Here is a 54,808-nt window from a genome sequence, read left to right as displayed (position 1 = left end):
GGCCCAAAAAATCGCCGTGACATTAGCGGCTTCCCCGGTCCGTTCGCAACCCGTATATATCCCGCCGGACAGGGCATCCGCCTGCCCGGGCTGCGGCGGATTGCCGCACCTTAGCCGCCTCGCGATCAGGACCGCAAATGACTGCCGACCAGACACTTAGCTCGTCCAGCCTGCCCAGCAACCCGATCGTGCTGATTCCCTCGCGGCTGGCCTCCACGCGCCTGCCCGACAAGCCCCTGGCCGACATCCATGGCCAGCCGATGATCGTGCATTGCCTGCGTCGCGCGCGCGAAGCCGGTTTCGCCCGCGTGGCCGTGGCCTGCGGCGACGAAGCCATCGCCGGCGCCGTGCGGGCTGCCGGCGGGGAGGCAGTGATGACCGATCCGAACCACCCCTCGGGTTCCGACCGTATCCACGAGGCGCTGGTCAAGCTCGATCCCGAGGGCCGGCATGATGCCGTGATCAACCTGCAGGGCGATCTGCCCGCCATCGATCCCGCCATCGTCGCCGCGGCGCTGAAGCCGCTGGCCGATCCGCGCATCGACATTGCCACCCTGGCGACGCCCATCGTGGACCGGCACGAAATCGACGACCCCAACGTGGTGAAGGCCGTGCTCAGCCTGCGGCCGGGCGAGAGCATCGGACCGGCGCTGTATTTCAGCCGCCGCCCGGTGCCGGGCGGCGAGGGGCCGCTATGGCACCATATCGGCATCTATGCCTATCGCCGTGCGGCTCTGCAGCGCTTCGTCGCGTTGCCGCCTTCGCCACTGGAACAGCGCGAGAAGCTGGAGCAACTGCGCGCGCTGGAGAACGGCATGCGGATCGCGGCGGCCGTCGTTGACACCCTGCCGCTCGGTGTCGATACTCCGGCCGACCTTGAGCGCATCCGCCAGGTGATGGCCGCGCAACGATAATCTCCGCTCGCCACACGCCGCCCAGTCGAAGGGATTTCCATGCCCGCCCAGATTGCCACCGCCGCCACCGATCCTGCGCGCGTCGTCGCTTTCCAGGGCGCACCGGGCGCCTATTCGCATCTGGCCTGCCGCGAGGCTCTGCCTGATCTGGTGCCATTGCCCTGCGCCACGTTCGAGGATGCCTTCATTGCGGTGCGCGAAGGCAAAGCGGCCTGCGGCCTTATCCCGATCGAGAATTCCACCGCCGGCCGCGTCGCCGACATCCATCAGCTGCTGCCCGAAGGCGGTCTCTACATCACGGCCGAACATTTCCTGCGCGTGCGGCATCAACTGCTGGCGCCGAAATCGGCCAGCCTGAAAAGCATCAGGCGCGTCTACAGCCATGTGCAAGCGCTGTCGCAATGCCGGCGCGTGATCAAGGATCTCGGCATCGAACCGATTGTGTCCAGCGACACGGCCGGTTCGGCTAAGGAAGTGGCCGAGCGCAACAATCCGGAAGAGGCGGCGATTGCCTCCTCCATCGCCGGCGAGCTTTACGGCCTGCAGGTGCTGCGCGCCGATATCGAGGACAACCACACCAACACCACGCGTTTCATCAAGCTGGAGCGCCAGCGCCGCGACCCCGATCCGCAACTTGGCAACAGCCTCACCGCGATCATGTTCCGCGTGCGCAGCGTGCCGGCGGCGCTGTACAAGGCGCTCGGCGGGTTCGCCACCAACGGCGTCAACGTGGTAAAGCTGGAAAGCTATCTGTCGGACGGCTTCCAGGTGGCGGAATTCTATGCCGAGATCGAAGGCCATCCGGCCCAGCGCAACGTCGACCTGGCCTTGCAGGAACTGGAATATTTCAGCCGCTCGCTGAAGGTGATCGGCGTCTTCACCGCGCATCCCTTCCGCACCGGCCGCTGAGCAAGGCGGGAGCAGTCTTCAGCGCGCCGCGTTGAAAGCGTTGAAGGCGTCGCGCAGCTTCACGGCCGCATTCTTCATCTGCATCAGCTGCTCCATGCTCTGGCCCGAGGCTTTCAGCACTGTGGCCGGGCAGGCCATGGCCTGCTGCTGCAATATACGGCCCTTTTCGGTCAGATTGATGTGTACCTGGCGTTCATCCTCGGGATTGCGTCGGCGCGTGATGTAGCCGGCCGTTTCCAGCCGCTTGAGCAGGGGCGTCAGCGTGCTGGATTCCAGGAACAGCCGCTCGCCCAGCTCACCCACCATCAGGCCGTCGCTTTCCCACAGCGCCAGCATCACCAGGTATTGCGGATAGGTCAGCCCCATCGCATCCAGCAGCGGTTTGTACAGGCGGTTGAAGGCCAGCCCGGTGGAATAGACCGCGAAGCAGAGCTGGTTATCCAGGGCCAGTATGTCGCTGCGGATAGGGGTGGGGGCGTCGGGCATTGGTGCGATCTCCGGAATACACTCGCGATTATATATCGTGCGATAATTTATCGTATGCGATATATGCATGCCTGTCATGTCGGATTAGCAATTATCAAACGATTATTTATCGCGATATGTATTGGCCATCCGGAGCACGGATCTGGACCCACCCGACGGTGGACCAGCCACCCCAACAAGGAGCTAAGACCATGTCGCTGTTGCAGAATACCCGTCGTATCCTCGCTTCCACCGCGCTGGCTGCCGGCCTGCTGGCTGCTGCCGTTTCGTCGCCGGCCCAGGCCCAGGCAGCCAATCTGGATACCGTCACCCAGAATTTCATCAACGCCGTAAGCGCTGCCGGCGGCCCGCCGATCTATACCCTGTCGCCCGAGGCCGCCCGCCAGGTGCTGTCCGGCGCCCAGGCCGGTCCGGTCGCCAAGCTGGCAGCCAATATCCGCGACCTGAGCCTGCCCACCGGCCCGCTGGGCAGCGTGAATGTGCGCATCGTGCGGCCCGAAGGCGTGGCCGAAGCCTTGCCAGTGGTGATGTATTTCCACGGCGGCGGCTGGATGCTCGGCGGCAAGGACACCCATGACCGCCTGATCCGCGAGATCGCCGTGGGCGCCCGTGTCGCCGTGGTCTTCGTCGACTACCGCAACACGCCGGACGTGAAGTATCCGGTGCCGAACGAAGAGGCCTATGCGGCGACGAAGTATGTCGTCGAGAATGCGAAAGCGCTCAATGTCGATGGCAGCCGCCTCGCGGTGGCCGGTGACTCGGCGGGCGGCAACATGGCGGCGGCGGTGACGCTGCTGGCCAAGGAACGCGGTGGCCCGAAGATCAGCCACCAGGTGCTGTTCTATCCGGTGACCGACGATATCTCGCAGAACGTTTCCTACACCGCTTTCGGCAACGGTCCGTGGCTGACGACGAATGCGATGCATTTCTTCCTCGATGCCTACCTGCCGGCCCAGGTGCGCAACGACGTACTGGCCTTTCCGCTGAAGGCGTCGGTCGAACAGTTGCGCGGCTTGCCTGAAGCCACGGTGATTGTCGCCGAGAACGACCTGCTGCGGGATGAAGGCGAAGCCTATGCCCGCAAGCTGATCGCAGCCGGCGTGAGCGTCACCTCGACGCGCTACAATGGTGCGATCCATGACTTCGTCATGCTGAACGGCCTGGCTGAAAGTCCGGCGACGGTTGCGGCCATCGCGCAGGCGAACGCGGCATTGCGCCGTGCACTGCTGGTGAAATAACAGTCGTATCCGACATTCCTTCGGCGCTGACATCCGAAGGATACGACCAAGCCGGGCCGCCTCGCGGCCCGGCTTTAAATTTTGGTCTTTCCAGTCGTCTCACGGCATAATGGCGCGATGAAACGCGTCACCCGTCGTGAAACGATCCAGGGCGCAGCGGCCATGGCGGCGCTGCCGCTGCTAGGCAGGCCGACAACCGTATCCGCCCAGGGTGCTTTGCCTGGCGAAGTCGATGTGGCCATCGTCGGCGCCGGCATCGCCGGCCTGTCGGCCGCGCGGCTGCTGCAGGAACGCGGCCGCAATGTCGCCGTGATCGAGGCGCGTGATCGCATCGGCGGCCGTGCATTCACCGATACGACGCGGCTGGGCCATCCCGCCGATCTTGGCGCGGCCTTCCTGAAATCGGCCGACATCAATCCGCTGGCCGGCGAGATGCGCCGGCGCGAAACCGCCCTACAGACCGACGATGGCGATTTCTGGCTGTTCGACCGGGACCGCGACGGCACCCTGCGCGATGCCACCACCGAGGATTACGATCTGCTGGGCCTGCTCTACGACCGCCTCGACGATGCCCTGTTGGATGCCAAGACCCTGCGCGCCGATGTTGCGCTGGCCAGCCGGGCGAAACTGGATGTGAATGGCGCGCAGCACTGGATCGGCCTGGCCCGCGCCATGGCCGGACCGCTGCATGTCGGTGTCGAATACGCGCAGGTTTCTGCTTTGGATGCACCGCGTTTGTCGGGCACGGGCAACGATGCCTGGTTGCCTGGCGGCCTGGGCGCCTGGGCCCTCGATTATGCCGCCGGCCTGCCGGTCTGGCTGGGCAAGCCGGTGGTACGCATCGACTGGGCCAACAGCGGCGTCACGCTGGCCACCGCCGAGGGCCAGGTGCGCGCCGAGGCCTGCATTGTCACCGTACCGCTCGGCGTGCTGGCGGCACGCGACGGCATCCTGTTCCAGCCGGCCCTGCCTGCCGCCCAGCGCGAGGCGCTCGGCCGTATGAGCATGGGGCTGATCAACCGCATCGCGCTGCTTTACGAAGCCGGCAGCTTCAGCGCGCCTGCCAATACGCAGGTACTGGTCAATGGCGGCGGCCGCATGTTTGGTTTCCGTTTGAATGCCCATGATACGCCCGTGGCGATTGCCACTGTCGGTGGCGACTATGCCCGCGAACTGGAAGGGCAGGGCGAAGCGGCCATGGTGGCGGCCGCCCGCGCCCAGCTCAGGCGCATCTTCGGCGATGCCGTGGACGGGCGCTTCGTGCGCGGCGTCGCCTCCGGCTGGGGACAGGACCCCTTTAGCCGCGGTGCCATCGCCGCCGCACGGCCCGGTTTCGCCATTGCCCGCCGCAATGCCGGCCGGCCGCTGACCACGGCGGCGGGCCGCAGCCGCGTGCTGTTTGCCGGCGAGGCGTTTGCGTCCCCCGACTGGGCCGGGTCGGCAGCCGGGGCCTGGCTGTCGGGGCGGATGGCGGCCATCGAGGCCTTGCGCGCCCTGGGATGACCCGCCGAATCAGGCTTGACGGCATCGCCGCCGCGCCGTATCACGCTTGACCATTCGTGGTGATTTGAGCCGACCGGCTTGCGGACCACGTAAAACAAACCGCTAAAAGGTCGGGCGGTTTATCCAGAACCCCGGGCCTGCGGCGCCGGGGTTTTTTGTTTTTTGGCCCCGGTTTCGTTGATATCGGACCAGAGGACGACACGCGATGAGCGACAGCAAAAAGACTTCCACCTGGCGTCCGGCCACGCAGCTTGTGCGCGGCGGCACGATGCGCAGCGGGTTCGGCGAAACCTCGGAAGCGATCTTCATGACCTCGGGCTTCTGCTACGACAGCGCCGAAGCCGCCGAGGCCCGCTTCAAGAACGAGCAGCCCGGCTTCGTCTACAGCCGTTTCGGCAACCCCACGGTGGAAATGTTCGAGCGCCGCATGGCCCTACTGGAAGGCGCCGAGGCGGCGCGTGCCACGGCCAGCGGCATGGCGGCGGTCAACGCGGCGCTGATGTGTCAGCTCAAGGCCGGCGATGAAGTGGTTTCAGCCCGCGCGGTGTTCGGATCCTGCCGTTACATCGTCGAGGAATTGCTGCCGCGCTTTGGTATCAGGACGCATCTGATCGACGGGACCGACCTGTCGGCTTGGGAACAGGCGATCAATGCACGCACCCGCGCCGTTTTTCTGGAAACGCCGTCCAATCCCACGCTGGAAGTGATCGACCTGCCGGCCGTGGCCGAACTGGCGCACAAGGTCGGCGCCCGCGTGGTGGTCGACAATGTCTTCGCCACCCCGATGCTGCAGAAGCCGCTGCAGCTCGGCGCCGATATCGTAGTCTACTCGGCCACCAAACATATCGACGGCCAGGGCCGCTGCCTGGGCGGCGTGGTATTGGGTAGTCAGGATTTCGTCACCAACGAATTGACCCCCTATCTGCGCCATACCGGCCCAGCGCTCAGCCCGTTCAATGCCTGGGTCATGCTCAAAGGGTTGGAGACTCTTGAATTACGAGTGTCTCGCCAGGTAGAGAACGCCTCTCGGTTGGCAGATGCCCTGGCGGGCCACCCAGGCCTGGCGGCGCCGACGAATGTGCCGGCCCTGCTGTATCCCGGCCGGGCCGACCACCCCCAGCACGCATTGGCGATGCACCAGATGAGTGCCGGCGGCAACATGCTGGCCCTGCGCCCCAAAGGCGGGAAAGCAGGCGCATTCCGTATGCTGAATGCCCTGGAATTGGTGGATATCTCGAATAATCTGGGAGACTCCAAAAGCCTGATCACCCATCCGGCCACAACCACACACCAGAGGTTGAGCCCGGAAGAACGTGCCCGGCTGGGCATCGGCGAGGACCTGCTGCGGCTGTCGGTGGGCCTGGAAGACTGGCGGGATCTGCTGGATGATTTGCGTCAGGCCCTTGAAAAAGCGGCCTGATCTGTTGCCGATCTGCCACAGGAGGCTATTTTCCGGTCGACTCGTTGCCTCGGGTTAGGCGAATCCCGAAAGCTGCTGTTATAGTCGCCGTGGGGTTGAGACTTCAGGGGTCGCGGTCGCGGCGCCCATCCAATTTTGAGGAGATTCCCATGAAGATTCGTGTCGCTCTGCTGGCCGGCGCCGCTCTGGCGGTTCTGTCGTCGGCTCCGGCATTTGCGCAGGCCAGCGGCCCCTATGTCGGCATTGGTGCCGGCGCCTCCTGGTTCGAGGATGCCGATGTCAAAGGTGCCGGCGCGATCACCACGCTCGAATTCGATACCGGCTGGGCCGGCGTGCTGAAGGGTGGTTATGCGTTCGGCAATGGCTGGCGCCCTGAACTCGAACTTGGCTACAACAGCTGGGATGTTGACGGCGCCAATGGCGGTGCAACGTCCGGCGGTGACGCCAAGATGTACAGCGCGTTCGCCAATGTGCTGTATGACTTCATGCCGGCCAGCAACTGGAGCCCCTACCTGGGCTTGGGCCTGGGTTATGCCCGGGTCTCCACCGACGCCACCGTGAACACCACCGTGATCGATGACAACGATAACACCTGGGCGGCCCAGGGTATTGCCGGTCTGTGGTATGCTTTGGATAACAACTGGCTGCTGAGCGCCGATTATCGCTACCAGTATCTCGGCGACACCAAGTTCTCGACCAGCACGGCTGGCGTTACCGTCGATGGCGGCAACCAGATTCACACCGTGATGCTGGGCCTGACCTACCGCTTCGGCGCTCCGGCCCCCAAGCCGCAGCCGGCCGTTGCCGCTCCGCCGCCGCCTCCGCCGCCGGCCCCCGCACCGGCCGCTGCGCCGGCTCCGGCTCCGCGTCTGCCGGAGACCTACATCGTGTTCTTCGCCTTCGACAAGTCGGACCTCAGCCCGGTGGCGACCCAGGTGCTTGACCGCGCCATCGCCGATTACCGTGCGACCGGCATGACCAACGTGCGGATCGAAGGCAACGCCGACCGCTCGGGCGCCGATGCCTACAACCAGCGCCTGTCGCAGCGTCGTGCCGATGCCGTGGCGGCCTATCTGCGCCAGAAGGGCATTGCCCAGGGCTCGATCCAGACGGTGGCCAACGGCGAGAACAAGCCGCGTGTGCCGACCGCCGATGGCGTCCGCAACGACGAAAACCGCAACGCGCAGATCTTCCTGCGCAAGTAATTCCGGCGGTTACAGCTACATGGCGCGGCCGCCCCGAAAGGGGCGGCCGTTGCCGTTTCTGGGCTTCTGTCTCGGTTGGCAGAATCCCGGTTTTCCGCCCTCATGGAGGCGGCTGGCTGGACATTCCGGCCATCGCTCCTAATATTTCCGGTACGGCTTTTCCGGCAATCCCGTGCCGGCCGGGCCCGGAGTTCAGCCATGTATCACACGACCACGCATAATATTTCGGTCACGGTACAGCCGATCTATCTCGACGAGCAGTCCTCGCCCGACGAGAATTATTTCGTCTGGGCCTACAACGTGAAGATCGAGAATAGCGGCAGCAACACCGTGCAACTGCGCAGCCGCTACTGGAAGATCACCGATGCACGCGGCCGGGTGCAGGAGGTGCGCGGGCCGGGCGTAGTGGGCGAACAGCCGGTGCTGGGGCCCGGCGACAGTTTCGAATATACCAGCGGCACGCCGCTGCCCACGCCGTCCGGTTTCATGGTCGGCACTTACCAGATGGTCAGTGAATCCGGCGAACAGTTCGACGTCGCGATCCCGGCCTTCTCGCTGGACAGCCCCCATGAGGCGCGGCGGGTGAACTGAAAATTTTGCGCCGGGGATTGGTCCACGGCGCTCCGACATGCGTAGAAAACGGCAGACGACAGAAACAGGAGCATCGCCGTGAGCAGTGTGGCCAAGACCGGAAGCCTGCCGTCCTTCGTGAAGGCGAATGACGAAAGCAAGACCCAACGCCCCAGCCGCGAAGAAGCGGAGGCGGCTGTCCGCACGCTGATCCGCTGGGCCGGCGACGACCCGGACCGCGAAGGCCTGGTCGGCACGCCCGACCGCGTTGTGCGCTCCTATGAGGAATTCTTCGCCGGCTATGACGAGGATCCGGTTGGCATGCTGGAGCGGACGTTTGAGGAAACCGACGGCTACGACGAGATGGTCGTGCTGCGCGACATCCGGCTGGAAAGCCATTGCGAGCACCACATGGTGCCGATCATCGGCAAGGCCCATGTCGCCTATCTGCCGGGCAAGCGCGTGGTCGGCATCTCCAAGCTGGCCCGCGTGATCGAGGTCTACGCCAAGCGCCTGCAGATCCAGGAAAAGCTTACCGCCCAGGTCGCCAACACGCTGCAGGCCGTGCTGCAGCCGCGCGGCGTCGCCGTGGTGATCGAGGCCGCGCACCAGTGCATGACCACCCGCGGCATCCGCAAGCCGGGCGTCACCATGGTCACCAGCCGCATGCTGGGTGCTTTCCGCGACGACCCGCGCACCCGGTCTGAATTCCTCGCCATGATCGGTGGCGCCGGCCAGCGCCGCAGCGGCGGGGACGACTGATCGCGCCATTGACCGCGCCGTCATCCGGCCCTAAACCGGCTGGATGACGGATATCCAGACCAAAACTCCCCCGACGAAGAATCCCAGCCAGGCCGCCCTCGACTGGATCGAACGCCTGATCGCGTTCGATACCACCAGCCGGCTGTCCAATCTCGCGCTGATCGACGATATCGCCGCGTATCTCGCACAGCACGGCGTCGCCAGCGACAAGATCTACGACTCCACCGGCAGGAAGGCCAATCTCTATGCCACCATCGGCCCGCGTGATGTGGGCGGCATAGTGCTGTCTGGCCACACCGATGTTGTGCCGGTGGATGGCCAGCCCTGGACCAGCGATCCGTTCAAGGTGGTGCAGCGCGGCAGCCGGCTGTATGGCCGCGGCACATCCGACATGAAAAGCTTCATCGCGCTTTGCCTGGCGCTGTTGCCCGAAATGCTCAACCAGCCGCTCAGCGTGCCGCTGCATTTCGCCTTTTCCTATGACGAGGAAGTCGGCTGCCTCGGCGTGCATGGCATCGTCGATTTCGTCAAGCAGGGCGGGCCGGCGCCCAGGCTCGCCATCATCGGCGAGCCAACCGAGATGCAGGTGGTGAACGCGCATAAAAGCGTTTGTGCCTGTAACACCACCGTGCATGGTTTCGAGGCGCATTCCTCGGCCACGCATCAGGGCGTCAATGCCATCCAGGTGGCTGGCGAACTGATCGCCGAGATGAACCGCATCCAGCGCGAATACCAGAAGCCCGAATATTGCGATCCGCGTTTCGAGCCGCCCTATACCACCATCACGGTGGGCGAGATCCATGGCGGCACGGCGCGCAACATTCTGGCCCGCGAATGCAAGCTTGTGTGGGATATCCGCGCGGTGAAGCCCGAGCACGATCACGCCATCGTCGAGGCCGTGAAGCGCTACGCCACCGAACAGCTTGAGCCCGGCATGAAACGCATCCATGCGCAGGCGGGCGTCGACACGCAGGTGGTGGCCCATGTGCCGGCCTTCCTGCCTGTCGGCGACAATCCGGCCGAGACGCTGGCCCTGAAACTGGCCGGGCAGAATCGCACCCAGGCGGTGTCCTACGGCACCGAGGCCGGCATTTTCCATGTCGGTGGGATCCCCGCCGTGGTCTGCGGCCCGGGCAATATCCGCGAGGCGCATAAGCCCGACGAATATATCGAGCTCAGCCAAGTGGCCGAGGGCGAGGCCTTCCTGCACCGGCTGATCGCCTTCTGCCGCGATGGCGGCAGCCGCTCATTCCTCGATCAGGCGGCGTAAGGTCTGGCGATAGCGCGCGGCGAATTCGCCGGCGCGGACATGCCGGCCCTGTTCCACCACGCGCCGGCCGCCGACCCAGACCTCGCGGATCATCGGCCGGCGCTGGCCCGCGAAGATCCAGCTGTCCAGCACGGCATCGCCGTGGCGCGCCGCCAGCGTCGGCGTCTCGCCGTCCAGCAGCACAAAATCGGCGCGCTGCCCTACGGCAATCCTCCCCATCGGCTGGCCCAGGGCCTGCGCGCCGCCGGTCGCGGCGGCTTCGAACAGCCGCTGCCCGGTCGACCGCTCCGGCCCACCGGCCAGCAGGTTGCGGCTGCGCCGAACCAGGCGCTGGCCGTATTCCAGCAGGCGCAGGTCTTCGGCCGCATCCACGCTGATATGGCTGTCCGAGCCGATGCCGATTGCCCCGCCGGCCGCCATGTAATCCACGGCGGGAAACAGGCCGTCGCCCAGATTGGCTTCCGTGGTGGGGCACAGGCCCGCCACCGCGCCGCTCTGCGCCAGCCGCAGCGTTTCGCCCGGCGTCAGATGCGTGGCATGCACCAGGCACCAGCGCGCGTTCACATGGCCCTGGTCCAGCAGCCAGTCCACTGGCCGCCGTCCGCTCCAGGCCAGACATTCGTCCACTTCGGCGATCTGTTCGGCGATGTGGATATGCACCGGCGCCGTGGCATCGATGCCGTCCAGCGCGGTCAGCGCCGCGCGCAGCATCTCGGGCGAGAGGGCGCGCAGGGAATGCGGCGCGATGCCCAGCCGACGGTCGTGTCGATCACGGAAGGCCGGCGCCAGTTTCTGCAACAGCGCGGCATAGGCGTCGCTGTCGTGCAGGAAACGGCGCTGGCGCGGCTGCGGCTCGCGCTGGCCGAAACCGCCATACCGATACAGCACCGGCAGATGGGTCAGGCCGATGCCGCTGGCCTCGGCGGCAGCCAGGATGCGCCAGCTCAGCTCGGCCGGATCGTCATAGGGCGTGCCGTCGGCCTGGTGATGCACGTAGTGGAATTCGGCCACGGCAGTGAAACCGGCTTCCAGCATCTCGGCATAGAGCTGGCTGGCGATGGCCTCGATATCGGCGGGCGTCAGCTTCGCCGCAAAGCGATACATCGTTTCACGCCAGGTCCAGAAACTGTCCGCGCCTGCTCCGCTGCGCTCCGCCAGTCCGGCCATGGCGCGCTGGAAGGCATGGCTGTGCAGGTTAGCAAGGCCGGGCAGCACCGGGCCGTCCAGTAGCACGGCATCGGCGGCCGTCTGCGCCGGCATCACGGCGTCGATTAGGCCGGCCGTGTCGATGGTCACCAGCACGTCGTCGTGCCAGCCGTCGGGCAGCAGGGCATGGCGCAGCAGGAAGCGAGGCATGACGGGGTCTCCCAACTTGTATATATAAGTTGGCAGAAACGGCCGTGTTCCGAAAGGCCGGCCATTCAAATTCATCACGGTCGATCTGCGATTCATCAGGGCCGAAGAGACACGACGATGCTGAACGATCCGCGCTCCCACGGCCTCTGGGAGCAGACCGCGCCGGCCGCGCCGGCAACCGCTAGGCTGGCCGGTGATCTGGATGTGGAGGTCGCGGTGATCGGTGCCGGCTTCACCGGCATCTCCGCTGCCCTGCATCTGGCGCAGGCCGGCACGCCGGTTGCGGTGATCGAGGCAGCCGAGATCGGCTTCGGCGGCGCCGGCCGCAATGTCGGCCTGGTCAATGCCGGTATGTGGGTTATGCCGGAGGTCCTGCTCAGGACGCTGCCGGCGCCTTATGGCAACCGCCTGCTCGATCTGCTGGGCGATGGCCCGAGGTTGGTCTTCGATATCGTGCGGGACCATGGCATCCAATGTGAGGCTGTCCATGCTGGCACGCTGCATTGTGCCCATGGCCAGTCCGGCTTTGCCGAGATCACGGCGCGTGCCAAGCAATGGCAGGCGCGCGGTGCCGATGTCGAGTTGCTGGACGCAGCCCGCGCTGCTGCGTTGCTGGGCACGCGCAAATATTCCGGCGCGCTCCTGGACCGGCGGGCGGGCACGATCCAGCCACTGGCCTATGTGCGCGGGCTGGCCATGGCCGCGCAGAAGGCTGGCGCAAGGCTGTTCACGCGGTCGCCTGTTAACGCAGTCGAGCGCAAGGACGACAGATGGCAGATCCGCACGGCGAGCGGCCGGGTGACGGCGGACTGGGTGGTCCTGTCGACCGATGCCTATGGCTCAGGGCCGGGCGATGCGGCGCGGCGGGAACAGGTGCCGCTGCCCTATTTCAACTTCGCCACGCGGCCACTGTCAGCGGAGATGCGGGCCTTGATCCTGCCCGAAGGGCAGGGCGCCTGGGACACACAGCTGGTGATGAATTCCTTCCGTATGGACCAGGCCGGCCGTCTGGTCTTCGGCAGCATCGGTGCGCTGCGCGGCAGCGGCGCCGTTGTGCATCGCGCTTGGGCGCAGCGTGCGTTGCGCCGGCTGTTTCCCGGCATTGGTGATGTTGAGTTCGAGGCCGAATGGTATGGCACCATCGGCATGACGGCCGACAACCTGCCGCGTTTCCACCGCTACGGATTCCGCATGATCGGCTTCAGCGGCTATAACGGGCGCGGCATCGCACCGGGCACGGTGTTCGGCCGTGTGCTGGCATCCTATGTGCGGGGCGAGACCGGCGAGACCGACCTGCCGCTGCCGCTCACGCCGGTCGAGGTGGCCCCCTTCCGGCTATCCAGGCAGATAGTCTATGAAGTCGGTGCGCAGGCCGCGCATCTGGTGGCGGACAGGATCTGAGATGAGTGAATTCTGGGACAGCGTCTGGCGCCATGCCGACATCGCCACCATGGCGAATGGCGGCGGCGACGGCTTCGGTGCCATCCGCGACGGTGCGATTGCCATCAAAAACGGCCGCATCGCCTGGATCGGTCCGGTCGCCAGCCTGCCGAAGGATGGCATCGGGTCGCAGACCGCCATGCATGATCTGGGCGGCGGCTGGATCACGCCGGGACTCATCGATTGCCACACTCATCTGGTCTATGGCGGCAACCGTGCCCATGAATTCGAGTTGCGGCTGAATGGCGCCAGCTACGAAGAGATCGCGCGCGCCGGCGGCGGTATCCGCTCCACCGTGACGGCCACGCGTGGCGCCAGCGAGGCGGAATTGCTGCGCCAGAGCGTGCCGCGCCTGCATGCCCTGCTGTCCGAAGGCGTCACCACGCTGGAGATCAAGTCGGGCTACGGCCTCGATCTGGAGAACGAACTGAAAAGCCTGCGCGTGGCGCGCCGGCTGGGCGAAACATCTCCCGTGCGTATCCGTACCACATTGCTGGCCGCTCATGCCCTGCCGCCGGAATATGCCGATGATGCGGATGGCTATATCGATCTGGTCTGCGACCGCATCATTCCGGCCGCCGCGCAGGCCGGGCTGGCCGATGCGGTGGATGCCTTCTGCGAAGGTATCGGCTTCACGCCGGCGCAGACACGTCGTGTGTTCGAGGCCGCGCGCAAGCACAACCTGCCGGTCAAGCTGCATGCCGAACAACTCAGCAATCTGGGCGGTGCGGCGCTGGCGGCCGAATTCGGTGCGCTCTCGGCCGACCATCTGGAATACCTGGACGAAGCCGGCGTGATGGCCATGGCAAAAGCCGGCACGGTGGCGGTGCTGCTGCCCGGCGCGTTTTACATCCTGCGCGAAACCAGGCTGCCGCCCATCGATCTGCTGCGCCGCCATGGCGTGGCGATGGCGATTTCCACCGACTGCAATCCCGGCACCTCGCCGGTCACCTCCCTGCTGCTGATGCTCAGCATGGCCTGCACCCTGTTCCGGCTCACCCCGGCCGAGGCTTTGGCCGGGATCACCCGCCAGGCCGCCCGCGCATTGGGATTGCAGGCGGAAACCGGTACGCTGGAGGCCGGGAAAACCGCCGATTTCGCGGTCTGGGATATCGACCGTCCCGCGGCGCTCGCCTATCAGGTCGGCCTGAACCCCATCCGCCAGGTGGTGTTTTCCGGTCGACCGCTGCCGCCGCTTTCCCGGACCCGTTAACCACAGGCTGCGATTGCGCCGACGCGGCCGGGCGCTATATCCTGTGCATACGCAGATGCGCGAGTCGCGTTGCGGCGCGGTTCCTGACCCTGGGTGACGGATGAGCGACTGGCTGTATGTGATGGGTGGTGCCATCGTCCTGCTGTGGCTGGGCGCCTGGCTGCTGCTGCATCTCGGCAATTTCGAGCAGCGCATCAGCCAGATGCGCATCACGCTGGAAACCCGCATGGGTGGCATCGAGAAGCAGTTCGCCGCCTACAACAAGTTCTTCGCCGACAACGAACGCGCCGCGCAGCTCACCTATGGCGAACTGACCGATCTCAAGAACGAACTCGCCGAACTCAAGCAGCAGCTCGACGAAACCAAGCGCGCCATCAATGTGATGGAAGTGGCGGTCAACGACCTCAAGCTACGCAGCAATCCGCGCAACCTGCGCATCGTTTAACAACGGCGATGCTATTCGGTAAAACGAAACGCTTGCAGTTGGGTGAGTGCTGTAAAGAGGTGAAAGATGCTCTTGCGATCCCCAGCAAGTCTCATTTTTTTCAGGAAGACAACGGCATTTATTACGTAACCATTGGTGCTGTCCAAATGGATGGCGGCACTGCTTGGCTTGATCAGGCATTGCGGTATTGCCCATTTTGTGGAGCATCTATACAGACCGCTGAGCAAATACGAAAACTTGCCCAGCAGTCGGAATCATCAAAGCATTAAAGATCGGACCAGAGCTGCTGCAGGTCGGCGGCGATGGCCTCCACCATGTCGGCCAGCAGGCGTTCGCCTTTTTCGGCTGTGGCGGCCGAGGCATCGGCCATGGCGCCGCTGCGGTTCAGCAATCCGCCCGGCCGTTCCTCCGGCGTCAGGCGCAAAGGCTGGCGCAGGACGCGCAGGGCCGGCTCGTCATCGGTAGAAAGGTCGCCGGTCTCGCCCAGTCGGTCCAAACGCACCAGGGCCGGCGCGATGGCCAGCAGCAGCGAGGTATCGCGCTCGTCGTCGGATGCTGCGTCGTCATGCAGGCGTGGCAGGTCGGCGCTGGCGACGCGGATGCCATGGCGCTGCAGGATGGTCTGGGCCGCCAGCCGCAAAGGCGCCTCGGTCGAGATGCCATTGTTGAGCAGTAGGATGCGCTCGGCGCCGTGGCGCAGGTAACCCTCGATCAGTTCCGTCGCCAGGGCCTCGAAGGTGGCGGCTTCCAGATGCTGGCTGCCGGGATAATCCATGAAGGCGGGATGATAGCCAACGCCGATGCTGGGCGCGACCAGCAGGGGCATCCGGGCCAGCAGGCGCTCAGCCACGGCCTCCACTACCAGGCGGTCGGTGCCTAGCGGCAGATGCGGGCCGTGGGCACGGGCGGCGGCTCCGATGGGCAGCACCACCGGCAGGCCGTCGCCGATCAGGTCGGCGGCTTCGGTCCAGGTCAGGTCGGCCAGTCGGAAGCCGGTGCGGCGGGTGGTGGCTGTCACGGTCGTCTGGTCACGATTTTGTGTCTGGTGTAACGCATGCCTGCGTGCGGGCGAAGTCCTTTGTGCAGCCTAGCAGCTTGCCGGCCCGGTTGGCAGATGCCTGAGCTGGAACTTGAACCGGAAACAGGGAGTATCGTTCATGAACCGTACCACCACTCTGGCGGTTGCCGCCGCCGCCGCCGCGTTTTTCTCGGCAGGCACCATCGCCCTGGTTGCGCCTTCGGCCGAAGCCGCCGTGAAATGCATGGGCGCCAATGCCTGCAAGGGCCATAGCGCCTGCAAGACGGCCAGCAGCTCGTGCAAGGGCCTGAATGCCTGCAAGGGCCAGGGCTTCACCGAGGTGAAGGATGCTGCCGCATGCAAGGCGGCTGGCGGTAAGGTCGGCTGATCCTCCATTACGGCAATGCGGACCGGCTGCCATGTCACGGCAGCCGGTCCGCTTCCCGGGTGACGGACGATGACGACTATGCGCGCGCAGGATCACGGCCTGCCCAATCTCGGCTTCGGTCTTGGGCTTCGGCCGCAATATTATCCTGACATCCTCGACGGCGATCCTCCGGTCGACTGGTTCGAGGCGATCACCGAAAACTATCTCGTCGCCGGCGGGCCGCCCTTGCGCCAGCTTGAACGCATCGCCGAGCGCTGGCCGGTGGTGCTGCATGGCGTGTCGCTGTCGATCTGCGGTAGCGATCCGCTCGATGCGGACTACCTTGCGCAGGTAAAGGCGCTGGCGGCGCGGATAGGGCCGCGCTGGATTTCTGATCACCTCTGTTGGTCGCGCCATGATGGCGTGCAGTTGCATGACCTGCTGCCGATCCCCTTCAACGAAGAAACCCTACGCCATGTCGCGGCGCGGGTGCGGCAGGTGCAGGATATGCTGGGGCGCCGCATCCTGCTGGAGAATGTCTCGTCCTATGTCGAGTGGAGCGGCTCGACGATGACGGAATGGGACTTCCTGGCCGCCCTGGCGGAGCAGGCCGATTGCCTCCTGCTGCTCGATGTCAACAATGTCTATGTCAGTGCGCGCAACCATGGCTTCGATGCCGATGCCTTCCTGAACGGCATCCCGCTTGGCCGCGTGGCGCAGATCCATCTCGCCGGTCACAGCGACCAGGGCGATCTGATCGTCGACACCCATGATGCCCCGGTGGCCGATCCGGTCTTCGCGCTTTATGCCCGCGCGCTGCGCCGTTTTGGCCCGGTTTCCACCATGATCGAGCGCGACGACAATTTCCCGCCTTTCGCCGAGCTTCTGGACGAACTGGGCCGCGTGCGGCAGGTGGCGGCCGAAACCTGTGGCGAGATGGCGGCATGAACGGGCTGGCGAGCCTGCAGGCGGAATTCTCCGCCTGCCTGCTTGAGCAGGCCGCTCCGGCGCAGGTCCTGCGGGCTTTACGCGTGCCGGCGGGGATCGATGCCGCCACACGCCTGGAGGTCTATCGCAATGCCTATGTCGAGCGCCTGCATGAAGTGCTGCGCAACGATTATCCGGTGCTGCTGCGCCTGATCGGGCCGGAGCGTTTCGCGGCGCTGGCTTATGCCTATATCGCCGTTCACCGCTCTGTCTCGCCGAACATCCGCTGGTTCGGCGCCGCCCTGCCGGGCTTCATCGCCACGCAGCCGTCCTGGCATGAGCAGGCTGCGGCCATCGCCATGGCGGAATTCGAATGGACCATCGGTCTGGCCTTCGATGCGGCCGACGCAGACACAGTACATGTGAATGATCTATCGACCGTTTCCGCCACGGCCTGGCCGGCATTGCGGTTTGGGCTTCATCCCGCGCTGCATCTCGTCAGCCTGACCCATGCGGTGCCGGACTGGTGGCTGGCGGCGCAGGATTGCGATGCCCAGACGCCGCTGCCCGCATCGCCGCCGGCCCTCGACGCGGCCGCCCGGCATTGGGTTGTGTGGCGCAGCGAAACCGGCGTGCGCTTCCGCATGCTCGATCCCGACGAAGCCGCAATGCTGCATGCGGCCAGCGAGGGCGAGGTTTTTGCCGGGCTCTGCGCCGTGGTGGCCGGTCAGGTCGGGGTCGAGGCTTCGGCACAGCGCGCCGCCGGCCTGCTGCGCCTGTGGATCGACAGCGGCTGGATCACGGGTTTCGAGGAAACCGCCTGACCGGTGGCCTGCGGCCTTGCCGGGGCCGGCGGGGCGGCCTATGAGTGGGCCAATCCCGCAACCCGCAGATCGGTTTTACCGTGCCCAAACCCCCATCCGGCCGCCGGCCGCCTTCCGGTCGCCCGCCTTCCCGTGGCCCGTCTTCCGATCGTCCCCGGACAGACCGCTCCAAAACAGATCGGCCCAAGGCTGACCGTTCCAAGGCGGATCGGCCAAGGGCGGATGGGCCCAGGGCGGATCGTCCCAAGGCAGATTGGTCCCGGCAGGACCGTGCCGGTTCCGGCGCCCCGTCGCGTCCGGCCCGGGCCGCGGGGGGCAAGCCCGGTGCCAAGTCCGGGGCCGGCCGCCGCCGGCGCGACGAGCAGAGTCAGGACTGGAAACAGACGCGACGGCCCCGGCCGGAGCAGCGGGCCCAGAATGATCGGACCCGGAATGATCACGACAGGGATCAGAAACCGGGCCAGAAGCAGAGTCCGAAACAGGGCCAGAAACAGGGCCTGCGTCCTGCCGGCAGCCGCAAGGTGGCCGAGGCTGCCGTCGCCCTGCTGGATGCCATGTTCCCCAGCCGCGACACCGCCGACCGCGTGCGCCATGCCTGGATGAAGCAGCATCATCGCCAGTATGACGCGGCCGAGCGCGACGCGATCATCCAGATCAGCGACGACGTGATGCGCCTGCGCGGCCGGCTCGACTGGTGGATTTCGGAAGGCAAAGGAGGATTGCCGCCCGATAACCGCCTGCGTGTTGCCGCCTACCGCATCCTGAATGCCGGCGCCAAGGCCAATGGCCTGCTGCCGCTGTTTGGTGGCGACAAGGCCGTCGAGATTCTGCTGCGCCGGCTGGAAGGCCACACGCTGGATCATCCCGACATGCCGGCTGCCGCGCGCCACAGCGTGCCGGAATGGCTGTTGCCGGCCCTGAAGAAACGCTTCGGCGGCGATTTCGACATGGAGCTGGCCGCCATGCTGCGTCCGGCGCCGCTGGATGTGCGCGTCAACACGATGAAGACCACGCGCGACGCCGCCATGGCCGCGCTGGCGGCGGAAGAACTGCGATGCCAGTTCACGCCGCTCTCGCCCATCGGACTGCGGCTGTCGCCGCAGGCTTACGTGAACAACACGCAGGCCTTTGCCGATGGCCTGGTCGAACCGCAGGACGAAGGTTCGCAGATCGCGGCGCTGCTGGTGGATGCCGCGGGCTGCAGGTTCGTCGCCGATTTCTGCGCCGGCGCCGGCGGCAAGACCCTGGTGCTGGGCACGGCCATGCGCAATGCCGGCCGCCTGGTGGCGATGGATGTCAGCGAGGGGCGGCTGGCGCAGGCCAAGCTGCGGCTGCGCCGCGCCGGCGTGCATAATGCCGAATGCCGGCCGCTGGATGCCAAGTGGCTCAAGCGCCATGCCGAAAAGGCCGACCGCGTGCTGGTCGATGCGCCCTGCAGCGGCAGCGGCACTTGGCGGCGCAAGCCCGACGCAAAATGGCGCCTCACGCCGCAGGATGTTGCCGAGCTCACCCAGCGCCAGGCCGAAATCCTCGATCGTGCGGCGAAATTGCTGCGCAAGGGCGGCCGGCTGGTCTATGTCACCTGCTCGGTGCTGAAAGAGGAAAACGAGGACCAGGTGGCCACCTTCCTCAAGCGCCATCCGGGTTTCAAACTTATGCCGGTGACGGATGTATGGGAGGCCACGGTGGGTGGTGCCTGCCCGGTGCCGGGGCCGTATTTAAACCTGACGCCCGCCCGCCACGGCACGGACGGCTTCTTTGCCGCCATCCTGGTCCGCGACGTTTAGCCAGCGATCCAGGAAACCGTCCAGCCAGGCGGCGATGCCGGCGTCAAAGCGCTGGCAATAGGCCCGCTGCAGGTCGCGTGCCTGCGCGCCGGGCAGCACCAGCCGGTGCCCGGCGAACTGCGTCCAGCGGCGCATCACCGTCTCGGTCACTTCCGGATGGAATTGCAGGCCGAAGGCGGTCTCGCCGATCCGCATCGCCTGATTGGGGAACCAGTTGGTGGAAGCCAGCCGCACGGCGCCGCGCGGAAGCTCGAAGCCTTCGCCGTGCCATTGGAAGATATGCAATTGCTCGGGGAAGAAGGCGCGGCCGCGCGGCGTGGCCTTCACCGCGTAATAGCCGATCTCGTGCCAGCCATCGGGATGCGGGGCCACCTTGGCGCCGCCGGCCCGGGCCAGCAGCTGCGCGCCGAGGCAGACGCCCAGATAGGGTTTGCCGCTCGCCACGGCGCGCGGGATGAAATCCAGCTCGCTGCGGATGAAATCCAGGTGGTCGTCGTTGGCGCTCATCGGCCCGCCGAACACCACGCAGCCTTCGTGATGCGCCATCGTCGCGGGCAGCTCCTGCCCCAGGCAGGGCCGGCGGATATCGAGGTGATAGCCGCGTGCACGCAGCATTTCGCCGATCCGGCCCGGATCGGAGCTTTCCTGGTGGACGATCATCAGGATCGCGGGCTGGGGAGTCCCGTCGTCCTGTCGTGGTCCGTGATGCATGTCCGTTTCAGAGATCCTTCAGGAAACCGTCCAGCGCGGCATTCACCGCAACCGGCTGTTCGACCGAGGAACTATGCCCGGCTTTGGCGATCCTGACCAGCCGGGATTGCGGGATGGCGGCATGGATGCGCTCGGCTTTGGCCGGCACGGTGGCCACATCCTGATCGCCCACCACCACCAGGACGGGGCAGCGGATGCGGCCCAGCTCGTCATAGACGCCGGTGCGGTCGATCACGCCGTTCACCGCGCGCCAGATGCTGCGCCGGTTGGCCACCAGCTTGGCCCGCCAATGCGAACGTTCGGCCGCGCACGCCGGATCGGTCAGGAAATCCTGACTGAACATGATCGGCATCACCTTGCCGGCCACCAGGCCTAATCCCAGCCAGCGCGCGACGAAATTCAGTTTGCGGTATTTCGGCACATTCTCAGGTGGTTCGGGGTCGGCCGAGGTCTCCATCAGGATCAGCGACCGCACCAGGTCGGGCCGCCTTGCGCCCAGCCGCATGGCGACGAAACCGCCCATGGACAGCCCGGCAAAATGCACCGGGCCGATGGCCAGCTTCTCGATCAGCGCGACGGCATCCTGATACACGGTCTCCATGCCGATGCTGCTGGCCGGGTCGTCGGCGCTGCGCCCCTGGCCGCGATGGTCGTAGGCGATCACGCGATAGCGGTCTTTCAGATGCGCCAGCTGCGACGCGAAGAGTTCCGCATCCCACAGCAGGCCATGGCTGAACACGATGGTTTCGCCAGTGCTACCCGGGCCGGTATCCTCGTAATAGAGGCGTGTGCCGTTGACCTCGATCTGCGGCATGCCGTCCTCCTATTGCGCGGTGATGCCGCCGTCGATCACGAATTCGGCGCCGGTGACGAATTTGGATTCATCCGAAGCGAGATAGAGGATGCAGCTCGCCACGTCGTCGGGCTCGCCCAGCTTGCCCAGCGGCACCTGCGATTCCAGCTTCTGGCGCACCAGGGCCGGGTCGCCGCCACCATAGATCATGCTCTGCACCATCGGCGTGTCGATGAAGGTAGGATGCACCGAGTTGCAGCGGATGTCGTATTTGCGCTTGGCGCAATGCAAAGCCGTGGTCTTGGCCAGCATGCGCGCGCCGGCCTTCGAGGTGTTGTAGGCCGACATGTTATGTCCGGCGATGATGCCCGAGACGGAGGAGATGATCATGATCGAGCCCGGCGCATGGGCCTTCATGCGCGGCAGGCCGTGCTTGATGCCCAGGAAGGGGCCGTGCAGATTCACGTTATGCACGAAGTGCCATTCCTCGACGCTGATATCCTCCACGCTTTTCAGCACGCCCACGCCGGCGGAATGCACCATCACGTTCAGTTTGCCGAAGGCGGCTTCCACCACGTCCAGCGCGGAAATCCACTGCTGCTCGCTGGTCACGTCCAGGTTGACGGCGATGGCATTCTTGCCGATCTCGTCGGCCACGGCGCGCGCGCCATCCAGGTTGCGGTCGGCGATGGCGACCTTGGCGCCTTCCTTCGCCATCATGATGGCGGTGGCTTTGCCCAGACCCGAGGCTCCGCCGGTGATCAGCGCGACTTTGTTGGCAACGCGGCCCATGATGTCCTCCCGTGATTATGGGGGAAGGATAGCCGGCTTTTCATGGGCGCGGCAAACATGACGCGGCCATGACGTTGGCATGACGCTACGTTAATCCGGCTCTTCGATCTTGGCCGGCAGGCCGGCGGCGGCCAGGGCCAGCAGCAGGTCTTCCAGATGGGCGCGGTCGCGCGCCTCCACCACGAATTCGATCTCGGTGGCCTTGGCCGAGGCCAGGGTGAACAGGCGCTGGTGCGCCACTTCCACGATGTTCACGCCGGCCGCCCCGATCACGCCGGCCGCCTTGGCCAGCCGGCCCGGCGCGTCGTCGCTCATCACGATGATGCGGGCCAGCCGCCCGTCGCGCACCAGCCCGCGCATCAGCACGGAGGCGAGCAGGCGGGTATCGATGTTGCCGCCCGACAGCACGATGCCAACATGCCGGCCTTTGAAGCGTTCCGGATGGGCGAGCAGGGCGGCCAGGCCGGCGGCACCCGCGCCCTCGGTGACGGTCTTCTCGATTTCCACCAGCGCCACGATGGCGCGTTCGATATCGGCCTCGCGGGCGATCAGCACGTCTTCCACCAGCTTGCGCGCCACCTCGATGGGCGCGCGGCCGATATCGCGCACGGAAATGCCTTCCGCGATCGACACGCCGCCCACATGCACCGGCAGGCCATGCATCTCCTGGTACATCGCGGTGTAGAGTTCGGATTCCACGCCGAAGATGCGCAGGTCTGGTTTCAACGCCCTGGCCGCCACCGCCATGCCGGCGATCAGGCCGCCGCCGCCCACCGGCACGATCAGGTCCTGCAGGGTCGGCGCCTGCGCCAGCATCTCCAGCGCCAGCGTGCCCTGGCCGGCCATGATGGCGGGATCGTCATAGGGGTGGACGAAGACCAAGCCTTCGGCCTCGGCCAGCGCGCGGGCCTTGGTCGCGGCCTCCACCAGCGTGTCGCCCTCGATCACCACGCGGGCGCCGAAAGCGCGCACATGGCGCACCTTCACGTATGGCGTGATGGTCGGCATCACGATGGTGGCGGGAATCCCTAGGCGCCCGGCATGATAGGCCACGCCCTGGGCATGGTTGCCGGCCGACATGGCAATCACGCCGCGTTTGCGCTCATCGTCGGAAAGCTGCAGCAGCTTGTTCAGCGCGCCGCGCTCCTTGAAGCTGGCGGTGAACTGGTGGTTCTCGAATTTCAGCCACACCTCGGCGCCGGTGAGGCTGGAAAGCGTGCGCGAATGCAGGCAGGGCGTCTCGGCCACCGCGCCGCGGATACGGTCGGCGGCGGTGCGCACATCGGCCAGGCCGATCATCGGGGCAAGCGAGGTCATGGACTCCATCCGGCACAACAGATTGATAAAAGGACTATAATCGAGCCTGATGCCGGGGTCACGGGCCGGCTTGATCCGCACTTGGCGGGGCGGATCGTCCGGTCTAGTTTAAAGGCCATGACCGACGCCCGCCGGATACCACCGGTTTTCGAGATCGAGCTGAAGCCCTACCGCTCGCTGGGATCGCGCGGCTTCACCATCCTGATGGTGTTCTTTGCCCTGGTGAATTTCGCCGCCGGCATCGCCTTCTGGGCCATCGGCGCCTGGCCGGTCTTCGGTTTCTTCGGCCTGGACGTGCTGCTGCTCTGGCTGGCCTTCCGCTACAGCTATGGCCAGGCCCGGGCGCGCGAGATCATCCGTCTGGACCAGGATGCGCTGGAGGTGCGCCGCATCGATGCCAAGGGCAACGAAAAGGCCTGGCGGCTGCAGCCCTACTGGCTGCGGGTCGAATGCGATGCCGAGGACGATGCCTCGCCGCTGCGGCTATGGAGCCATGGCCGCGCGTTGACCCTGGGCGCTTTCTTGAGCCCCGACGAGCGCCGCGTGCTGGCCGATGCCCTGCGTGAGGTGCTGGTGCGCTGGCGCATTCCGCCCGGCGCCGGCCTGCGCCCGCTCGACAGCATCTGACCTACCATCATTTTGCTCACCGGTTGCGGAATTCTTCCGGCGCCTGCTCGCGCCGCTCGTCCATGCCGTAATCGCGCAGCACATGGGCCACGCGCAGGCGATAATTGCGGAACACGCCGCCGCGCCCCTTGGTCTGCGCCATGCGGTGATGGTGCTGGTTGCGCCAGGCCTTCACGGCATCCTCGTCGCGCCAGAACGACAGCGAGAGCATCTTGCCCGGCTCGGTCAGCGAGCTGAACCGCTCGACGCTGATGAAGCCATCCACCTTGGCCAGCTCCGGCCGCAGGCCGGCGGCGATATCCAGGTATTCCGTCCGGCCGTCCTCGCCATCGGGCCAGACTTCGAAAATCACGGCAATCATCGGGCATCTCCTCTGATGCCGAGGATGCCGTCTCGTGTGCCGAATGTCTTGCGGAAATGCTTCGCCGCTGGCCGAAGTATTTTAGCCGGCCCCAATCAGCCAGCCATGCCCAGCACGTCGGCCATGCGATACAGGCCCGGCGGCTTGCCATGCACCCATACGGCGGCGCGCAGGGCGCCGCGGGTGAAGATGCCGCGGTCGGTCGCCTTGTGGCTCAGTTCGATGCGCTCGTTGTCGGCGGCGAAGATCACGGTATGCTCGCCGGCCACGTTGCCGCCGCGCAGGGCCGCGAAGCCGATCGCACCCTTCTTGCGCGCGCCGGTGATGCCGTCGCGGCCACGCTCGGCGTTCTTGTCCAGCGGAATGCCACGGCCGAGTGCGGCCATCTCGCCCAGCAGGATGGCGGTGCCGCTCGGCGCGTCCACCTTCATGCGGTGATGCATCTCCACGATCTCGATATCCCAGTCCTCGCCCAGCGAGGCCGCGAGCTGGCGGGTCAGGCCGGCCAGCAGGTTCACCCCTAAGCTCATGTTGTAGCCCTGCACGATGGCGCAGTGATGGGCGGCCTTCTCCAGCGCCTCGAAATGCTGCGGCTCCAGCCCGGTGGTGCCGACCACATAGGCGGTCTTGCCCTGGGCGGCCAGCGCTGCATGGCGGGGCAGGGCGGCGGGCACGGTGAAATCCAGCACCACGTCCACGTTGCCGAACATCTGCGCGGCATCGTCGATGATCGTCACGCCGGCCGGCCCGATGCCGGCCAGTTCGCCGGGATCCTTGCCCAGGGCGGGCGAGCCGGCCAGTTCGGTGCCGCCGGCCAGCACACAGCCCTTGGTCTGCGCCACTTCGCGCACCAGCGTCTGGCCCATGCGGCCGGCGATGCCGACGATACCGATGCGGATGGCAGACATGTCTTTTTTCCCCGTGGACTGCTGATCGAAACCGGCCGGCAGTCTAGCAGGCACGCGCAGGCCGCGCCACGCGGCGGGCCAAGGTTGGGCCAAGTCGGAGGGCAGGGATCAGGCGGTCAGGCCACGCCGCGCGTTCTGCCGCCAGGCCGCCGGCGGCAGGCCATAGGCGCGCGCGAAGGCACGGCTGAAGGCGGCTTCGGTGCCATAGCCGGCGTCATATGCCACGGCGGCCACCGGCTTGCTGGTGGTGCTGAGCGCCACGCTGGCCTGGCATAGCCGCCAGTCGCGCACATAACGCATCGGCGAGGTTTGCAGCATGGTCTCGAAGCGTTCGGCCAGGCTGCTGCGCGACAGGCCGCAGAGGCTGGCCAGCGCTGGCACGGTCCAGTCGCGCAGCGGGTCTTCGTGGATCCGCGCCAGACAGCGGCTGAGTGCCGGATCGGCCAGGGCGGCCAGCCAGCCGGTGGTGCCGGGCGGCGCGGCGACGCTGTCGTTCTGAGATCGGGGAACCAAAGGCGCAGGCAATGCCTGCGCCTTTTTCTTACTCGGCCTTGCCGCCGAGCATTTCCTTCACCTTGGCGAAGAAGCCCGAGCTTTCCGGGCTGGTTTCCTCGCCGCCCAGCTCGGCAAATTCCTCCAGCAGTTCGCGCTGGCGCTTGCTCAGCTTCACCGGCGTCTCGACCATCACCTGGATGTAGAGATCGCCATGGCCCGAGCCAAAACCCGATTGCTGCAGCGAGGGCATGCCCTTGCCGCGCAGGCGGAACTGCTTGCCGGTCTGGGTGCCTTCGGGAATCGTGATGCGGGCCTTGCCGCCATCCAGCGTCGGCACTTCCACCGCACCGCCCAGCGCCGCCGTGGTCATCGAGACCGGCACGCGGCAATGCAGGTTCTGGCCCTCGCGGCGGAACAGCCGGTGCGGCTGCACGCTCAGGAAAACATAGAGGTCGCCGGCGCTGCCGCCACGGAGGCCCGCTTCGCCTTCGCCGGCCAGCCGGATGCGGTTGCCCTCGTCCACGCCCGGCGGGATATCGACCTGCAGGGTCTTTTCCTTGTGCACGCGACCGGCGCCGCCGCAGACCTTGCAGGGCTTCTCGATTACCCGGCCCGCGCCACCGCAGGTGGGGCAGGTGCGTTCGATGGTGAAGAAGCCCTGCTGCGCGCGCACCTTGCCGTGGCCCTTGCAGGTCGGGCAGGCGATCGGCTGCGCGCCGGCCTCGGCGCCCGAGCCGTCGCAGGCCTCGCAGGCGATGGATGTCGGCACGCGGATCGTCGCGGCCTTACCGCGATAGCAGTCTTCCAGCGTGATCTCGAGATTGTAGCGCAGGTCGGAACCACGATTACCGCCGCCGCGTGCACCGCCGCGTCCGCCGCCCATGAATTCGCCGAACAGGTCGTCGAAGATGTCGGAGAAGGACGTGAAGTCGAAACCCTGGCCGCCCGGGCCGCCGCGTGCGCCCATGCCGCCCTCGAAGGCCGCATGGCCGTACTGGTCGTAGGCCGCGCGCTTCTGTTCGTCCTTCAGGACGTCATAGGCCTCGTTGATTTCTTTGAATTTCTGCTCGGCGTCCTTGTCGTCCGGATTGCGATCCGGATGATGCTGCATCGCCAGCTTGCGGAAGGCCTTCTTCAGGTCTTCCGGCGTGGCGCTGCGCGAGACGCCCAGGATTTCGTAAAAGTCGCGTTTGGCTGCCATCGCAAAAAGCTTTCTGGTCTCTCCAGCATCCGTCCCTCAGCGATGGGGCGGACGCGAAACCGGGCGCCATGGGCGCCCGGTCCGTCGGCTTTTCCGACTTACTTCTTCTTGTCGTCTTTGACTTCCTCGAAGTCGGCATCGACGATGCCGTCATCGGGCTTGCCCTGAGACCCGCCGGCCGCCGCCTCGGCACCCGGCTGTTCGCCACCGGCCGCGCCGGCTTCGCCCTGGGTCTTGTACAGCGCCTCGCCCAGCTTCATGGCGATCTGGCTTAAGGACTGCGCCTTGGCCTTGATCGCTTCGGGCTCGTTCGCCTCGATCGCCGTCTTCAGTTCGGCGATCACCGCCTCGGCCTCGGCCTTCTCGGCGGCCGGAGCCTTGTCGCCCAGATCGGCGATGGTCTTTTCGGTGGCGTGGATCAGGGCCTCGGCCTGGTTCTTGGCCTCGGCCGCCTCGCGGCGCTTCTTGTCCTCGGCGGCATGCTCCTCGGCATCCTTCACCATCTTCTTGATGTCGTCTTCCGACAGACCGCCGGAAGCCTGGATGCGGATCTGCTGCTCCTTGCCGGTGCCCTTGTCCTTGGCCGAGACATGCACGATGCCGTTGGCGTCGATGTCGAAGGTCACCTCGATCTGCGGCACGCCGCGCGGCGCCGACGGGATGCCGACCAGGTCGAACTGGCCCAGCAGCTTGTTGTCGGCCGCCATCTCGCGTTCGCCCTGGAAGACCCGGATCGTCACCGCGCCCTGGTTGTCCTCGGCGGTGGAGAAGACCTGGCTCTTCTTGGTCGGGATGGTGGTGTTGCGCTCGATCAGCTTGGTGAACACGCCGCCCAGCGTCTCGATGCCCAGCGACAGCGGGGTCACGTCGAGCAGCAGCACGTCCTTCACGTCGCCCTGCAGCACGCCGGCCTGGATGGCGGCGCCGATGGCGACCACTTCGTCCGGGTTCACGCCCTTGTGCGGCTCGCGGCCGAACAGGGTCTTCACCGTCTCGATCACCTTCGGCATGCGTGTCATGCCGCCCACCAGCACCACCTCGTCGATGTCGCCGGCGGACAGATCCGCGTCCTTCAGCGCCTTCTTGCAGGGCTCGATAGTGCGCTGCACGAGGTCGTCGACCAGCGCTTCCAGCTTGGCGCGGGTCAGCTTCATAACCAGGTGCTTCGGACCCGAGGCATCGGCGGTGATGAAGGGCAGGTTGATCTCGGTCTGAGTCGCCGACGACAGCTCGATCTTGGCCTTCTCGGCCGCTTCCTTCAGGCGCTGCAGTGCCAGGCGGTCGCTGCGCAGGTCGATGCCCTGTTCCTTCTTGAACTCGGTGGCGAAGTAATCGACCAGTCGCAGGTCGAAATCCTCGCCGCCGAGGAAGGTGTCGCCGTTGGTCGAGCGCACTTCAAACACGCCGTCGCCGATTTCCAGGATCGAGACGTCGAAGGTGCCGCCGCCAAGGTCATAGACCGCGATCTTCTTGCCGTCGCCCTGCTTGTCCAGGCCATAGGCCAGCGCGGCCGCGGTCGGCTCGTTGATGATGCGCAGCACTTCAAGGCCGGCGATACGCCCGGCATCCTTGGTGGCCTGGCGCTGGGCGTCGTTGAAATAGGCCGGTACGGTGATGACGGCCTGCGTCACCTTCTCGCCCAGGAAGCTCTCGGCGGTTTCCTTCATCTTCTGCAGGATGAAGGCCGAAACCTGGCTCGGGCTGTATTTCTTGTCCTGGACTTCCACCCAGGCATCGCCATTGTCGCCCTTGGCCACCTTGTAGGGGACCATCTCGGTGAAGCGGCGGGTCGCGTCGTCGGTGTAGGCGCGGCCGATCAGGCGCTTGACGGCGAACAGCGTGTTTTCGGGATTGGTGACGGCCTGGCGCTTGGCCGGCTGGCCGATCAGGCGTTCGCCATCCTTGGTGAAGGCGACCATCGACGGCGTGGTGCGCGCGCCTTCGGCATTCTCCACCACCTTCGGGGTCTTGCCATCCATGATGGCGATGCAGGAATTCGTGGTACCCAGGTCGATGCCAATGACTTTGGCCATGGTTCACTCCTTTTGGCGGCGATCCGCTGCGGCCTCAGCATATAAGCACCGGGGCGGATCCCTTGGTTTAAGGTCTCGCGGGGTATGTAAGAGGGCGCCCCCGGTCCCGCAACAGGTGTGGCAAAAAAATGTCCGATTACCGGCCCGGTCGGGGCCCCCCGCCGGAAGCCCGAGTCGCGGGTTATTGCCCGAATTTGCACTGGACGTGGGCCGGCACTGGACAGGGGCCCCGGCCCGGCCACATTGGGGGGATGGAGCCTTCTGCCACCCCCGCATCCTCCCCGGCCGCCTTCGCCCCGCCCTCGGGTTTCCGGCTGTTGCCCGGCTTTTTGGACGCCGAGGCCCAGCGCCACATGGCCGCCGCCATCCTGGCCGTGCTGGAACAGGCCCCAGGCTACCATGCCACCATGCCGAAAACCGGCAAGCCGATGAGCGTGGCCATGAGCAATGCCGGCCGTTTCGGCTGGTATTCCGACCGGGAACAGGGCTACCGCTATATCGAGCGGCACCCGGTCACCGGCCGGCCCTGGCCGGCCATCCCGGAGCCGGTGCTGGATGTATGGCGCGCCGCGGCAGGCTTTGGCCACGAGCCCGAATGCTGCCTGATCAACCTCTATCGCGACGCGGCGAAAATGGGATTGCATCAGGACCGCGACGAGGCGGATTTCTCCGCGCCCGTGGTCTCGATCTCGCTCGGCGACGAGGCGCTGTTCCGTCTGGGCGGCACGACGCGGCGCGATCCGACGCGCTCCTTCCGGCTGGCCTCGGGCGACGTGCTGGTGCTGGGCGGCGCGTCGCGGCTGGCTTTCCACGGTATCGACCGGGTGCTGCCCGGGACCAGCCGGCTGATCCCTGGCGGTGGCCGGATCAATCTGACATTGCGGCGGGTGACGCGGCCCTGACGATGCCGCTGCCGGCCGCGATGCCGTTCGGCGGTGGCGGAAAGCTGGCGCGCATGGTGGTGCCTTCGCCGGGCGTGCTGTCCAGTTCGAAGATGCCGCCATGCATCTCGACCAGCGACTTCACCAGCGGCAATCCCAGACCGGTGCCCTCGTATTGCCGGGTCAGGTCGTTCTCCACCTGGCCGAAGGGCGCCAGCACCAGCGGGATATGCTCGGGCGCGATGCCGATGCCGGTATCGCTGACCCAGATGCAGAAACCGCCATCGTCCAGCGGTCGCACGCCCACCTCGATCCGGCCGCCGGGCGGGGTGAATTTCACCGCGTTGGAAATCAGGTTCAGCAGAATCTGCCGTAAAGCCTGGCGGTCGACATAACCTTCGAACAGCCGCGCATCGACTGCCATGCTCATAAACACGCCGCGTCCCTCGGCGCGTTCGCGGAAGGTGCGGATGCTGGCTTCCATGATCTCGACCGGATCGGTCATCTCGGGCTGGATGCGCCAGGAGCCGCTTTCGATCTTCGACATGTCGAGGATGTTGTTGATCAGGCTGAGCAGATGCTGGCCGCTGGAGAGGATGTCGGTGACGTATTCGCCGTAGCGCGGGTTGCCCAGCGGTCCCATCATCTCCTTATGGATGATCTCGGCGAAGCCGATGATGGCATTCAGCGGCGTGCGCAGTTCGTGGCTCATGTTGGCCAGGAAGCGCGACTTGCTGAGACTGGCTTCCTCGGCCTGCTGGCGGGCGCGGTCCAGCGCGCGATTGCGCCGCTCGCTGCGCGCCATGCCGAGCTGCAGCAGCGACAGGGCTGTGCCCACGCCGTAATAACGGTTGCTGCGGGTGACGATGAAGCCGCGCAGCAGCGCGCTCTGGTGCTCGTCGGCGATCAGGCTTTCCAGGGTGTCGACGCCGATGCTGGCATCCACGATCAGCGGATGCTCGTCCATCAGGCTGCCGACGGGCTTTTTCGCCCAAAGCGCGCGGCCGTAATCGCGCGAGAGCTGGGTGATCAGGTCGTAGCGGTTGATCAGGCCCACCGGCCGGTCGCCATCCACCACGGCCAGCGCCCCAAGGTCCGGGTCGGCCTGGAATTTCAGGTCGACCTCCTCGCAGCGCATGCTAACCGGCACCGGCGGCAATGGCACCGCCACGGTGCCGATGGTCTCGAGCGCCTCGCCGCTGATCATGTCCACTGGTCTTCCCCGCCACTTTTCGGGGCCGACTATCGGCGGCGCGTGTTGCCGAATTTTGACAAAACCGGATGATTCGGCGAATTGTCGAGGCGAGTGACGTGCCTCACAATTCTCTTATCCGGCGAGCACTTAGGCCCAAGTCAGCCCCCCGGTCAGGCCCGGCCTCAGGCCTGGGTATTCACCGTATTGCCCGGCTGGATTTCCGGCTGCGGCCCGCCCTTCGACACGCCCACCATGGCGGCGCGCAAGAGGCGGCCATGCTGCACATAGCCGGCGGCCACCACCTGGATCACCGTGCCGCTCGGCTGGGTCGGATCCTCGATCTCGAACATCGCCTGGTGCAGGTTGGGATCGAAACGCTGGCCCTTGGGGTCGATGCGCTGGATGCCGTGGCGCTCGAACACGCCGATCAGCTCGCGCTCGGTGGCTTCCACGCCGGCGATCAGGCCATGCACCGGATCATTTTCAACGGCATCTTTGGGGGCGGTGTCCAGCGCGCGGCGCAGGTTGTCGGCCACGGTCAGGATGTCTTTGGCGAATTTGCCCGACGCGTATTTCGCCGCGTCTTCCTTCTCGCGCTCCAGCCGCTTGCGCAGGTTCTCGCCCTCGGCGGCGGTACGCAGCAGGCGGTCCTTCAGCTCGGCGATCTCGGCCTGGGCCCGGGAGAGATTCTGGGTCAGCGCATCGGTCTCGCCGGCGGTCTCGGTCTGCTGTTCGGTCGTCTGTTCGGGGGTCTGGTTGTCGGTCTGGGTCATCGATAATCCTCGTCGAGGCCCTGCATATACGGACGGATGGCCGGAATTGAAAGGGGGCAGGCGGAAAACGGGGCTTTTCGCCGCAGCGGAAAGGTTTTCTGGGGCCGCTCAGCCGAGCAGGCGGCCGACCACCTGGGCGGTGAAATCCACCATCGGCACCACCCGGGCGTAATTCATCCGGGTCGGCCCGATCACGCCGATGGCGCCGACGATGCGCTGCTGCTGGTTCTGCAGCGGCGCCACAATCAGCGAACAGCCGGCGCGGCGGAACAGGGTGTTTTCCGAGCCGATGAAGATGCGCACGCCCTCGCCGCCCTGCGCCAGTTCGATCAGGCGCAGCATCTCCTCGGTATTCTCGAGTTCTTCCATCAGATTGCGGATGCGCTCCAGATCCGCGATGGCGGCCACGTCGTCCAGCAGGTTGGCGCTGCCGCGCACGATCAGCGTGCCGCGCTCGGCCTCGCCGCTCCACACGGCCAAACCTGCCTCCACCACGCGGGCGGCCAACTGGTCCAGTTCGGCGCGGCGCACCGCCAGCTCGCCCAGAATCTCGCTGCGCGCCTCGCCCATGGTGCGGCCCTTCAGGCGGCGCGACAGGAATTCGCCGGCCTCGGCCAAAGCCGCCGGCGTCAGGCCGAGCGGCATGTCGAGCATGCGGTTTTCCACCTGGCCTGATTCCGACACCATCACCACCAAAGCCTTGCCCGGCCCCAGCGGCACGAATTCCACATGGCGCAACGGCGCGTCCACCTTCGGCGCCACCACCAGGCCGGCATGGCCAGAGAGGCCCGACAGCACGCTGGTGGCTTCGGTCAGCACTTCCTGGAAACCGCGGCCCGAGCCGGCGCAGCGGCCCTCGATCGAGCTGCGTTCGTCCTGGGTCAGGTCGCCCACCTGCAGCAGGCCATCGACGAACAGCCGCAGGCCGCTTTCGGTCGGCAGGCGGCCGGCCGAGGTATGCGGGGCATAGAGCAGGCCGGCCTCTTCCAGGTCGGCCATGGTGTTGCGGATGCTGGCGGGCGAGAGGCGGTGTTCCAGCCGCTTGGAGATGAAGCGCGAGCCCACCGGCTCGCCCGTGGTCATGTAGGTCTCCACCACCAGCCGCAAAATCTCGCGGCTGCGCTGGCTCATCTCCTGGATCATCGCGCCCATGGCTCCAGAATTAAGAACCGGCGGGGCTGCCGTCAATGGCGGACCGGCCCGGCAGAACCGCGCCGGACCGGTCCGTCGAGGCGGCGTCAGGCGGCCATCTGGGGCAGGGCACCGATCTGGCCCAGCAGGGCCAGTTCATCGACATGCAGCCAGGTTTCGGCGATCAGGCCATCCCGCATGCGATAGAGCACCATGCCGGTGAAATGCACCTGCCGTCCGGTCGCCGCGATGCCGGCAAACGGGCCGCAATGGATGCAGTCGACATGCCATCGCGCCGAGACGAAATCCTTGTCGGCCACCAGGGTGTCGATGCCGAACTGCATGGCGCCGAAGGATTGTCGGAAGATGCGGAAGAAGTCCTTGTAACTGTCATGGCTGTTCGGGTTCATCCCGCCGGGGAAACCATGGCAGACGATGTCGGGCACGACGGTGTCGTCGATCACCCTAACATCGGCGATGTCGGCGGAATGCGTGCCGGCAAGGAAACGCCGCACGGTTGCGATGTTGCGGTCGATGGGGTTTTGCGTCCTGGACATGCGTGTAATTCCTTTCGGGTTATGCGTGTGGTTCAGTGCGATGCGACGGCGAGCCGTTCGATGGAGAAGGGATCGGCCGCGGCGATTTCCCTGCCGCAATAGGCATCGGCGATGAGGCTCGTGAGATGGCTGGCGTCGCGTGCCGGCGGCAGATGCGCCGACAGCAGCCATGCGGAGTCGAGCCGTTCGAAGGCCGCCAGGCAGCGGCCCAGCGCGGCGCGGTCGGCGGCCGCCAGCCACGGCGCGTCGATTGCCGTCCAGGTCAGCAGCCCGTCGCGCAATGTGTTCGCGGCGATCTGCTCGGTGGCGTCGACCATGCCGGGCAGCACCGCGCCGAAGCAGTCGGCGGCGAACAGCACGCCATCGGCCTCGTCGTGGAAGCCCAGCGTCTCCGGCGCATCGTAATAGGGCGGCCGCAGGGGATTCAGCCGGCGGCCGCCGGCGGTGAAGCTTTCGCCCGGCTGCACGACATGCACCGTCGCGACATCGAAGCCGGCGAGCTGCAATTTGCCCATGCCGAGGAAGCCGGTGACGATGCGTGCCTGCGGTGCCCGTGCCAGCAGGCGCGACAGGTTGCCGACATGGTCGGGGTCCATGTGGCTCAGCCATATCCAGCGCAGCTCGGCCGGGTCGATCTGCGTTTCCAGCGCGGCGATGAAATCATCGCCCAAAGCCGCCAGGCCGGTATCGACCAGCAGCGGCTCGGGACCCTTCAGCAGGAAACAGTTCACCGGCAACGCGCCCAGGCCCGGCACCGGCAGCCATGATGGCAGCACGGTCCAGGCCGGGGTCAGAGGGCGCGGGGCGCAAAAGGTTGGAATTTCAATGGCAGTCATGGGGATGGCTCCGGGGTTATTTCAATGAACTATAGTGTTCACCGAAATTCATAGAGATCGGCCGGGCCCTTGTCAATATTTCAGTGATCGTCCATGTTCACTGAATGACGGAGAAGCGACCCTATACCCTGCGCGAGCGTGCGAAGGGCCAGGACGAAACCCGGCGGCGCATCGTCGAGGCGGCGATGGAGCTGCACGAGGAGATCGGCCCGCGCGCCACCACGATCAGCGCGATTGCCCAGCGCGCCGGGGTGCAGCGCCTGACGGTCTACCGGCATTTCCATGACGAGGCGGCGGTGTTCGAGGCCTGCACCGCCCACTGGCTGACGCTGCATCCGCCGCCCGATCCGGCCGCATGGCAAAGGCTGGCCGATCCCTGGGCCCGGCTGGAGGCAGCATTGGCCGCCTTCTATGCCTATTACCGCGCGACCCGCGGGATGTGGACGGCATCGCATCGCGACGTGGCGGAAGTGCCGGCCCTGCAGGGACCGATGGCGGCCTTCGCCGCCCATCTGGATACGCTGGCTGCTGCGCTGGCGGCGGATTTTTCAGCCGATGCGGTCATCGCGTCGCGCCTGCTGGCGACGGTGCGGCATGTGTTGGCTTTTCCGGTCTGGGCCGAGCTGGAGTCGCGCGGCCTGGACGATGCCACGAAGCTTGTCCTGGCGCTCGACTGGCTGCGCGGCGTTTCCCGCGCGGGCTAATTCAGCCGCCAGATCATGAACGTGAGGTACGTGGCGAAGGCGCCCCAGGCCCAATAGGGCACCAGCAGCAGGGCGGCCAGCCGCGAATGGCGGGCGAAGGCCACAATCGTGGCGGCCAGCACGGCCAGCAGCACCAGCATCTCGATGAGCGCCGGGCCGATTTTCTGCAGCCCGAAGAACAGCAGCGACCAGCCGAAATTCAGCGCCAGCTGCACCGCGAACAGGATGAAGGCCGGGATGGCCGAACGCCAGCCGGCCGGGCTGCGGATCGCCTGCCGCCAGACCAGCCAGACCGATACCGCCATCAGCGCGAACAGGATCGTCCACACGATGGGAAAGGCGATGTCGGGCGGCGTCAGCGCCGGCTTGGCCAGGGTGGGATACCATGTCCGCACCGGGCCCACGGTCACCGCGCTGCCAAGGCCCGAAACGCCGAAGCACAACGCAAACGACAGCAGCAGCACATACAGGCTGGGCATGGAGAAGACGGGCGGCGGCGCCGATGAAGCCGATGAAGGGCGGGTCATAATCTATATACGATCCGGGCGGGCCTTTGGTTCACTGTTTTTCCACCACATCTCTATCCGTCATGCCCGGGCTTGACCCGGGCATCCACGTCTTTCGTGCGGCAACAAAGACGTGGATGGCCGGCCAAGAAGCGTTCCTGGGTCCGGCCATGACGATGGTGAGAGAAAAGCGACTCAGAACAACTCCCGCACACCCGCCGGCGTTTCGATGCGCGCGCGATACCGCACGATGTCGCCCTGCATGATCGCGGGCGGGCGGTCGATCTCAAGCTCGCGATAGAGCGCCGCGATGGCGGCGGGGTCGGGGTGTTCAAGCGAGAACGAGTCCAGCCGCGCGCCGAGGTCGGGGATCGTCGCCATGTTGCGGGCCTTGCCGCGTCGGTCGATCAGGCAGGGCGCCGCGCCATCCAGCGGCAGCGCGCCATCATCGCGCAGGCTGAACTCGAAAACGGGCTCGGTCCAGGGCAGCGACACGGCCTTACCGAAGATGTCTTCGCGGCCCGCCAGCACGCCCGCGATATCGTCGGTGCCCGCCACCCAGCCGCGCAGGCGGCGGCCGGAGTCCCACGCGGCCCGCACGGCTGTCTGGTCGTCGAGGCCGAACCAGCGCGGGCAGGGCGGGGCGGCGCCGTCGGGATCGAGCGCCACCACCTCCAGATACACGCTGCCGCCGAGCTGCAGCAGGTGGTTAAACGTGCCCATATAAACGTGCCGCTGGCCGAACGGCACATCGAGGTCGAGGCAGTCGCGCAGATGCGCCACGCCCTCTCTGAGCGTGGGCGCGATGACGGTGAGATGATCAAGCCTGAGCATGCCGGGACTATACAGGGCCGGACCTGCGGAGTGACGTGTGAGGCGGAAGGAAAGATGGAGCGGGCGAAGGGATTCGAACCCTCGACCCCAACCTTGGCAAGGTTGTGCTCTACCCCTGAGCTACGCCCGCTCGGCGCCGGTCCGGAAAACCGGGGAAGGCCGGGGAAACCCGGCATCGGCGGGCGAGAAACCCGACGATCAACCGGCGGGGTGCCGGTTGCAGGCGCGCACTATACCCAGCCATGAATCCGATGCAAGCGTCTCGTAAAACAAAAAGCCCGGCCATCGCCTGGGCCGCCGGCGGGGCCAAATCCCTGTGCCGGCTGGGCAAATTCGGGGGCCGGAAAACGCCTGGGGGATGGTGCGGGGCCAGACCCCTTGCCCAAAACCCTTGCACCGCCCGGCCGGCTCCTGTATCTGGTGCGCCTCGCGCGGCGCTCGGTTCGCCGCTGCTATGGGTCCCCATCGTCTAGAGGCCCAGGACGGCGCCCTCTCACGGCGCAAACCGGGGTTCGAATCCCCGTGGGGACGCCAACTTCTTTCCGGAATTCGTAGTAGTTCTGCCGACACACCCTGTACTCAAGGCGTGTTATACGCATTGCGTTTATTTAACGCTTTAATATTTCGAGCAGTGGGAGCGGTACGCCATCTTCAGTTGGCTGCGCAGGACTCGGCCGGAAAAGAGCTTGCATGATAATGGCTCTTTCATCGTCGGTGAATTGTACTTTCTCCTGTGTTGAAAGCGCGAGATAGGTGCTCGTAAGAGCCGCCCTTTGTGCCGCATCCCGTGAGTCAGCAATGTTATCGGCGAACATACGCGCGATGTGACGAAGCACCCATAGCAAGGGCAAAAGTGCTGCCAATAGAAGTGGTACGGCAGCAAGGCTGATTTGATCGTTCTTGTCCTTGAGAAGTGACAATAGTCCCGGCCCCGTCCATACCACCAAGCCAAGGGTCAATAGAGCAGCAACGACAAATCCGCCCAACCATCGCCAAGCAGCAGTTCGTCCTTCCGATGCGCGGTCAGTCCAATATTTAATGGGGCCCCGATGCGCCATCTCGGTGAGGAATTTTTCCTCCATCGCCTTCAGTGCTTTTTTATGATCCTCCATAAGTAGAGCGTATTTTTTACCGTGCTCATCCATAAGGAATGCATGTTTCTCAGCTTGCTCAAGCGTCTGTTTCTCGAGCGCATCAGCTCGCAACTGTGCGCTAGTTTCAGCTGCTTTCGCTCCAGCAACTGCGATTGAGACATCTTGCTTCCATTTGCTTAGCGCTCCGTCAAACTTCTTAAGTAGTGCTGCGAAGCTCTCTGCATGACCTGCCCATCCTGCCGCGGCGGCTGTGTAGCGGCTCAGGGCAAGTACGGCATCAGCGTGATTATTGTTAAGCTGATTAAGAATGTCTTCTGCTCGTATTCTAGCGGCCATACCCAACGATGCCGCGTCAGGATCTGAGTCTGCTAATAGGAGTGCCGTAGCATCGGCCGGGATTAATGAGCAAAGTACTCTCGGCGCGTCTTGCTTCTCATCAAACCAAGCCAAACTATTGATCTCGGCGGTCAGATTGCTTCCTGGCGCGTTAAGCGTCTGATTAATTATTTTCTGTAAGCGGCGCTTCTGATGCTCCACGGCACGGCTATGCACTGCCGCATAACGCGTCCCTGCAACTGACATGGAGGACCAGCGTTGCATCTCTTCCTCAAGGAAGGCGAGAAGCTCTGCTTTGTTGTCAAAAGTTAATCGGACGCCCGGAGAAATTTCACGGTCGATCTGCGTCGACATTTTTATCCCCCCATTATTTCTCATTCGGCCGCATCTTCCCCGGCCGGCGTGCCCACCGGCGCGCCTAGTTCGCTCTCGGAGTAGCAGATACCCAGTGCAATCTGCAGCTGGGCCATGATCTTAAGCGCGAGGCCTCGCGCGCATGCCAAGATGCAACATTAGGGAGGCGTAATCGCTCATAGCCAGACTTAATCACTGGACACATTTTGTATCGTAGCATGGCGCAAGGATGCGGCCAGTCAGTTGATCGCCTTGATCCCCGCCAAATCGTTCCTATATTGTTCTGTTTGTCCGGGCCATGGCCAGACGCGGCTTTTCCGCCGTCGGCTGCCGGGCAACAAAATCGTCCAAACTGTCTGAAAAGGATCGCAAAACGATGAAAAACCGCGGCCCGGCGCCGCAAACCGCCGGAACCCGTAGCCCGTGTCGCAAACAGGCGCAAAACCGATTCAAAACGCCGGATTTATGCCAGTGATATCACTGATATCGGATTTTAACCTTTCGGGCGGGATGCCCGGGCCGCTTGGTCGGCCGCCCGTTATTCGGCGGCGTCTTCCTCGGCCGGCATGTCCACCGGCACGCCCGGCTCGCTCTTGGAGCAGCGGATGGTCAGCGCGGTTTTCACATGGGCCACGTTCTGCAGCGCGGTGAGTTCCCGCGTCAGGAAGGTCTGGTAGGCGTCCCAGTCGCGGGCAACGATCTTCAGGATGAAGTCGTTCTCCCCGGCCAGCATGTAGCATTCGCGCACCTGGGCCCAGCCGGCCACGGTCTGCTCGAAGGCCACCAGGTCATGCTCGGCCTGGCTGTTCAGGCCCACCATGGCGAATACCGTCACGCCATAACCCAGCTGCTGCGGGTTGAGGTCGGCGTGATAGCCCTTGATGAAGCCGGCCTCCTCCAGGGCGCGCACCCGTCGCAGGCAGGGCGGCGCCGAGATGCCCACGCGCTGCGCCAGCTCCACGTTGGTCATCCGCCCGTCGGCCTGCAGGTCGGCCAGGATCTTGCGGTCGATGAGGTCGAGCTTCACGCGCTGCATGGAAATATTCTCATTGTCTGAACTGGAGGTCGCGCAACAATATTATAAATACGGGCAAGAATCCAAGCCTCAAGGGCTAAGAAAATTGCGCGTATACGGAGGGGCAGGCGGGGGAGCGTGGTGGACCGGATCGTGGCCAGGATCGTGGCCCGCATCACAGGCCCGGGCGGCAAGCGGCCGGCGACAAAAAGCTTTGCGGTGAATCAATTTCCCCTCGTCCTGCTTGGTGCTACATCTTCGCCGACAAACCGGCGCCAAGGGGGGTGTGCGGTGGGGGATTTCCGGGGCGACCCGGCAAGCATAAACGGGCAGGCAGGCCCGGGGTTCATGGCGCTGAAAATCGATACCTTTTCCAATCCCGACAGCCGCAACGGCTGGCGGCCGGGCAACAATTTCGGCGGCCATTGCCTGTTCAAGGCGCTGGGCCATCCGCGCATCGCCGCCCAGGCGCGCGCCCTGGTGCAGGGGCTGGCCGGTTTCCAACGCCTGGCCGTCTACGACCCCGAGCCGCAGGCCGCCGCCGATCCGCTGGATGCCTTCTACCCGGTCCCGCGCCGGGCCCTGGCCGGCGTTTTCGTGCAGCGCGTGGAAGATCTCGGCCAGACGCGGCTGGGCCTGCCGACCCAGCCGGTCACTGCGATCGCGGCGCTGCAGCCCGATGCCGTGCTGATCACCGCCTTCGATGCCGAGATTCACAAGTCGCAGATCGCCCGCCTGCTGCCCCCGGGCTGCCAGGTCTTCACGCTGGATGCCATGCGCCTGCCGCAGGAATGGCTGTCGAATCCCGGCCGCTATCTCGACCCGATCAACTTCGCCACCAACTTCGCCTTCCTGCGCGACGTGGAAAACAGCGACGATGGCGAGGGCTTGCACACCAAGGTCGTCACGGCCGATTACTGGTCGGGCTACGGCGCCAAGGAGCCCGCCCTGTGGCTCTGCCTGTTTGGCGCCGACGGCCAGGTGCTGGCGGAATGGACCGAACCCCTGCCCGGCGCGTTCCAGGCCGTGGGGATCGACAGCCGCGACGTGCGCCGCCGCTTCGGGCTGACCGACTTTGCCGGCTCGCTGTTCATCCACGCCCTGCGTATCAAGGGCCATGACGTGGTGAAATACGCGCTCGACAGCTTCTCGGATTCCGGGCGGCAGCTCTCCTGCACTCACGATGCCAATGCCTGGCCGGCCGATCTCTATGCCGGCGTGCCCGCGCCCAAGGATGGCGAAAGCCTGCTGCTCTGGGTGCAGAACAGCCATCCGGTGGCGATTCCGTCGGGGGGCGTCGGCATCAACATCATGGGCTCGCAGGATATCGCCTGGTGGCATGGCGAAGTGCCGCCGTTCGGCACGGTGCCGGTCGATCTGGGCAAACTGCTGCCGCAGGCGCGGTTCCCCGACCAGATCGAGATCCAGGCCGGGCGCTATTTCGTGCGTCCGCGCTATGAGATCGTGCGTTCCGATAACGGCAAACGCCGTATCGCGCATGCCAATGTCGAACGCACCGATCTCAAGCCAGATCCGAAACTGCCGGAACTGGCCGCCCTGATCGGCAAGGGCTACATCATGCCGCTCCCGGTGCTGCCGTTGAAAGACTGGAAGTCCGTCACGCTGCCCACGCCGATGTCGACGGCACAGCAGGAACTGCCGATCCGCGCCGTACTGATCGATGCCGATGGCACGGTTGTGCTGGAACGGTATCTGGGCCGCCTGGCGCGCCGCGAATCCCATCCCACCGATATTGATGTCTGGCTGGATGAGGCGAAAGCCGCGCTGAAATCGGGTTATGGCCACGTCGAATATCTCTATGACTTCCGGGAAGGCGGCGACGCCGATGGCTGGCTGCATGCGCTGGGTCTGTACGAGCAGCGCGCATCCGGCCATGCTGCCGAAACGATCTTCGGCGCGCATATCTACAACATGCCGATCACCTACCGCGACGAGCCGCAAAGCTACACGCACCGGCCGCCGGGCCTCACCACGCGGTTGTTCCTGCGCATGGGGGCGCGGCCGTTCGACACGATCTGCCACCTGGTCTACCCGGCCTCGCTGCCCAAGGATGCCTATGGCCAGGATGCCTCGCAGACCGCGCTGATCCTGTTCAGTGCCCGGGCCGAGAAAGTGGCCGAAACGCCGTTGCCGATCCCCTATGGCGGCTCGCGCTTCTTCCGGGTCTCGGAGGTGTTCGCCGCCGCCGATCTGGACCGGGCCGGGGCGGATGCCTGGGTGCAGGTGCGCGACACCAGCTGCCGCCTGTTCGGCTTCCACGGCCTGCAAAACGGCCAGAGCAGCTTCTGCATCGATCACATGTTCGGCTTCTGAGGGCTGCCGCGCAGCCAGGGCCGCCCTATATCAGGCTGCGAGTCGCCGGGCGGCTGTCATCGGGGCGTCACATCCGATGCGCCGAAAAGCCGCATCCGCCGCGAGTCCGGGCCTTTCCCTTGGCGGGAGGGGCGCCCGCTGTCATAATCCCAAAACGCCGAATTTCAGCATTTTACGCCCGCGTCCGGAGTTCCGATCATGGCAACCACCCACCGCACCAAGGTCCTCATCCTCGGCTCCGGCCCCGCCGGATGCACGGCGGCGATCTATGCCGCCCGCGCCTCGCTGCAGCCGATCATGGTCCATGGCCTGCAGCCGGGCGGCCAGCTCACCATCACCACCGATGTCGAGAACTATCCGGGCTTCGCCTCCGTGATCCAGGGCCCCTGGCTGATGGAGCAGATGGAGGCGCAGGCGAAGCATGTCGGCACCACCATCATCAACGACTACATCGTGTCGGTCGATCTCTCGCGCCGGCCCTTCGTGGCCAAGGGCGATTCCGGCGACACCTATATCGGCGACACGCTCATCATCGCCACCGGCGCCCAGGCCAAGTGGCTCGGCCTGCCCAGCGAGCAGGCCTTCCAGGGCTTCGGCGTCTCGGCCTGCGCCACCTGCGACGGCTTCTTCTATCGCGGCAAGAAGGTGGTGGTGGTCGGCGGCGGCAACACGGCGGTCGAAGAGGCACTGTACCTCACCAACCATGCCAGCGAGGTGGTGCTGGTGCATCGCCGCGATTCCTTGCGCGCCGAGAAGATCCTGCAGGAGCGCCTGTTCGCCCATCCCAAGATCCGCGTGGTGTGGAACCATGTGGTCGATGAGATCCTCGGCGCCGAGGGCCAGGGCGTCACGGCCGTGCGGCTCAAAAATGCCCAGAGCGGCGCCACCCAGGAGGTCGTCACCGACGGCGTGTTCATTGCCATCGGCCACACGCCGAACACCGAACTGTTCAAGGGCCAGCTGCCGCTCGATGCGGAAGGCTACCTCACCACCAAGCCCGGCACGACGCAGACATCCGTGGCCGGCGTGTTCGCCTGCGGCGACGTGCAGGACAAGGTCTACCGCCAGGCCGTCACGGCGGCGGGCACCGGCTGCATGGCGGCGCTGGAGGCCGAGAAATTCGTCGCGCATCACGCGCAGCCATCGGCCGACGCCGCCGACTGAGCGGCGCGCGCGCGATAATCTGGGGGGGTCATGTCTGCGCTTGACTGGGACAAGCTGCGCATCTTTCACGCCGTGGCCGAGGCCGGCAGCCTCACCCATGCCGGCGAGTCGCTGGGCCTGAGCCAGTCGGCGGTCAGCCGCCAGATCGGCGCGCTGGAAACCCAGCTCAACGCCACGCTGTTCCACCGCCATGCGCGCGGCCTGATCCTGACCGAGCAGGGCGAGCTGCTCTACCGCACGGCGCGCGAGATATTCGCCCGCCTGGCCGTCACCGAGGCGATGATCGCCGACGCCAAGGACAAGCCCTCGGGCGAGCTGCGCGTCACCACCACGGTGGCTTTCGGCACGATCTGGCTGGCGCCGCGGCTGAAGGAGTTCATGGACCTCTATCCCGATATCCGCATCGAGATGGTGGTGGACGACCGCGAACTCGACCTCTCCATGCGCGAAGCCGATGTGGCGATCCGCATGTGGAAGCCCACCCAGGCCGATCTGGTCTACCGCAAGCTGCTCACCGTGCATAACCATGTCTATGCCTCGGTGGATTACGTCGCCCGCTTCGGCGCGCCGCAGACCATCGATGATCTCGACCGCCATCATCTGATCGTCTATGGCGAGGAAGCGCCGGCGCATTTCAACAACATCAACTGGCTGCTCAAGGCGGGCGAGCCGCTGGCGCCGCGCGAGCCGATCCTCACCATCAACAACGTCTATGGCGTGAAACAGTCGATGGCCAGCGGTCTGGGCATCGCCGCCCTGCCGGATTACATGGTCGAGAGCAATCCGCGCATCGTGCGCGTGCTGCCCAATGTCGACGGGCCCAGCTTCGACACCTACCTCGTCTATCCCGAGGAACTGCGCAATACCAAGCGGCTTGCCGTGTTCCGCGATTTCCTGCTGCGCAAGGTGGCCGACTGGCAATACTGATGAGATGGCAACCCGACAGTCTGAGCGGCATCGCGCGCCGCAACGAGTTGCTCGTCCGGGTTCGCCGTCCCTATGACATGGCGGCACAGGCCATCGTGGCCGTGTTCGTCGCCTTCCTGCTCGATGGCTATCTCGATCTGGCCTGGCGCATCGCCTATGTGGCCGGCACGCTGCTGGTGGTGGGGCTGCAGTATTTCAACCACCGCGCTTTCCTCGTCAGCCGCGAGCGCCGGCAATTTGCCATGGCGTGGCGCTGGCGCCTGATCTCCGGTTATGCCCTGAACGGCGCGCTGTTTGGCGTCATGGCGGCGATGATCACGATACTGCCGCGCGATCCGGCGCCCTTGCTGGCCCTGATGTGCATCGCCGGCATGATCGCCTCCGTCAGCCTCACGGTCGCCGTGCAGTTCACCGCCTCGGCTGTCGTGGTGCTGCTGGCCATCGTGCCCACGATGATCCTGCTGCTGCTGCACCCCGAGCCGACCAGCCAGCTGCTGGGTGGGGCCGCCGTCGTCGTCATCCTGCTGCTGCTCAGCTTCGCCTTTCGGCTCAACCGCTATTACCGGCGCAGCAGCGAACTGGTCGAACGCCTGCGCGGCATGCTGCAGGATCGCACCCGGGTCAGCGAGGATGCCGAGGCGGCGCAGGCCCGCCTGCGCTCGATCCTCGATGCCGCGCCGTTTCCCATCGTGGTCAGCCGGCGCAGCGATGGTGCCTTCCTCTACAGCAACCGCCAGGCGGCCGAGCTGTTCGGGATCGGCGATGGCGGCGCCGATGCCGCCACGCCGCGCTATGTGCTCGACCCGGCGCACCGGGAGCGGATTTTCGGTGCCACACCGGCGCGGCCCGACGAGGAACTGCAGATCGCTACCGCCCAGGGCCGGGCGATCTGGGCCACGGTGGCCGCCGTGCCGATGAAATATGCCGAGCAGGACGCGGCTCTGGTGGTGGTCAACGACATCACCGACCGCAAGGCCTCGGAAGAAAAGCTGCGCGCCGCCGAACAGCACCTGAGCGACGCTCTGGCGGTGGCGCCCGATGGCGTCGCGCTGTTCGATCCCGATGCCCGGCTGGTCATCTGCAACCAGGCCTATGCCGATATCATCGGCGTGCCGTTGTCGCGCATCGTCGGCATGATGCATGACGAAATCTGCCAGGCCTCGGTGCGCAACCGGCCCGAACCGGCGGCGGCCGGCGTGCGCACGGATTACAGCGAATGGATCGCCACCCGCAAACGCACCTTTGCCAACGCGCGCGGCGAGCCGCATATCTTCTACGACACGCGCGACCGGCGCTGGCTGCAGATTCGCGATTTCCGCATCACCTCGGGCGGCACCGCCTCGCTGATCACCGACATCACCCAGCTCAAGCGCAGCGAACGCGAATTGCGCGAGGCCAATGAAAGCCTGGCCAGCCAGGCCGAGATGCTGGCGGCGCGCACCGAAACCCTGGAGGCCGCACGCCAGACCGCGCTGAAGGCGCACCAGGATGCCGAATTCGCCAACCGCGCCAAGTCGCAGTTCCTCGCCCATATGAGCCACGAGCTGCGCACGCCGCTCAACGCCATCATCGGCTTTTCCGAGATCATGTCGCTGCAGCTGCTCGGCGCGTCCGGCGTGCCGCAATACGACCGCTACGCCCAGGACATCCTCGCCGCCGGCCGGCATCTGCTGGCGGTGATCGACGACATCCTCGACCTGTCCAAGGTCGAGGCCGGCAAGATGAAGCTGGTGGCCGAGCATATCCCCTGGGCCAAGCTGGCGCAGGATTGCCTCACGCTGCTGCGCCCGCTGGCTGCCGACCGCATGGTGATCCTGCAGGCTGCGCCGGCGCCCGATGGCGCCACGCTCTATGCCGATGAACGCCTGGCCAAGCAGATCCTGGTCAACCTGCTGTCCAACGCGGTGAAATACACGCCCTCGGGCGGCCGGGCCGAATTCCGCCTGCTGCCGGCCGAAAACGGCGGTGCGGTGGTGGAAGTCAGCGATACCGGCGTGGGCATGGCGCCCGACGACGTGCAGAAGGCGCTGGAGCCTTTCGGCCGCATCGATTCAGCCCTGGTTTCGCAGATGCGCGGCACCGGCCTCGGCCTGCCGCTGGTGAAGGCCCTGACTGAACTGCATGGCGGCCAGCTGGAAATCCTCAGCGAGCCGGGGCAGGGCACCACGGTCCGGCTGCATTTTCCGCCACCGCCCAGCTTGGCGGCTTCCGCTAGCTGATTGGAATCCCGGGGATTCTTTACAGCCTCGAGTCATGCGCTGACCGCATAGCTGACTTGACAATTCGATGGATACTCAAATGGCCCGACACAGCTTACATCTGTGCCTGTCAGATGTTGCGTCGCAGCATCTTCTCGGTTTTTGGCCCCGGCCAGAAACTCGGCCGTGGCAGCTCCCCCGCTGTTTCGGCCTTCCGCGCGTCTCGCGCGGAGCCTCCCTGTTAAGACTTAGCCGGCCTGATCTCAGGCCGGCTTTTTTTTGTCCTCACCCCAGCAGGGCCGGCAGGTAGGCCATGTCATGGAATACACGGCAGCCCATTGTCGCGAAGACCTCGCCGTCGCCGCCAGGGCGATAGGCGAAAACCGTCATGCCGGCGCGGATGCCGGCCTGGGCACCCGGCAGGCTGTCTTCCACCACGGCGCAGGCGGTGGGTGCGTGGCCCATGCGCTCCGCGGCGAACAGGAACAGGTCGGGATGCGGCTTGCCGTTCGTCACCTGCTGCGCGCTGAAGGTATGCGGCCCGAAATGGCCGCTCAGGCCGCACAGCTCGAGGCTGAGGGCGATCTTGTCGAGTTCGGAAGACGACGCGACGCATTTCGGCCGCGCAGCCACCCGATGCAGCATGTCCGGCACGCCAGTCACCGGGCGCAGGTCGCGGCTTAACCTGCGGAAGGTTTCCGCCTGCAGGTCGGCCTCGAAATCCTCGGGCAGCACGATGCCGTAGCGCTCGCGTACGATGGTAAAGCAGCTTGAAAGCGCCAGGCCGGTCAGGTCGGCGGCGACAGTGGCCTCGTCGAAGCGCGGATCGAGGCCAAGCTGCACCAGCTTTTCATGGAAGACACGGTTGGCGATCGGCTCGCTGTCCACCAGCGTGCCGTCCATGTCGAAGATGATCAGATCGAAGGCCATCCAGGATGGATAGCCGAAGGCCGCTCACATGAACAGCTTCTCGCCTGTCATGTCCTTGTAAAGATCGGCCACCTGTTCGCCATAGCCATTGTAAATCAGAGTCGGCACGCGCTTGCCGGTGCCGATCACCTCTTCGGTGGCCTGGCTCCAGCGCGGATGCGCCACGGCCGGATTCACATTGGCCCAGAAACCGTATTCATCAGCCGCCATGGCTTCCCAGAAGCTTTTCGGTTTCTGGTCGGTGAAGGTGAAGCGTACGATCGACTTCACCGACTTGAATCCGTATTTCCACGGCACGGCCAGGCGCAGCGGCGCACCCATCTGCTTCGGGATCGGTTTGCCATAGACGCCGGTGGCGATATAGGCCAGATCGTTGCGTGCTTCAGCCAGGCTCAGGCCTTCCACATAGGGCCAGGGATACCAGAACTGTTTCTGGCCGCTGGCCTCCTCGGGCCGCTTGAATGTTTCCATGCGCAGGTATTTCGCACCCGACAGCGGCTTGGCGAAATCGACCAGCGCCTTGAGCGGAAAGCCGCTCCATGGCACGGACATCGACCAGGCCTCGACGCAGCGATGGCGATACAGGCGTTCGTCCACCGGCATCTTGCGGATCAGGTCTTCGGCATCGATGACGATTTCCTTTTCCACCATGCCGTCGATCTTCACCTGCCAGGGCTTGATGGTCAGGGCCTGGGCCGGCCGCACGATATTCTTGCTGGTGCCGAATTCGTAGAAGTTGTTGTAGCTGGTGGCGACCTTTTCCTCGGTCAGCTCGCGGTCGAGCGTGTAGGCCGGGTTGCGCTTGGCGGGGTAAAGCTCGGCGGCAATGCCGGCGGTCTGGGCCTGTGCAGGCCGCATGCCGGCCGCGACAAGACCAGCCATGCCCAGGCCGGTAACAATCTGGCGCCGGTTCAGGAATATGGCCTCCGGTGTGGCCTGACTTTCGGGGATTTCCCAGCCGCGACGTCGCTTGATCAACATGAGGTCGACTCCATTCACAACAAGGCCAGACCCAGGCCCGCAATCCGTCAGGTGTTAACCTAGCGGGTCGCGGGCCGGTTTCTAATCAAGCTTCGGTGAAACGGAGCGAAACGTTACAGCCGGTCGGGACGATTTCCGGCGATTACTTCTTTTCCAGCAGGCTGCGCAGCATCCAGGCGGTCTTCTCGTGGATCTGCATGCGCTGGGTCAGCAGGTCGGCGGTCGGTTCGTCAGAGGATTTTTCCACCACCGGGAAGAGTTCACGCGCGGTCTTGCTCACCGCTTCGTTACCCTTCACCAGATTCTTGATCATGTCCTGCGCGGCCGGCACGCCGGTTTCCTCGCTGATCGAGGACAGCTTGGCATACTGCGCATAGGAACCCGGCGCGTAATGGCCCAGTGCGCGGATGCGCTCGGCGATCAAATCGACGGCCAGCGCCAGTTCGGTGTACTGGGTCTCGAACATGGTGTGCAGGGTTTGGAACATCGGACCTTCGACATTCCAGTGGTAATTGTGGGTCTTCAGATAGAGCGTGTATGTATCGGCCAGGAGGCGCGACAGGCCATCGGCGATTTTTTTGCGTTCCTTGTCGGGGATGCCGATATCGATAGCCACAGCCATGGGACCACTCCTTTTCCTTCGGGTTCTTCTGATAAATTTAGAACTATTATAATAAACTGCAAGAGCGAGCCGCCGACATGCCAACATGCCGGCCATGCAAATCCTGCAGCATTATGCCGAAGACAATAAGAACCCAATATGGCGGCTGTGCGGCAATGATTTATCGCAAACGCGGCCCTTAAGCAGAATTATTCGGCGGGTTCGAGCTCGACGCCTTCGCCGGTCAGCAGCTTTTCCTTACGCTCCAGCCCCCAGCGGTAACCGCCGAGGCCGCCATCGCTGCGTAGGGCACGGTGGCAGGGCACGAGCACGCCGATGATGTTGTTGGCGCAGGCCGAACCGACGGCGCGCGAGGCTCTGGGGTGGCCCAGGCTGGCGGCGATTTCGCTATAGCTGCGCGTCTCGCCGGCCGGGATAGCCTGCAGGGCGCTCCAGACCCGGATCTGGAATGGCGTGCCGCGCAGGTCCAGCCGCAGGCCTTTCGGCGGTGCCTTGCCCGCCAGCATGGCCTCCAGCGCGGCAAAGGCGGCTGAACCGGCCTTGTCGTCGCGGTCGATGCGGGCAGCGGGGAATTCATCGCGCAGCTCTGCAAGCATGGTGTTTTCGTTGCGGCCGAACAGCAGGGCGGCGATGCCGCGCGGACTTTCGGCCACCAGCGTCGATCCCATCGCCGTGCGGCGGATCGCCACCGTCAGGGTCAGGCCTTCGCCGCCGCGGCGATAGGCGGCTGGCGTCATGCCAAGCCAGCGGTCGGCTTTTTCGTAGACCCGGCTGGCGGCGCCGAAACCGGCGCCATAGATCGCATCCGACACGCCGTTTCCTTTCTTCAAGTGTTGTTTCAGGGCCGCGATGCGCTGTGCTTCGGCATAGGCGCGTGGGCTCAGACCATAAGCCGCGGCAAAGCGGCGTTGCAGATGGGTGGCGCCCATATGGGCCACGCGGGCGAGTTGGGTCAGCGTCGGCGCGGACTCGCCGGCCGCCAGCCGTTCGTCGATCAGCTTGCGGGCACGTTCCAGTCGCGCATCGGCAGCGGGGATCTGATCGGGCCGACAGCGTTTGCATGGCCGGAAGCCGGCAGCCTGTGCCGCTGCGGCATCAGCGAAAATGCGCACATTCTCCCGCTTCGGCGCGCGGCTGATGCAGGACGGCTGGCAGAAGATTTTTGTGGTGGCGACGCCATAGAGGAAACGGCCATCGGCGGCAGCATCGTTGCCTTTGATGGCGGCGAACTCGGCGTCGGTTGGCTGGCGGCCAATGCGGGATGTGTGTTTCATGGGACTGAAGGTAATCCCGCCCGCGCCGGCCGGCTATCCGGCTTTTGCGTTGCTATTGATCCGCCAGCCCCCAGGCCACCGGCACAGGCACGGGGTAATCCAGCAGCATCTGGGCATAGGCCTTGCCTTGCGGATCGTTGCGCAGGCTGGCGATACCGCCACCGCCCAGGGCATGGCGCAGCAGGAAATTCAGGCCATGGATGCCGGGCCATTCGAAGCGCTCGACCGGACCTTCCACAAGATGGCTGAAATAGCGTTGCACGGCGTCTTCGGTCAGCGCCGCGCGGATCGCCGGCAGGTATTCCGGCTTGCGCGCGATCACGCCGATATTGCTGTCATCGCCCTTGTCGCCCGACCGCGCCCAGGCCAGCCGCACCAACGGCACCGCGCGGCGCGGGCCATCGTCCATCGGCCGCAGATCGGGCTGTCCGGCCGGCATGCCGGTGCTGTCGCCGCTGACAAGCGGCAGGTCGCATGGCGCGGGCGTGCCGGCCATGTCGATCACCACGTGAAGCGCGGCTTTCGGGATGAAGCAGGAAAACAGCTTCACCACCGGCTGCGGCGTCGGGCGGCCGCCGAAGAATCCGGTGGTGCCGGCAGAGAATGACGTGCCCGCCGGCGCGATCTCGCGGGCGAAGATGTCGAGCGCGGTTTTATCCGTGTGGCTGACGCTCAGTTTCAGCACCACCTCGCGACTGGCCAGCACGCCGGGCTGGGCATGTGGGCCGTACATGGCTTCCGTGCCCAGTACCTCTATCGACGTGGCGCGGTAATCGCCAAGATTGAGCATGGCGAACAGCCGTCGCGTGCGCTTGAGGATCGCTTCCGCCGTGCGTTCGGCCTTGGCGCGCGCTTCGATGCCGCCGATGGTGAGATGCGCCACGGCGCGGAAGCCGTCCAGATAGGTGGCCGAGACCTTGTAGCGGTCGGTCGGCGGTCGGCCTTTTGCACCGGAAACGCACACGCGGTTTTCGCCCACCTGTTCGATCTTCACGGCGGTGAAATCGCAGGTCACGTCGGGCAGGAAATAGCTGGCCGGGTCGCCGATCTCGTAGACCAACTGCTCGGAAACCGTGCCCACGCTGACCAGGCCGCCGGTGCCCTTCGGCTTGGTGACGACGAAGCTGCCATCGGCGCTGACCTCGGCGATGGGATAACCGATATTGTCCCAGTCCGGCACGTCGCGCCAATCGGTGAACAGGCCGCCCGAGGCCTGGGCGCCGCATTCGATGATATGGCCGGCCAGGCTGCCGGCGGCGAGGCGGTCGAAATCCCGCAGGTCCCAGCAGAATTCATGCAGCAAAGGCCCCAGGCAGAGCGCGGAATCGACGCAGCGGCCGGTCACCACGATATCGGCGCCGGCCTTCAGGGCGGCGGCAATCGGTGCGGCGCCCAGATAGGCATTGGCCGACATGAACCGCTCCGGCACCACGGCACCATGCTGCATCGGTTCCAGCTTCGGTTTCAGTGTTTCGATCTGCGGCAGCAGGTCGTCGCCCAGCACCACGCCTACTTTCAGCGGCAGGCCGGCTTCGGCAATCAGCGCGCGGATCGCGGCGGCGCAGGCGGCCGGGTTCACGCCGCCGGCATTGGCCACCACCTTCACCTTGCGCCGCGCCAGTTCGGGCAGCAGGCGTTTCATCGTGACGGCAACGAAGTCGGTAGCATACCCCTGCGCCGGGTCTTTCGCGCGCATGCGGGCCATGATCGACATGGTGATCTCGGCCAGGTAGTCGAAGATCAGGTAATCAACCTCGCCCTGCATCAGAAGCTGCGGCGCGGCCACCATGGAATCGCCCCAGAAGGCCGAGGCGCCGCCGATGCGGATGGTCTTGTCGCTGCTGCCGCTCATGGTTCCGTTTCCTCTCCGGCGTATTTTTATGCCACCATACCGGCCGGCAGACCGCGCGTCATGTCTCCGTATGCGCCTGCCGTCGCGTCAATGTCCGCCTAACCTCGCATGCTGAACGCTTCATCGCACGACTGGTCGCTGTTTCCGCTGCGTGCCGCCCGGCGGGCCTGGCGGGGTGTGGCCGACTCGCTGCTGCCGCCGCAATGCATGCTTTGCACCGCGACGGTGGACGAGCCCGGCCGGCTCTGTTCCGCATGCTGGCCGGAGGTGGGGTTCATCGCCGAACCCTGCTGCCCGACTTGCGGCACGCCTTATGCCGTGCCGGTGCCGACGGGTCTGGTCTGTGGCGCCTGCCTGAAGGAAACACCGCCGTTTGATCGTGCCCGGGCCGTCTTCACCTATGCCGGCGGCGGGCGCGATCTGGTGCTGCGGTTCAAGCGCGCCGACCGTACCGATCTGGCGCCGGGGCTGGCTGCGATGCTGCTGGCGGCCGGTACCGAACTGGTGCGGGATTGCGATGCCATCGTGCCGGTGCCGCTGCATCGCTGGCGGTTGTGGCGGCGACGCTTCAACCAGTCGGCCCTGCTGGCGCGCGAACTGGGGCGTTTGAGCGACAGGCCGGTCTGGCTCGACCTTTTGGAGCGACCGAAGCCGACCCGCAGCCTGGGGCGTCTGAGCCGGGTCGAGCGTCGGCGGGTGCTGGCCGGTGCGATCCGGGTCGCTGAACGGTGGCAGGAGGAGTTGGCGGGCAAACGCCTGCTGCTGGTGGACGATGTGCTGACCACGGGCGCCACGGTGGGGGCCTGCAGCCGGGCGCTGCGGCGGAATGGTGCTGCGGCGGTGACGGTCCTCACGCTGGCCCGGGTTGTTCGGGCCGAGCAGGGCGCCATATAATGGCTTTGAAAAGCGAGGGGCTTTTCACCCAAGGACTTCCCCGATGGCCCAGATCGAAATCTATACCACTTTCATGTGTCCTTACTGCGCGCGCGCCAAGGCGCTGCTGGAGAAGAAGGGGCAGAGCTATAACGAGATCGATGTCTCCTACGACGCGGCCAAGCGCGAGGAGATGACGCAGAAGGCCGGCGGCCGCCGCACCGTGCCGCAGATCTGGATCAACGGCACCCATGTCGGCGGCTGCGACGATCTCTACGCGCTGGAGCGCGAGGGCAAACTCGATCCGCTGCTGGCAGCGGCATAAGAAAGGCGACGTGATGGCGCAGCGCTTCAAGGTCGGCCTGGTCCAGCCCAATATCTGGGATGACATGAATGCCAATATCGCCCATGTCTCCGCTTTGGTGCGTAAGGCCAAGGAGGCCGGCGCCGACCTGATCGCCACGCCCGAGAACTCAGGGTTCATGGGCGCCAACGCCGCCGCCAGCGTGGCGGCCGGACGGCCCGAGGAAAGCCATCCGGCATTGCAGGCTTTCCGCGCGCTGTCGAAAGAACTGAATACCTGGCTGCTGGTCGGCTCGCTGGCGATCAAGCCCGAAGGCGCCAACCGCAACTTCAACCGTTCGTATCTGTTGGCGCCCGATGGCGGCATCGCCGCGCGTTACGACAAGATCCACCTCTTCGACGTGGATCTGCCCTCGGGCGAAACCTATCGCGAGTCCAATTCGATTGCGCCGGGCGCCGAGGGCGTGCTGGCGCCGTTGCCTTATGCCACGCTGGGCATGTCGATCTGTTACGACCTGCGGTTCCCGGGCCTGTATCGCGGGCTGGCCCAGGCCGGTGCCGACATCATCTCGATCCCGGCCGCCTTCACCCGCACTACGGGGCAGGCCCATTGGCACGTGCTGTTGCGGGCGCGTGCCATCGAGACGGGCGCTTTCGTGATCGCGCCGGCCATGTGGGGCGATCATCCGGGCAACCGGCAGACCTACGGGCATTCGCTGGTGATCGATCCCTGGGGTCGTGTGCTGGCCGATGCCGGCGACGGCGTGGGCGTGGTGACGGCCGAGATCGATCTGGCGCAGGTAGCCAAGGCGCGGGCGCAGATCCCCGCCTGGCGGCACGATCCGGCTTATACCCTGCCGGCGCGTGCGGCCGAGTAGCCGTTCGTTTCGCTGAATTGCGGCAGGGCGATTCCGGTCGCCTTCGTGAACGATGACCACAGCGCGGGTGTAAGTGCCAGCACTGGCTCCGGCCGCTGCAATCCGCCCAGCCCTTCATAGTCGCAGGTGATGCCGCCAGCCTCGCGTACCAGCAGCAGGCCGGCCAGGGCATCCCAGGCTTTCATGCGGTGTTCGTAGAAGCCGTCGGTGGCGCCTTCGGCGGCCAGTGCCAGCAGCAGCAGGCCGCTGCCCAGCCGGCGATACTGGCAATGGGCGGACAACAGCTGCTCGACCAGCGCGGCATGCGGCCCGGCGGCTTCGCCATGGCCAAAGCCGATACCGATGCAGGCGCGATCAAACTGCCGCGTGTCGCTGACGCTGATCGGCTTGCCGTTGCAGAAGGCGCCATGGCCGCGCCGCGCGGTATAGAGTCGGTCTGCCATAGCATCGTAGATCAGGCCCAGTTCCAGCGTATCCTTCACTACGAGCGCAATGGCCGTGCACCAGTAGGGCAGGCCGCGCACGAAATTCGCCGTGCCGTCGATGGGATCGATCACCCACAGGGCATCGGTTTCGCCGCCGCGCCGGCCGCGTTCCTCGCCCAGGATGCCGTCATGCGGGAAAGCGGCCAGCAGGCGCGAGGCGATCAGGTCCTCGGTTTCGGAATCCGCCTGGCTGACGAAATCCTGCACGCCCTTCAGCTTCACGACCAGTTCGCTGCGGTTGTCATAAAAACCGCGCGCCAGTTTGCCACCTTCGCGGATCACCTGGGCGGCGTGGTTCAGTCTGAGTTCGAGATCGATCATGGCCGTGCCTGTGCTGCGTTGCTGCCGGAACGGACGGTGCGGGGCGATGGTAACGCCAACCGTCGCGCCGACCCAACAGCAAATTTGCGATATTTCATTTCATCGATATGATGGGCGCATCAGCTTGCCAAGCCTCGCGCGGCAGGGCGAACCAGCTCACGATCCGCTCCCACAGTGGCGCCTCGCCATCGTACCGGAATCCCAGTTTTCCCAGCACGCGCTGCGAGGCCTTGTTGCCGGGGGCGGTCAGCGCGATCAGTTTTTCCAGTCCGCCGATCTCGAAGCCATAGCGCAGGGCGGCCTGTCCTGCTTCGGTGGCCAGACCACGGCCCCAGACGGTTTTGGCAAACAGATACAGCAGCTCGGTCTGCTCGGCCTCGGCGATCCAGCGCAGGCCGCATTGTCCCAGCAGCCGGCCGCTGGCGCGGTCTTCCACCGCCCAGACGCCATAACCGCGCCGCTCCCAGTGGTCGTTGAAATTGTGGATGTTGCTCTTGGCGCGTTCGGCGGCCTCGGCGCGCGGCAGGCCCCGGCCGGGCAGCATGTGGCGCATCACCG

Annotated in this window: 55 protein-coding genes, 2 tRNA genes and 1 riboswitch; of the genes, 27 read left to right on the top strand and 30 right to left on the bottom strand. The window is 65.6% G+C overall.

Annotated features, from left to right (window positions below; all coding sequences use genetic code 11):
- The first annotated feature begins 137 nt into the window (after positions 1–137).
- Positions 138–914, top strand: a complete 777-nt coding sequence (locus tag ACK4FJ_RS09170; protein ID WP_409765631.1) for a 3-deoxy-manno-octulosonate cytidylyltransferase — start codon at positions 138–140, stop codon at positions 912–914.
- Between the two features lie 39 nt (positions 915–953).
- Positions 954–1,823 carry a prephenate dehydratase gene (locus ACK4FJ_RS09165; RefSeq protein WP_409765629.1) on the top strand — a complete coding sequence of 290 codons (870 nt, stop codon included), beginning with the start codon at positions 954–956 and terminating at the stop codon, positions 1,821–1,823.
- Between the two features lie 18 nt (positions 1,824–1,841).
- Here ACK4FJ_RS09165 and ACK4FJ_RS09160 read toward each other — a convergent pair whose 3' ends face one another.
- Positions 1,842–2,309, bottom strand: a complete 468-nt coding sequence (locus ACK4FJ_RS09160; RefSeq protein WP_409765627.1) for a MarR family winged helix-turn-helix transcriptional regulator — start codon at positions 2,307–2,309, stop codon at positions 1,842–1,844.
- A 191-nt stretch (positions 2,310–2,500) separates the two neighbouring features.
- Between ACK4FJ_RS09160 and ACK4FJ_RS09155 the strand changes: the two genes are divergently transcribed.
- The 7 genes from ACK4FJ_RS09155 to argE all read left to right on the top strand — a co-directional run bounded on the left by ACK4FJ_RS09155 (position 2,501) and on the right by argE (position 10,277).
- Positions 2,501–3,547 carry an alpha/beta hydrolase fold domain-containing protein gene (locus ACK4FJ_RS09155; protein ID WP_409765625.1) on the top strand — a complete coding sequence of 349 codons (1,047 nt, stop codon included), beginning with the start codon at positions 2,501–2,503 and terminating at the stop codon, positions 3,545–3,547.
- 117 nt (positions 3,548–3,664) lie between these two features.
- Positions 3,665–5,050: a flavin monoamine oxidase family protein gene (locus ACK4FJ_RS09150; RefSeq protein WP_409765623.1), complete on the top strand. Its 1,386-nt coding sequence runs from the start codon at positions 3,665–3,667 to the stop codon at positions 5,048–5,050.
- A 46-nt stretch (positions 5,051–5,096) separates the two neighbouring features.
- Positions 5,097–5,176, top strand: a riboswitch (SAM riboswitch).
- A 79-nt stretch (positions 5,177–5,255) separates the two neighbouring features.
- Positions 5,256–6,470 carry an O-succinylhomoserine sulfhydrylase gene (gene metZ / locus ACK4FJ_RS09145; protein ID WP_409765621.1) on the top strand — a complete coding sequence of 405 codons (1,215 nt, stop codon included), beginning with the start codon at positions 5,256–5,258 and terminating at the stop codon, positions 6,468–6,470.
- A 149-nt stretch (positions 6,471–6,619) separates the two neighbouring features.
- Complete coding sequence (locus ACK4FJ_RS09140; RefSeq protein WP_409765619.1) at positions 6,620–7,675, top strand: OmpA family protein; 1,056 nt, start codon at positions 6,620–6,622, stop codon at positions 7,673–7,675.
- A 198-nt stretch (positions 7,676–7,873) separates the two neighbouring features.
- Positions 7,874–8,266: a Co2+/Mg2+ efflux protein ApaG gene (gene apaG, locus ACK4FJ_RS09135; RefSeq protein ID WP_409765617.1), complete on the top strand. Its 393-nt coding sequence runs from the start codon at positions 7,874–7,876 to the stop codon at positions 8,264–8,266.
- A gap of 87 nt (positions 8,267–8,353) precedes the next feature.
- The gene (folE, locus tag ACK4FJ_RS09130; RefSeq protein WP_409766720.1) at positions 8,354–9,007 is read left to right on the top strand and encodes a GTP cyclohydrolase I FolE; all 654 of its coding nucleotides are present in this window, start codon (positions 8,354–8,356) and stop codon (positions 9,005–9,007) included.
- Between the two features lie 43 nt (positions 9,008–9,050).
- On the top strand, positions 9,051–10,277 hold the full coding sequence (gene argE, locus ACK4FJ_RS09125; RefSeq protein WP_409765615.1) for an acetylornithine deacetylase: 1,227 nt from the start codon (positions 9,051–9,053) through the stop codon (positions 10,275–10,277).
- Here the strand turns inward: argE and ACK4FJ_RS09120 are convergent.
- The gene (locus tag ACK4FJ_RS09120; RefSeq protein ID WP_409765613.1) at positions 10,254–11,633 is read right to left on the bottom strand and encodes a formimidoylglutamate deiminase; all 1,380 of its coding nucleotides are present in this window, start codon (positions 11,631–11,633) and stop codon (positions 10,254–10,256) included. The genes argE and ACK4FJ_RS09120 overlap by 24 nt on opposite strands.
- A gap of 117 nt (positions 11,634–11,750) precedes the next feature.
- Between ACK4FJ_RS09120 and ACK4FJ_RS09115 the strand changes: the two genes are divergently transcribed.
- From ACK4FJ_RS09115 to ACK4FJ_RS09105, 3 genes are all read left to right on the top strand, one after another.
- Complete coding sequence (locus ACK4FJ_RS09115) at positions 11,751–13,034, top strand: NAD(P)/FAD-dependent oxidoreductase (protein ID WP_409765611.1); 1,284 nt, start codon at positions 11,751–11,753, stop codon at positions 13,032–13,034.
- Position 13,035: 1 nt separating this feature from the next.
- Complete coding sequence (gene hutI / locus ACK4FJ_RS09110; protein WP_409765609.1) at positions 13,036–14,286, top strand: imidazolonepropionase; 1,251 nt, start codon at positions 13,036–13,038, stop codon at positions 14,284–14,286.
- Between the two features lie 100 nt (positions 14,287–14,386).
- Positions 14,387–14,731, top strand: a complete 345-nt coding sequence (locus ACK4FJ_RS09105) for a hypothetical protein (RefSeq protein ID WP_409765607.1) — start codon at positions 14,387–14,389, stop codon at positions 14,729–14,731.
- Positions 14,732–14,996: 265 nt separating this feature from the next.
- Here ACK4FJ_RS09105 and ACK4FJ_RS09100 read toward each other — a convergent pair whose 3' ends face one another.
- Positions 14,997–15,749, bottom strand: a complete 753-nt coding sequence (locus ACK4FJ_RS09100; protein ID WP_409765605.1) for a creatininase family protein — start codon at positions 15,747–15,749, stop codon at positions 14,997–14,999.
- 139 nt (positions 15,750–15,888) lie between these two features.
- Between ACK4FJ_RS09100 and ACK4FJ_RS09095 the strand changes: the two genes are divergently transcribed.
- The 4 genes from ACK4FJ_RS09095 (at position 15,889) to ACK4FJ_RS09080 (ending at position 19,654) form a co-directional block, all read left to right on the top strand.
- Complete coding sequence (locus tag ACK4FJ_RS09095) at positions 15,889–16,137, top strand: hypothetical protein (RefSeq protein ID WP_409765603.1); 249 nt, start codon at positions 15,889–15,891, stop codon at positions 16,135–16,137.
- 69 nt (positions 16,138–16,206) lie between these two features.
- Entirely contained in the window at positions 16,207–17,064 is an 858-nt protein-coding gene (locus ACK4FJ_RS09090; RefSeq protein WP_409765601.1) for a DUF692 domain-containing protein, read from the top strand.
- The gene (locus ACK4FJ_RS09085) at positions 17,061–17,867 is read left to right on the top strand and encodes a DUF2063 domain-containing protein (RefSeq protein WP_409765599.1); all 807 of its coding nucleotides are present in this window, start codon (positions 17,061–17,063) and stop codon (positions 17,865–17,867) included. Before ACK4FJ_RS09090 ends, ACK4FJ_RS09085 begins: the two co-directional genes overlap by 4 nt.
- Positions 17,868–18,388: 521 nt before the next feature.
- Entirely contained in the window at positions 18,389–19,654 is a 1,266-nt protein-coding gene (locus ACK4FJ_RS09080; protein WP_409765597.1) for an RsmB/NOP family class I SAM-dependent RNA methyltransferase, read from the top strand.
- Here ACK4FJ_RS09080 and ACK4FJ_RS09075 read toward each other — a convergent pair.
- From ACK4FJ_RS09075 to ACK4FJ_RS09060, 4 genes are all read right to left on the bottom strand, one after another.
- A complete protein-coding gene (locus ACK4FJ_RS09075; protein WP_409765595.1) occupies positions 19,586–20,365 on the bottom strand; it encodes a glutamine amidotransferase-related protein in 780 nt (259 codons plus the stop codon). The genes ACK4FJ_RS09080 and ACK4FJ_RS09075 overlap by 69 nt on opposite strands.
- Positions 20,366–20,372: 7 nt before the next feature.
- On the bottom strand, positions 20,373–21,179 hold the full coding sequence (locus tag ACK4FJ_RS09070) for an alpha/beta fold hydrolase (RefSeq protein WP_409765593.1): 807 nt from the start codon (positions 21,177–21,179) through the stop codon (positions 20,373–20,375).
- A gap of 9 nt (positions 21,180–21,188) precedes the next feature.
- Positions 21,189–21,950, bottom strand: a complete 762-nt coding sequence (locus ACK4FJ_RS09065) for an SDR family oxidoreductase (protein WP_409765591.1) — start codon at positions 21,948–21,950, stop codon at positions 21,189–21,191.
- Positions 21,951–22,040: 90 nt separating this feature from the next.
- Positions 22,041–23,267, bottom strand: a complete 1,227-nt coding sequence (locus tag ACK4FJ_RS09060; protein WP_409765589.1) for a threonine ammonia-lyase — start codon at positions 23,265–23,267, stop codon at positions 22,041–22,043.
- A 117-nt stretch (positions 23,268–23,384) separates the two neighbouring features.
- Here ACK4FJ_RS09060 and ACK4FJ_RS09055 point away from each other — a divergent pair, with 117 nt between their 5' ends.
- A complete protein-coding gene (locus ACK4FJ_RS09055; protein WP_409765587.1) occupies positions 23,385–23,894 on the top strand; it encodes a DUF2244 domain-containing protein in 510 nt (169 codons plus the stop codon).
- Between the two features lie 16 nt (positions 23,895–23,910).
- Here the strand turns inward: ACK4FJ_RS09055 and ACK4FJ_RS09050 are convergent, their stop codons facing one another.
- The 5 genes from ACK4FJ_RS09050 to dnaK all read right to left on the bottom strand — a co-directional run bounded on the left by ACK4FJ_RS09050 (position 23,911) and on the right by dnaK (position 28,892).
- Positions 23,911–24,255 carry an antibiotic biosynthesis monooxygenase family protein gene (locus ACK4FJ_RS09050; RefSeq protein ID WP_409765585.1) on the bottom strand — a complete coding sequence of 115 codons (345 nt, stop codon included), beginning with the start codon at positions 24,253–24,255 and terminating at the stop codon, positions 23,911–23,913.
- Positions 24,256–24,350: 95 nt separating this feature from the next.
- Positions 24,351–25,154, bottom strand: a complete 804-nt coding sequence (gene dapB / locus ACK4FJ_RS09045) for a 4-hydroxy-tetrahydrodipicolinate reductase (protein ID WP_409766718.1) — start codon at positions 25,152–25,154, stop codon at positions 24,351–24,353.
- 117 nt (positions 25,155–25,271) lie between these two features.
- On the bottom strand, positions 25,272–25,676 hold the full coding sequence (locus ACK4FJ_RS09040) for a helix-turn-helix transcriptional regulator (protein WP_409765583.1): 405 nt from the start codon (positions 25,674–25,676) through the stop codon (positions 25,272–25,274).
- A gap of 28 nt (positions 25,677–25,704) precedes the next feature.
- The gene (gene dnaJ, locus ACK4FJ_RS09035) at positions 25,705–26,859 is read right to left on the bottom strand and encodes a molecular chaperone DnaJ (RefSeq protein ID WP_409765582.1); all 1,155 of its coding nucleotides are present in this window, start codon (positions 26,857–26,859) and stop codon (positions 25,705–25,707) included.
- 98 nt (positions 26,860–26,957) lie between these two features.
- Complete coding sequence (dnaK, locus tag ACK4FJ_RS09030) at positions 26,958–28,892, bottom strand: molecular chaperone DnaK (protein WP_409765580.1); 1,935 nt, start codon at positions 28,890–28,892, stop codon at positions 26,958–26,960.
- A gap of 251 nt (positions 28,893–29,143) precedes the next feature.
- Here dnaK and ACK4FJ_RS09025 point away from each other — a divergent pair, with 251 nt between their 5' ends.
- Positions 29,144–29,794 (top strand): alpha-ketoglutarate-dependent dioxygenase AlkB family protein, encoded by a 651-nt coding sequence (locus ACK4FJ_RS09025; RefSeq protein WP_409765578.1) that lies wholly within the window; start codon positions 29,144–29,146, stop codon positions 29,792–29,794.
- Here the strand turns inward: ACK4FJ_RS09025 and ACK4FJ_RS09020 are convergent.
- From ACK4FJ_RS09020 to ACK4FJ_RS09000, 5 genes are all read right to left on the bottom strand, one after another.
- Positions 29,760–30,980: a sensor histidine kinase gene (locus ACK4FJ_RS09020; protein WP_409766716.1), complete on the bottom strand. Its 1,221-nt coding sequence runs from the start codon at positions 30,978–30,980 to the stop codon at positions 29,760–29,762. The two genes, ACK4FJ_RS09025 and ACK4FJ_RS09020, sit on opposite strands and share 35 nt — an antisense overlap.
- A gap of 170 nt (positions 30,981–31,150) precedes the next feature.
- Positions 31,151–31,741, bottom strand: a complete 591-nt coding sequence (grpE, locus tag ACK4FJ_RS09015; protein WP_409765576.1) for a nucleotide exchange factor GrpE — start codon at positions 31,739–31,741, stop codon at positions 31,151–31,153.
- A 108-nt stretch (positions 31,742–31,849) separates the two neighbouring features.
- Positions 31,850–32,884, bottom strand: a complete 1,035-nt coding sequence (gene hrcA / locus ACK4FJ_RS09010; RefSeq protein WP_409766713.1) for a heat-inducible transcriptional repressor HrcA — start codon at positions 32,882–32,884, stop codon at positions 31,850–31,852.
- 95 nt (positions 32,885–32,979) lie between these two features.
- Positions 32,980–33,429 carry an ester cyclase gene (locus tag ACK4FJ_RS09005; RefSeq protein ID WP_409765574.1) on the bottom strand — a complete coding sequence of 150 codons (450 nt, stop codon included), beginning with the start codon at positions 33,427–33,429 and terminating at the stop codon, positions 32,980–32,982.
- A 32-nt stretch (positions 33,430–33,461) separates the two neighbouring features.
- On the bottom strand, positions 33,462–34,265 hold the full coding sequence (locus ACK4FJ_RS09000; RefSeq protein WP_409765572.1) for an MBL fold metallo-hydrolase: 804 nt from the start codon (positions 34,263–34,265) through the stop codon (positions 33,462–33,464).
- Between the two features lie 104 nt (positions 34,266–34,369).
- Here ACK4FJ_RS09000 and ACK4FJ_RS08995 point away from each other — a divergent pair, with 104 nt between their 5' ends.
- The gene (locus ACK4FJ_RS08995; RefSeq protein WP_409765570.1) at positions 34,370–34,969 is read left to right on the top strand and encodes a TetR/AcrR family transcriptional regulator; all 600 of its coding nucleotides are present in this window, start codon (positions 34,370–34,372) and stop codon (positions 34,967–34,969) included.
- On the opposite strand, the gene ACK4FJ_RS08990 is transcribed toward ACK4FJ_RS08995, so the two are convergent.
- The 3 genes from ACK4FJ_RS08990 to ACK4FJ_RS08980 all read right to left on the bottom strand — a co-directional run bounded on the left by ACK4FJ_RS08990 (position 34,966) and on the right by ACK4FJ_RS08980 (position 36,439).
- Positions 34,966–35,496, bottom strand: coding sequence for a TspO/MBR family protein (locus ACK4FJ_RS08990; protein WP_409765568.1), 531 nt, complete (start codon positions 35,494–35,496; stop codon positions 34,966–34,968). The genes ACK4FJ_RS08995 and ACK4FJ_RS08990 overlap by 4 nt on opposite strands.
- A 174-nt stretch (positions 35,497–35,670) precedes the next feature.
- Positions 35,671–36,309, bottom strand: a complete 639-nt coding sequence (locus tag ACK4FJ_RS08985) for a VOC family protein (RefSeq protein ID WP_409765566.1) — start codon at positions 36,307–36,309, stop codon at positions 35,671–35,673.
- Between the two features lie 55 nt (positions 36,310–36,364).
- Positions 36,365–36,439, bottom strand: a tRNA-Gly gene (locus tag ACK4FJ_RS08980).
- A 328-nt stretch (positions 36,440–36,767) separates the two neighbouring features.
- On the opposite strand from ACK4FJ_RS08980, the gene ACK4FJ_RS08975 reads away from it, so the two are divergent.
- Positions 36,768–36,843, top strand: a tRNA-Glu gene (locus ACK4FJ_RS08975).
- A 74-nt stretch (positions 36,844–36,917) separates the two neighbouring features.
- On the opposite strand, the gene ACK4FJ_RS08970 is transcribed toward ACK4FJ_RS08975, so the two are convergent.
- The 3 genes from ACK4FJ_RS08970 to ACK4FJ_RS08960 all read right to left on the bottom strand — a co-directional run bounded on the left by ACK4FJ_RS08970 (position 36,918) and on the right by ACK4FJ_RS08960 (position 39,129).
- Positions 36,918–38,093: a DUF6161 domain-containing protein gene (locus tag ACK4FJ_RS08970; RefSeq protein ID WP_409765564.1), complete on the bottom strand. Its 1,176-nt coding sequence runs from the start codon at positions 38,091–38,093 to the stop codon at positions 36,918–36,920.
- Between the two features lie 20 nt (positions 38,094–38,113).
- On the bottom strand, positions 38,114–38,242 hold the full coding sequence (locus ACK4FJ_RS08965) for a hypothetical protein (RefSeq protein WP_409765563.1): 129 nt from the start codon (positions 38,240–38,242) through the stop codon (positions 38,114–38,116).
- Positions 38,243–38,631: 389 nt separating this feature from the next.
- Positions 38,632–39,129, bottom strand: coding sequence for an Lrp/AsnC family transcriptional regulator (locus tag ACK4FJ_RS08960; protein ID WP_409765561.1), 498 nt, complete (start codon positions 39,127–39,129; stop codon positions 38,632–38,634).
- A 327-nt stretch (positions 39,130–39,456) separates the two neighbouring features.
- Here ACK4FJ_RS08960 and ACK4FJ_RS08955 point away from each other — a divergent pair, with 327 nt between their 5' ends.
- The 4 genes from ACK4FJ_RS08955 (at position 39,457) to ACK4FJ_RS08940 (ending at position 45,752) form a co-directional block, all read left to right on the top strand.
- Positions 39,457–41,442 (top strand): hypothetical protein, encoded by a 1,986-nt coding sequence (locus ACK4FJ_RS08955; protein WP_409765559.1) that lies wholly within the window; start codon positions 39,457–39,459, stop codon positions 41,440–41,442.
- Between the two features lie 198 nt (positions 41,443–41,640).
- Positions 41,641–42,606: a thioredoxin-disulfide reductase gene (trxB, locus tag ACK4FJ_RS08950; protein WP_409765557.1), complete on the top strand. Its 966-nt coding sequence runs from the start codon at positions 41,641–41,643 to the stop codon at positions 42,604–42,606.
- 30 nt (positions 42,607–42,636) lie between these two features.
- On the top strand, positions 42,637–43,533 hold the full coding sequence (locus ACK4FJ_RS08945; RefSeq protein WP_409765555.1) for a LysR family transcriptional regulator: 897 nt from the start codon (positions 42,637–42,639) through the stop codon (positions 43,531–43,533).
- A complete protein-coding gene (locus tag ACK4FJ_RS08940; RefSeq protein ID WP_409765553.1) occupies positions 43,533–45,752 on the top strand; it encodes an ATP-binding protein in 2,220 nt (739 codons plus the stop codon). Before ACK4FJ_RS08945 ends, ACK4FJ_RS08940 begins: the two co-directional genes overlap by 1 nt.
- A gap of 264 nt (positions 45,753–46,016) precedes the next feature.
- On the opposite strand, the gene ACK4FJ_RS08935 is transcribed toward ACK4FJ_RS08940, so the two are convergent.
- The 5 genes from ACK4FJ_RS08935 to ACK4FJ_RS08915 all read right to left on the bottom strand — a co-directional run bounded on the left by ACK4FJ_RS08935 (position 46,017) and on the right by ACK4FJ_RS08915 (position 51,390).
- On the bottom strand, positions 46,017–46,661 hold the full coding sequence (locus ACK4FJ_RS08935) for an HAD family hydrolase (RefSeq protein WP_409765552.1): 645 nt from the start codon (positions 46,659–46,661) through the stop codon (positions 46,017–46,019).
- Between the two features lie 24 nt (positions 46,662–46,685).
- Positions 46,686–47,642 carry a protein-methionine-sulfoxide reductase catalytic subunit MsrP gene (msrP, locus tag ACK4FJ_RS08930; protein WP_409765550.1) on the bottom strand — a complete coding sequence of 319 codons (957 nt, stop codon included), beginning with the start codon at positions 47,640–47,642 and terminating at the stop codon, positions 46,686–46,688.
- A 142-nt stretch (positions 47,643–47,784) separates the two neighbouring features.
- Positions 47,785–48,258: a Dps family protein gene (locus ACK4FJ_RS08925; RefSeq protein WP_409766711.1), complete on the bottom strand. Its 474-nt coding sequence runs from the start codon at positions 48,256–48,258 to the stop codon at positions 47,785–47,787.
- Between the two features lie 194 nt (positions 48,259–48,452).
- On the bottom strand, positions 48,453–49,538 hold the full coding sequence (gene ada, locus ACK4FJ_RS08920) for a bifunctional DNA-binding transcriptional regulator/O6-methylguanine-DNA methyltransferase Ada (RefSeq protein ID WP_409765548.1): 1,086 nt from the start codon (positions 49,536–49,538) through the stop codon (positions 48,453–48,455).
- A gap of 52 nt (positions 49,539–49,590) precedes the next feature.
- A complete protein-coding gene (locus ACK4FJ_RS08915) occupies positions 49,591–51,390 on the bottom strand; it encodes an acyclic terpene utilization AtuA family protein (RefSeq protein WP_409765546.1) in 1,800 nt (599 codons plus the stop codon).
- A gap of 108 nt (positions 51,391–51,498) precedes the next feature.
- Between ACK4FJ_RS08915 and ACK4FJ_RS08910 the strand changes: the two genes are divergently transcribed.
- From ACK4FJ_RS08910 to ACK4FJ_RS08900, 3 genes are read left to right on the top strand one after another with little or no spacing between them, the layout of a single operon-like run.
- Positions 51,499–52,284 (top strand): double zinc ribbon domain-containing protein, encoded by a 786-nt coding sequence (locus ACK4FJ_RS08910; protein WP_409765544.1) that lies wholly within the window; start codon positions 51,499–51,501, stop codon positions 52,282–52,284.
- A gap of 43 nt (positions 52,285–52,327) precedes the next feature.
- Positions 52,328–52,588, top strand: a complete 261-nt coding sequence (gene grxC / locus ACK4FJ_RS08905; protein WP_409765542.1) for a glutaredoxin 3 — start codon at positions 52,328–52,330, stop codon at positions 52,586–52,588.
- 13 nt (positions 52,589–52,601) lie between these two features.
- Positions 52,602–53,444, top strand: coding sequence for a carbon-nitrogen hydrolase family protein (locus ACK4FJ_RS08900; protein ID WP_409765540.1), 843 nt, complete (start codon positions 52,602–52,604; stop codon positions 53,442–53,444).
- On the opposite strand, the gene ACK4FJ_RS08895 is transcribed toward ACK4FJ_RS08900, so the two are convergent.
- Both ACK4FJ_RS08895 and ACK4FJ_RS08890 read right to left on the bottom strand, forming a co-directional pair.
- On the bottom strand, positions 53,414–54,250 hold the full coding sequence (locus ACK4FJ_RS08895; protein WP_409765538.1) for an inositol monophosphatase family protein: 837 nt from the start codon (positions 54,248–54,250) through the stop codon (positions 53,414–53,416). The two genes, ACK4FJ_RS08900 and ACK4FJ_RS08895, sit on opposite strands and share 31 nt — an antisense overlap.
- A 94-nt stretch (positions 54,251–54,344) precedes the next feature.
- On the bottom strand, positions 54,345–54,808 hold a 464-nt coding region (locus ACK4FJ_RS08890), incomplete at its 5' end, for a GNAT family N-acetyltransferase (RefSeq protein WP_409765536.1).

Origin of the sequence: Ferrovibrio sp. (genome assembly GCF_046297595.1) — a bacterium.
GTDB lineage: Bacteria > Pseudomonadota > Alphaproteobacteria > Ferrovibrionales > Ferrovibrionaceae > Ferrovibrio.
The sequence above is the reverse complement of the archived record's forward strand: the minus strand, read 5'-3'. Positions and strand labels throughout refer to the sequence as shown.

Coding starts and splice junctions, on each gene's coding strand:
- msrP (WP_409765550.1), bottom strand. CDS start 47,642: ATGTTGATCAAGCGACGTCGCGGCTGGGAAATCCCCGAAAGTCAGGCC.
- ACK4FJ_RS09060 (WP_409765589.1), bottom strand. CDS start 23,267: ATGACCTCGCTTGCCCCGATGATCGGCCTGGCCGATGTGCGCACCGCC.
- dnaJ (WP_409765582.1), bottom strand. CDS start 26,859: ATGGCAGCCAAACGCGACTTTTACGAAATCCTGGGCGTCTCGCGCAGC.
- ACK4FJ_RS09050 (WP_409765585.1), bottom strand. CDS start 24,255: ATGATTGCCGTGATTTTCGAAGTCTGGCCCGATGGCGAGGACGGCCGG.
- hutI (WP_409765609.1), top strand. CDS start 13,036: ATGAGTGAATTCTGGGACAGCGTCTGGCGCCATGCCGACATCGCCACC.
- ACK4FJ_RS08970 (WP_409765564.1), bottom strand. CDS start 38,093: ATGTCGACGCAGATCGACCGTGAAATTTCTCCGGGCGTCCGATTAACT.
- ACK4FJ_RS09005 (WP_409765574.1), bottom strand. CDS start 33,429: ATGTCCAGGACGCAAAACCCCATCGACCGCAACATCGCAACCGTGCGG.
- dnaK (WP_409765580.1), bottom strand. CDS start 28,892: ATGGCCAAAGTCATTGGCATCGACCTGGGTACCACGAATTCCTGCATC.
- ACK4FJ_RS08955 (WP_409765559.1), top strand. CDS start 39,457: ATGGCGCTGAAAATCGATACCTTTTCCAATCCCGACAGCCGCAACGGC.
- ACK4FJ_RS08915 (WP_409765546.1), bottom strand. CDS start 51,390: ATGAGCGGCAGCAGCGACAAGACCATCCGCATCGGCGGCGCCTCGGCC.
- ada (WP_409765548.1), bottom strand. CDS start 49,538: ATGAAACACACATCCCGCATTGGCCGCCAGCCAACCGACGCCGAGTTC.
- ACK4FJ_RS08985 (WP_409765566.1), bottom strand. CDS start 36,309: ATGCTCAGGCTTGATCATCTCACCGTCATCGCGCCCACGCTCAGAGAG.
- argE (WP_409765615.1), top strand. CDS start 9,051: ATGACGGATATCCAGACCAAAACTCCCCCGACGAAGAATCCCAGCCAG.
- ACK4FJ_RS09115 (WP_409765611.1), top strand. CDS start 11,751: ATGCTGAACGATCCGCGCTCCCACGGCCTCTGGGAGCAGACCGCGCCG.
- ACK4FJ_RS08895 (WP_409765538.1), bottom strand. CDS start 54,250: ATGATCGATCTCGAACTCAGACTGAACCACGCCGCCCAGGTGATCCGC.
- grpE (WP_409765576.1), bottom strand. CDS start 31,741: ATGACCCAGACCGACAACCAGACCCCCGAACAGACGACCGAACAGCAG.
- ACK4FJ_RS08995 (WP_409765570.1), top strand. CDS start 34,370: ATGACGGAGAAGCGACCCTATACCCTGCGCGAGCGTGCGAAGGGCCAG.
- ACK4FJ_RS09170 (WP_409765631.1), top strand. CDS start 138: ATGACTGCCGACCAGACACTTAGCTCGTCCAGCCTGCCCAGCAACCCG.
- ACK4FJ_RS08945 (WP_409765555.1), top strand. CDS start 42,637: ATGTCTGCGCTTGACTGGGACAAGCTGCGCATCTTTCACGCCGTGGCC.
- ACK4FJ_RS09065 (WP_409765591.1), bottom strand. CDS start 21,950: ATGGGCCGCGTTGCCAACAAAGTCGCGCTGATCACCGGCGGAGCCTCG.
- ACK4FJ_RS09095 (WP_409765603.1), top strand. CDS start 15,889: ATGAACCGTACCACCACTCTGGCGGTTGCCGCCGCCGCCGCCGCGTTT.
- ACK4FJ_RS09025 (WP_409765578.1), top strand. CDS start 29,144: ATGGAGCCTTCTGCCACCCCCGCATCCTCCCCGGCCGCCTTCGCCCCG.
- hrcA (WP_409766713.1), bottom strand. CDS start 32,884: ATGATCCAGGAGATGAGCCAGCGCAGCCGCGAGATTTTGCGGCTGGTG.
- ACK4FJ_RS09160 (WP_409765627.1), bottom strand. CDS start 2,309: ATGCCCGACGCCCCCACCCCTATCCGCAGCGACATACTGGCCCTGGAT.
- ACK4FJ_RS08910 (WP_409765544.1), top strand. CDS start 51,499: ATGCTGAACGCTTCATCGCACGACTGGTCGCTGTTTCCGCTGCGTGCC.
- ACK4FJ_RS09090 (WP_409765601.1), top strand. CDS start 16,207: ATGACGACTATGCGCGCGCAGGATCACGGCCTGCCCAATCTCGGCTTC.
- grxC (WP_409765542.1), top strand. CDS start 52,328: ATGGCCCAGATCGAAATCTATACCACTTTCATGTGTCCTTACTGCGCG.
- ACK4FJ_RS09140 (WP_409765619.1), top strand. CDS start 6,620: ATGAAGATTCGTGTCGCTCTGCTGGCCGGCGCCGCTCTGGCGGTTCTG.
- ACK4FJ_RS09105 (WP_409765607.1), top strand. CDS start 14,387: ATGAGCGACTGGCTGTATGTGATGGGTGGTGCCATCGTCCTGCTGTGG.
- ACK4FJ_RS09150 (WP_409765623.1), top strand. CDS start 3,665: ATGAAACGCGTCACCCGTCGTGAAACGATCCAGGGCGCAGCGGCCATG.
- ACK4FJ_RS09020 (WP_409766716.1), bottom strand. CDS start 30,980: ATGATCAGCGGCGAGGCGCTCGAGACCATCGGCACCGTGGCGGTGCCA.
- trxB (WP_409765557.1), top strand. CDS start 41,641: ATGGCAACCACCCACCGCACCAAGGTCCTCATCCTCGGCTCCGGCCCC.
- apaG (WP_409765617.1), top strand. CDS start 7,874: ATGTATCACACGACCACGCATAATATTTCGGTCACGGTACAGCCGATC.
- ACK4FJ_RS08990 (WP_409765568.1), bottom strand. CDS start 35,496: ATGACCCGCCCTTCATCGGCTTCATCGGCGCCGCCGCCCGTCTTCTCC.
- ACK4FJ_RS09165 (WP_409765629.1), top strand. CDS start 954: ATGCCCGCCCAGATTGCCACCGCCGCCACCGATCCTGCGCGCGTCGTC.
- ACK4FJ_RS09120 (WP_409765613.1), bottom strand. CDS start 11,633: ATGCCTCGCTTCCTGCTGCGCCATGCCCTGCTGCCCGACGGCTGGCAC.
- ACK4FJ_RS09000 (WP_409765572.1), bottom strand. CDS start 34,265: ATGACTGCCATTGAAATTCCAACCTTTTGCGCCCCGCGCCCTCTGACC.
- ACK4FJ_RS08940 (WP_409765553.1), top strand. CDS start 43,533: ATGAGATGGCAACCCGACAGTCTGAGCGGCATCGCGCGCCGCAACGAG.
- ACK4FJ_RS09070 (WP_409765593.1), bottom strand. CDS start 21,179: ATGCCGCAGATCGAGGTCAACGGCACACGCCTCTATTACGAGGATACC.
- ACK4FJ_RS08960 (WP_409765561.1), bottom strand. CDS start 39,129: ATGCAGCGCGTGAAGCTCGACCTCATCGACCGCAAGATCCTGGCCGAC.
- ACK4FJ_RS09155 (WP_409765625.1), top strand. CDS start 2,501: ATGTCGCTGTTGCAGAATACCCGTCGTATCCTCGCTTCCACCGCGCTG.
- ACK4FJ_RS09055 (WP_409765587.1), top strand. CDS start 23,385: ATGACCGACGCCCGCCGGATACCACCGGTTTTCGAGATCGAGCTGAAG.
- ACK4FJ_RS08900 (WP_409765540.1), top strand. CDS start 52,602: ATGGCGCAGCGCTTCAAGGTCGGCCTGGTCCAGCCCAATATCTGGGAT.
- ACK4FJ_RS09075 (WP_409765595.1), bottom strand. CDS start 20,365: ATGCATCACGGACCACGACAGGACGACGGGACTCCCCAGCCCGCGATC.
- ACK4FJ_RS09085 (WP_409765599.1), top strand. CDS start 17,061: ATGAACGGGCTGGCGAGCCTGCAGGCGGAATTCTCCGCCTGCCTGCTT.
- ACK4FJ_RS08935 (WP_409765552.1), bottom strand. CDS start 46,661: ATGGCCTTCGATCTGATCATCTTCGACATGGACGGCACGCTGGTGGAC.
- metZ (WP_409765621.1), top strand. CDS start 5,256: ATGAGCGACAGCAAAAAGACTTCCACCTGGCGTCCGGCCACGCAGCTT.